Genomic DNA, 44,788 nt, shown 5'->3' on the forward strand with positions numbered 1-44,788 from the left:
AGTGGAACTTCCCCGAGACGTCCTGGAGCGGCTTGAGGGAGCTGCTGACCATCACGTACACGGGCAGCAGGACGAAGGCGGTCAGGAAGGCCAGGCAGCGGAGCCGGGACGTGGCAGTACGACTTCCGAGGAGAGCGATGTACGGCGCCACACCTCTGCTGCTGAGCACCTCCGCGACTCTGCTCGCCGGCGACCGGGTCTTCGTGGGGAACCAGCCCGACGACTTCGCCGTAGGGCCGCTGTCAGGGCCGGCCGACGAGGTCTGCGTGCTGGGCCTCGGTTACGGAGGGTCCCTGCGCCCCCTGCTGACGGCGTCTCCCGCAAGCCGAGTCACTGCCGTGGACCTCGACCCCGGCATGGTGACGGTCACCCGTGCGCTGTTCCAGCAGCACTTCCCGCAGGCGGAGTTCCGTACCGAAGTGGCTGACGCCGCGACGTTCCTCGACGGGGGCCGGCGCTACGACCTCCTGCTCATCGACGTCTACGCCGGCGAGTCGTACCCCTCCTTCATTCTCGACGCGGCCTTCTGGAAGGGAGTACGCGGCGCCGTTACGGCGGGCGGAACCGTCCTCCTCAACGCCTGGGGCCTCCCCAGCCACCTGGACCCGTTCTCCCCGCCCTCACCGCAGCACACCCTTGCCGCGCTCCTCGCCCCCCTGTGGCCGCAGGCCCGGTACCTGCCGTGCCGCCGCAACATGACCGTTGTCCTCCGCGACACCTGGCCCGACCCGGAGACCGGGTTCCCTCCGCTCGCCGCCGACCTCGTCGAGCGGCTGACGCCCGCCGACGCCGCCATCCTGCGCATGCAGAGGCTGCGCCTGCACCGGGCAGAGTCCTTCCGTGTCCCGGACGGCGGCCTCGCGGACCCGGCCGACCCCGCGGACGTACCTACGACCCCGGACCAGCTGGACGCCGAGATGGCCCGTCGGTGGCCGGCGATGCTGGACGCCGTCCGCGCGCACGCCGACGCCGCCGGCGTCGACGCATCGGTCGTCGGTACCCGCGCCTTCTACGACCGTCCTGACATCGCGGTCCCGGCCACCCTCGAACTCGCCCGCCGCGGCCATCCGGCTGCCGCCCTGCTGCCCAACGTCGCCGCCTCCCTGACCTTCGCCGGCGACACGTCGCTCGGCTGGTACGGGGAATGGATGGCGGACGAGGCGGAGAAGCTGGCGGCGGAGCTGCCGGACTGGCTGGTGCGCACCGCCCTCCCGCAGGCGCTCGCCATGGCGGCGAACCCGCTCGTGCCCGCCTGGCCGTGGACCGCGAAGCTCCTCGAGCGGACGACCGCGCCGGCAGTCGCGCGATGACCGAGACGCCCGTGGCCCGGACGACTCGACTGCCGTCGAGGTTCTGGCTCTTCTGGTCCTGCCTGACCGCAGGCGGTGTCGCCGACGGCATGACCCTCATCGCCCTGACCTGGTCCGCCTCCACCGTGACCGACAGCGCACTGCAGATATCGCTGGTCGCGATGGCGGAGCGGTTTCCGTGGCTGCTGTTCGCCCTCCCCATGGGCGCCGTCGTCGACCGGATGCCCCGCATCGCGCTCATGGCTGCCGCCGGAGCGCTGCGCGCGGCCGCCATGCTCGTCCTGGGCCTCCTGCTGCTGACCACCGACGTGTCCATGGCGGTGCTGACAGCCTTCGCCGTCTTCTTCGGGACGACCGAGGTCGCCTACGGCATCGCCGCCGACACGGCCGTCCCCCTGCTCGCCCCGGAGAAGGCGCTGTCCCGGGCCAACGGCCATATTCGAGCCAGCCAGATCCTCTCGAACGACTTCGTCGGCCGCCCCTTGGGCGGACTGCTGCTGAAGGCGGGCCTGGCCGTACCGTTCCTGGGTAACGCGCTGGTCAACGGCATCTCCGCGGCGGCCCTGCTGATGATCCGTCGTCGTGGGGACGATCCTGTGGTGACGCCGGCCGGGCGCGGTAGGTTCACTGCCGAGATCGGCGCGGGCCTGAAACTGGTCCGGGCCGAACCCATCCTGCAGGTGCTCGCGCTCAGCGCGGTGGTGCTGAACACCCTGTACGCGGCCATGCTCGCGGGCCAGGTCCTCTTCGTCCGGGACACGCTCGGCCTGGGCTCCCTCGGGTACGCGCTGCTGCTCTCGGCGGCCGCTGTCGGCGGAGTCGCCGGAAGTCAGTACGCACGCCGGCTGCTCGAACGCCTCGGCACGGAGAAGTCGCTACTCACCGCCTTGCTCACCATGGCCCTCTGCTTCCTGGGAGTGGGCCTCGTACCGGCCGTCCCGGTCGTTGTCGTCCTCTACGCGGTCGCGTCGGCCGCCGTCGCCTTCTGGAGCGTCAGCACCCTGACCCTCCGCCAACTGTCCGTGCCCGACGGCACCCTCGGCCGGGTCAACGCCACCTTCCGCATGGTCACCTTCGGGATGAGCGTTGCGGGCATGCTCCTCGGCGGCCTCCTGGTGGAGGCCACCTCCGGACCCCTCGGCCAGGAGCAGGCCCTGCGGGTCCCGTACTGGGTGGCGGGTGCCGGCTACCTGCTGCTCCTTGCATTCCTCAGGCCGCGCCTCCGGCACGGCCGCGCCGACGTACGAGAGGAAGGAGACCTGCGATGAACAGAACGCTGCAGGTCGTCGACGACTTCTACGCCGACCCGGACCGGGTGCGAACCCTGGCCCTGGAGAAGGGCGACTGGTCGCCGCAGAAGACCGACAGCGGCCGGACCTACGACGCGGAGACATACAACTCCTTCGCCGGCCGCGGGACCGCCGACACCTTCGCGGAACTGCTGGGCATACAGGTGCGGCACGACCCCGCACGCATGGGCTTCGGGGTCTTCGCCTTCACCGGCGAGGAAGCGAACGCGCCGCTGACAACGCACTTCGACGACACCGACTGGGCGGGCATCGTCTACCTGACACCTCCCGACCGGTGCCAGGGCGGCCTCTCCTTCTTCCGTCACCGCACCAGCGGACTGACCGGGCCACCCGATGACGGCCGTGCGGCGGAACTCGGATACCGCGACCGGGACCACTGGATCGAAGACGTCTACTACCCGGACAAGGTGCGGCCCGACGCGTGGGAGGAGATCTCCCGGGTCTCCATGGTCTACAACCGCCTGGTTCTCCTCAAGGGCAGCGTCCTCTTCCACCGCGCGAGTTCCGGCTACGGCACCTGCCCCTCCGACGGGCGGCTCGCCCAGCGATTCTTCTTCGACGAAGCGAGGTCCCGGTGATGCGCAGCAGACTGATCGTCGTCGACGACTTCTACGCCGACCCCGACGGCGTACGCGCCGCCGCGCTCCGCTCCGACTTCCGCAGCGCCAGTCGCTACAACTACCCCGGCTGGCAGAGCAGCAAGGCGCTCAGCACGGACGCCCTCCAGCGGGCCATCGAGGAGACCGTCGGATCGCCGGTGCACGTCGACGGTGACCGGCTCACCTGGGGCGGCTTCCGGGTGATCACCGAGGAGACGGGGCGCGGCAGCAAGGTGCACGCCGACACCGCCGTCGATTGGGCCGGCATGGTGTATCTGACGCCCGGTGCGCCTCCGTCCGCCGGCACCGGATTCTTCCGGCACCGCGAGACCGGCTTCACCCGGCCGCCTTCCGACCGGGTGGCCCGCTCGCTCGGCTACGCCGACGCCGACGCGTTCGAAGAGGGCGTCGCCCGGCGCGACATGGCGGACCTGTCCAAATGGGAACTGGTCGACTGGGTCGCGCCCCTCTACAACCGGCTGGTGCTCTTCCGCGGGTGCGAGTTCTATCACGCACCGCTCGGGGGCCTGGGCGACCGCCCCGCCAACGCCCGCATCACTCACAACTTCTTCTTCAACGAGGTCATTCCTGTCCCGTCCGCCGTCAGAGCGATGCCCGCCGGTATGGAAGGTGTGGCCCGGTGACCGCGCCGCGTGTCGAGCGCGCACTCGATGGCGACCTGCTGGTTGTCGAGAACTTCTACCAGGACCCCGACCGGGTGCGGGAGATGGCCCTCGCCGCCGAGTACCGCGACTTCGGGGAAGCGGCGAACTTCCCCGGCAAGGAGAGTGCCAAGGCCTTCGCCGGCGACGGGCACGCCCGTCGACTCGCCGAGATCGTCGGCACGCCGGTCCACCACGACCCGAGCCGTTGGGTCTTCGGCAAGTTCCGGGTGGCGACCGGTGCGGATGTCGGTCGGACGCGGGTGCACCTCGACTTCGTCGACTGGACCGCGGTGGTCTATCTCACCCCGCCTGACCGGGCTCGGGGCGGACTCGGCTTCTACCGGCACCTTCCCACCGGCTTGGACCGGGCGCCCGGACCCGAGGAGCTGGCACGCCTCGGCTGCCGCAGCAAAGAGGAGTTCGACCAGCGGTACGTGCTGCGCGACACCGCTCGCGAGGACCGGTGGGAAGCCCTCCACCAGGTGGACCTCGCGTACAACCGCTGCGTCGTCTTCAGGGGCGGCCGGCTCTTCCACGGCATCACCGAACTCTTCGGCGAGGAAGCCGCGGAAGGAAGGCTGACCCAGAACTTCTTCTTCATGTCCGAGAAGCCCGATCAGGGCCTCCGGGACGACGCCGAAAGGACCCGGGCCCATGCGTAGCCTGCTCGACGTGGTGCTGACCGAAGCCGGTGACGGCACGATGGAGCCCGGCACCCGCGCTCTTCTGCCGCTGGACAGCCGCATGCGGGGACCCCGCGGCGCCGATCCCGTGCTCTGCGGCCCGCTGCCCGCCGCCGGTGTGGCCCTGGCCCGATCCGCTGCCGAGGTGTCCGCCCTCGGCCTGGGCATGCGGACCCTCGCCCTGGTCGCCCAGGGGAACGAGACCCTGCGGGTGGTCGCTCTGGTCGATGGATGGCTCCTGCTGCGGGGCCACGGGGCCGGCATGGACCTGCGGGGTGCCGACCTCCGCGGAGCCGACCTCACCGGAGCCCGCCTCACGGGCGCCGACCTGACCGGGGCCGACCTCTCGGGAAGCCACCTGGAAAGCGCCGACCTCGCGCGCACGGTGCTCCGTTCAGCCGATCTTTCGGGTGCCTCCCTGCGCAGGGCCAGCCTCTTCGGCGCGGACCTGACCGAGGCCGATCTGCGCCGCACCGATCTGCGCCACTCCGACCTCCGCCAGTGCACCTGCGCCCGCACGGCGTTCCGCGGAGCGGACTTCTGGTCCGCGTACGTATGGGACGTCCCCTTCGACGAGGCGTTCACCGAGGGCGCGGACATCGAGCGCGCGGACTACCGGGGAACGCACTTGCCCAAGCCCGAGAACGCGCGCGTCTGAGAGGGCTGAAGACCATGACCACGGCTGAGTTCCTTGGCCTTCCCCCCGTCCCCTCACGAGCACCGCTCCGCACCCTCCGGGTCGCCCTGGTGTGCATGCCGTGGGCCTCCCTGGACATGCCGTCGATGGCGATCAGCACGCTCGCCCCCGTCGCCCGGAACCTGGACTTCGTCGAGGCCGTCGACACCGTCTACGCCAACATCCGCTGGGCCGACCACGTTCACGAACGCACCGGAGGCCGGATCGGCAGCACCGACTACCGGCGCATCGTCGACGGGTACTACGTCGCTACCGGCGAATGGGTGTTCTCGCCCGCCCTGTACGGCTTCGAGGAACCCGTCGGCTCCCCGTTCCACACGGCAGCGACCTCCGGCGGCGCCGACCTCGAAGCCGCCGCGGAGATGTACCGTCTCAGCGCCGGTTTCGTCGACCGGCTCGCCGACGAACTTGTCGACGGCGGCTACGACATCGTCGGTATGACCAGCACCTTCGACCAGAACATGCCGAGCCTCGCGCTGGCACGCGCACTCAAGGAACGCGCCCCCGACCTGGTCACCGTGATGGGCGGAGCCAACTGCGACGACGTGCAGGGGACGGCTCTGCACCGCAACTTCGGCTGCCTGGACTACGTGGTCCGTGGGGAGGGCGAGATCGTCCTACCCACCCTGCTGCGTGCGCTGGCGGCCACCGCACCCGGCCACCGCCCGCCCACGCCGGAACTCTCCGCCATCCCCGGTTTGTGCTGGCGCAGCGCCGACGGTGTGACGACAGCCAACCCGCAGCCCCGCTCCGTCGTCCCGGTGGACGCCATCCCCGAGGCCGACCTCAGCGGCTACTTCGACACCTTCACGGCCGCCCGGTCCGTCGCCGACGTGGAACCCAAGATCCAGATCGAGGGCGGGCGCGGCTGTTGGTGGGGAGCGAAGCACCACTGCACCTTCTGCGGTCTGAACGGATCCCTCATGGCGTTCCGGGCGAAGTCGTCCGACCGCGTCCTGAAGGAGATGGAGAACGCCGTCCGCCGGCACCAGATGCTCGACGTCGTCTTCGCCGACAACATCATGGACATGGGATACCTCCGCGAGCTGCTGCCCCGGCTCGCGGAGCAACCCTGGGACCTGCGCCTGTTCTTCGAAATCAAGTCCAACCTCGGAATGCGGCAGCTGAAGGTCCTCGCCGACGCCGGCGTGGCACAGGTCCAGCCGGGCATCGAGAGCCTCAGCACCCACGTCCTCGACCTCATGCGCAAGGGCGTGACCGGCTGGCAGAACGTCCGTCTGCTCCGTGACTGCCGCACCGTGGGCGTCTTCCCCGGCTGGAACCTCCTCTACGGATTCCCCGGAGAAACCGAGTCCGACTACGACGAGATCATTGAGCAGATGCCGGGACTCTGGCACCTCACCCCGCCCGAAGGCGTCTACCGGGCGGTCCTCACCCGCTTCAGCCCCTTCTACGACGACGCCTCGCTCGGCCTGGAGAACCTGGGTCCCTCCGGACTGCTCAAAAAGGTCTACCGGCTCCCGGCCGAGGAAGTCGCCGACATCAGCTACATCTTCGAGAGCGAACCCGCCGGACTCGGCGAACCTGCCGCGCAGCGTCTGCGGGCCGCCGTCGACACGTGGCGCGACAACCACCAGGGCAGGCGTCTGGTGGCGGTCGCCGAGGGCGACGCGCTGCGCGTCGTGGACGAGCGGACCACCGCGCCCACGGAGGAACGGATCACGGACCCCCTGCTCGTCGCGACCCTCCTGGCGACCTGGAAGGGCCGCTCGCCCGCCGGCGTGCTGCGGGAGGTGACCGCCAGCGGCCACCGAACGACCGAGGAGCAGGTGACGGAGGTACTGGAGGAATGGCGGGAGAGACGCTGGCTGTTCCGCGAAGGGGGCCGGTACGTGGCCCTGCCGACGGGACTCGACCATGAGTGAACGCACCTCCACTACCCGCCGCTCCACCCTCCTGGCACCTCACGACCCCGACGAGGGCCACACCCGGGACGCCCTGGCGGCCCAGGCCCGCCGGGGCATGCGCGGTCTGCTGATCGCACGCCCCATGCGACTCGACGCGGCCGAACCGGTTACCACCGCCCGCTTCCTGCACCTGCTCGTGGAAGCGGCGGGCGTCGGCCTCCGCGTCTACTGGGAGGGCGGCCTCGACGGCATGCCGACGGGCCCGCTCCACCACCTGGACCCGCCACGGGAGAACGGCGCACCGGTCTGGCCGGTCCCACCGGGCCCGCTCCTGACAGTGCGGCGCGGCCCGGATTTCGTCACGGTCGAGGACACGCGCGACCCCGGCACGCCCCGCCGTTTCGTCCTCCCCGACCTGCCTTACGGGAACCTCCTGCGCCGGTACGCCACCCCCACCGCCCCGCGCCCCTCGGACCGCCGCGGCCTGGCCGAGTTGGAGGCACGGGACCTCGTTCTCCGGCTCGGCGGACCGGGCGAGGAGCTCTGCCTCACCCTGCCGCTGCGCTTCGCGTACGCGAGGTCCTGACCGTGCGGGTACACGACAGCGCCCCCCACGGCCGGCTGGTCTCCACCAGGCTGGCGAACGGCCTGACCGTCGTCGCGCAGGAGGACCGTGTCCTGGACGGACTCCACATCCACCTGCGCTACGACGTCGGGTCCCGGCACGAGCCCCCGGGGCTGCACGGGGTCGCACACTTCATCGAGCACCTCATGTTCGAGGGGACGCCTGGCCACCCGGACTTCTTCGGCGAACTCCAGCACCGCGGCGCGTGGGGCGTCAACGCCTCGACCAGCCAGGACCGCACGGCCTTCTTCATGACGGTGCCGACCGCCCTGCTGCCCCGGGCCCTGGCGATGGAGGCGGACCGGATGGCGCACCTGCCACGCACGCTCGACGAGGCGGCCCTCGCCCGGCACCTGACGCTCATCGGGCGTGAGGAGGAGGAGCGCACCAGGGGACCCCTCGCCGAAGCGCCCGGCCACCTCTTCGCGCAGGCGTTTCCGCTCTCTCACCCCTACCGGCACGTCTCGATGGGAGACACGAAAGCACTCGCCCGGTTGACGCCCGAGCAAGTGGCCGCCTTCCACCGCGAGTACTACCGGCCCGAGCGGGCCACCCTTGTCGTCGTCGGCGACCTGCCGGCCGAGGCGGCCATCGACACGGCCATTGAGTCCCTCGGCACCGTGGACCGAGGACCGGCCCCGTCCCTGCACCCGCCGTCCGCATACCCACCCCGCCACGCGGCGCGGACCGATGACGCACATGGCCGCACCGACACCAGCGGTGGCGGGACCCGTTGGGCGGTCTGCCCGCCGGGGATCCCTCCTCAGGTGTACGTCCTCGCCCACACCGCTCCGCACGGGACGAGGGAACATGTCGCCACGACCGTGCTCGCGGCCGTGCTCGGCAGGGGCAAGGGCAGCCGGCTCTTCCGCCGGGCCGTGCGCGACGCGCGCGTCGCGCGCCCGGCCACGGAGCTCACAGCGGCCTGGCACCTCGAACACGGCAGCTCCGTGATCTTCGGATCGGCTACCGCCACTGCGGGGACCACCGGGGCACAACTCCGCGCGCGCGTCCAGGAGATCATCACCTCGGTCGCCCATGGGCTCACCCCTGGCGAACTGGAGCGGGCGGTTCGGCTGGTTCGCCGGGAGCAGCTCGAACGGCTCGACGACCCCGCTGCACGAGCGGAGACGTTCGCCACGCACCTGAGCCTCCACGGCGACCCGTGGAAGGCCTACGCGACCGCCGAGGCGATAGCCGACATCACCGAGGAAGAAGTGACGCACGCCGCCCGGGAGTACCTGCCCTCAGCGACATACCTCGTCTACGACCATCCCGCCCGGGACACTTCACAGGCAGCCGCGTGACCGCGCCCCCGGTCGTACCGCCGAGCCCTTCCCGGACCGTTCCACCGGCAGAGCCCCCCGCCATGCTGCCGGCCGCACCGACACGGCTCCGGACACAACTGGTTCCCATCCACCTGCAGGGCAGGCTGACCGCCGTCGCCCACCTCGTGCTGCACATCGGGACGACGGACGGCCCGCCGGTCCCGGAGGCCACCGCCCGCATCTGGGCGATGCTGCTCCGGCGCGGCGGCGGCCGGGACGGGGGGACAAGCATCGAGGACGGGCTGGAGGACCTCGGCACGACCCTCACCGTCGACGCGGACCGGCACGCGATCCGCTGCGTGCTCCGCTCGACACCGGATCTGCTCGCCGACGCACTCGCCCTACTGGCCCGAACCGTCGAGGCGTTCGCCCCCACGGCCGACGAGATCGACATGTTCGTGAGCCGCTGGCACCGGGCCCGCACCGCGGTCCGCCGCACCCACGGAGACCCGTCCGCCTCCCTGCTGAACGCCGCGCTCTTCCCTCCTGGTGAGGACCGGCGCACACGCGACAGCACGGCGCAGGCAACCACCGCGCCCGAGACGATCGACGCCGAGACCGTACGCACCTTCCACCGGCGCGTACAGAACGCCCCCCGCGACCTGGTGATCGCCGCCGACCTCGCACGCGTCGACCTACGGGCCCTCGCCCGCTCAGCACCGGCGCCTGTCCACGCCCCGCACTCCACGCCTGCCCCCTCGGACCGCCCGGCGTACACGTCGAAACCGATCGGGCCACCCAAGGCGCTCACAGTGCGCCGCGGGGCCGCCGGCTCTCCCTGCGTGGTCATGATCGGCATCAGGGCGCCGGAAGACAAGGGCGACCTCGGCTGTCTCGAGCTCGCCCGCCTCCTCCTCACCGCAACCCCCTCGTCCCGGCTCACCCGGACTCTGCGCGAATCGTCCGGACTGGCATACGCGGTACACGGCGACATCGTTCACGAGGGCCCGCTGTCCGCGCTGCGCTTCCGGTTCGAGGCCCCCGCCGAACAGGCACCCCAGGCCGCCGTCGAGGCGCTGGAAGTCGTCTTCGGTCTGGCCACCCGCGCACCGCGCGAAGAGGACCTCCGCGAGGCGGTCCAGGCGCACCTCTGGGACAGGGCCGAATGGGGCAGCCCCGCGGCCGCGGCAGCGGCCGGCGCCTCACGGGCGACGTCTGCCCCGGAACGACGGTCCGGGGCAGGCCCGTTCGCGGGAATCACCCCCGACGACTTCCTGCAAGCCGTCACGGAGCTGATCGAACCCGAACGAGTGGCCGTCGTCGTCGACGGTGCTGCCGACGGCGCGGAAGCCGTGGCGGCAGCCATGGCAGACGCCGCTCGGGACCGTCCCGGCACAAGCGCCCTCGCCGCATACAGCCGACTGGTGTCAGCGTCCGCCGCCGCCGACGCGCGGCGGTTCGCCACCCAGAACGCGACGGGGTCAACGGCGAGCGCAGCCCAGGCGTGACGGCGACAGCCGCGGGGCGCGGCATGCCTGGGACGCGCAGCGGAAGCTGAAGGGGCGTCCGGGACAGCCCGGCGGGCCAGGAGCTGCGGGGAGGGACCGGAGGCGTCGGCAGTCTCATCCAAGCCGTGAGCTGGGCATCCGCCCGCTGATCTCCCGGCGTGGCACCGAGCACGGAAGCGGCCCGGGCAACAACCGCTGGGTCGTCGAAGCGCCCTTCGCACTTCTGCGCGGGTTCCGCCGACTGCGTATCCGCTGGGAAGTCCGCGCCGACCTCCATCAGGTTTCCGCACCCTCGACTGCGCAATCATCTGCTGGCGGCGTCTCAGAAGCAGTGCCGCTCCGAGCCCTCACCCCGAACCGCCGACCAGTGCCTCACCGAGCGGGGTGCGCCGGTAGAGCACCGACCGTCCGGACCGGGCGCGGACAAGCAGCCCCGCGCCTCGCAGGATGGCGAGGTGATCTCCTACCGCGCCGGGTGCCATGGCGAGGCTTCGGGCGAGGTGGCTGGTGCTGGCCGGGGCGTCCAGCGCCAGCAGCAGCCGGGCTCGGGCCCTGCCGACCAGGGCCGTCAGCGCGTCCGGTCGGGGGACGGTCTCCTGTTCGCCCCACAGCGCGGCGGTGCCGCGGGCGGGATAGACCAAGGTCCTGGGCCAGGCGTCTTCCAGGTGGGCGGCGATGTTCCCGACGAAGACCGAAGGGATCAGCAGCAGCCCGTCGCCGGTGAGGCGGACTGTTCCGCCTCGGAAGAAGCCGATCTCGATACCGCCGGCGCGCCAGACGACGCCCGAGTGCAGGCTCTCGATGGTCGTGGCCCATCCGTGTTCGCCGATCACACCCACCCGGTGCACGACATCGCGCTCACAGATCGCGCGCAGTTGCGGCCAGTCCGTGGCGAGCAGTTCGTGCCACGCATGGTCCATCGCCTCGGCGATCCTGGAGACGACGTCCGTCGAGTCCAGCACCGCGCGTACGCGGGGATCACGGGCGGACGGGCCGGTCGCGGTGGTGGCGAATTCGTGGCGGGCCGCCTCCAGCGGCGTGGCCCTGATCACGGCCAGGTCGTCCGCCCAGGTCTGGTTGAGACCGCGCGGAGGCGGGGCGACGAAGTTCGGCCCGGACAGCGGGGCCTGCACAGCAAGGACGGCGTCCAACTCGGTCTCGCGGCGAAGCCGCTCGAAGGCCGGCAGGAGCCGGGCGGCCCAGGCTCGCGGCAGCGGCCGGCCCTGGCCGGTGAGGGAACGCAGCAACAAGCAGAGGTCCAGCGCGGGCGACAGAGCGAAGCGGCTGCGCAGCAGGTCCTCGACTGAGACTTCGAAGCGGAGCACCCTGCCACGCTATCGCGGGCCGTCTGTTCAGATTCGTCCAGGGACGAATCATTGGTGAGTGGCGTGGGCGCACGGCGAGGCTGGGCGGCATGACCCCAACAGCCGAACCCGTGCAGGGCAACCACCGCGCCACCTACCGGGAGGTGCTGGCCGAGCCGCGATTCCGGCTGCTCTTCTCGACCCGCACCGTCGCGATCACTGCGGGCTCGCTGCGGATCACCACGTTCTCGGTGCTGGTCTTCGCGGCCACCGGCTCCGCGCTGTTGAGTGCGCTGGCCTTCGGTATCGGCTTTGTCCCGCAGCTGTTCGGCTCGCTGCTGCTGGGCTCACTGGCCGACCAACTGCCGCCCCGCGCGCTCATCGCGGGCGGCTACGCCCTGGAGTGCGCCGCCGCCCTCCTGCTCGCCCTCGTGCGGATGCCGATCGCGGCAAGCCTCGGCGTCGTGGCGCTGGTCGCCCTCGCCACACCGGTGTTCAGCGGCGCGTCGAGTCGGCTGGTCGCGCAGTGGCTTGAGGGCGACGCCTATGTACTGGGCCGTTCACTGAACAACATCGCTGGCTCCGGCGCCCAATTGTTCGGTCTGGCACTGGGAGGCGCGGCCGTCGCGGTACTCGGCCCGCACCGGGCGCTCGCGGTAAGCGCCGCCCTCTACCTGGGCTGCGCGCTCGCCATCCGCACCCGGCTGCCCCGGCTGAAGCCGGGAGAGTTCGGCGGCACACCCGGCAGCGCTTCGCGCGATGGCGGGACCGTCCGGGCAAGCCTGCACGTTGCCGGCCTGCTGCTGCACGGACAGAAGGTGCGACGTCTGATGCTGGCCCAGTGGCTGCCGCCCGCATTCGTAGCGGGCGCGGAAGGCCTGATCGTCGCCTACGCGGGAGCGCGCCACTTCGCACCCGGCTGGTACGCGGTGCTGATGGGCTGTCTGCCGGTCGGCATGCTTGTCGGTGACCTGCTGGTGGGCCGACTCCTACGGCCACCCACCCGGGAGCGACTGGTAGTCCCGTTGATTGCGCTGATGGGACTGCCACTGGTCGGCTTTGCTGCCGAGCCCGGAGTCGGCGTCTCGTCCTGTCTGCTACTGCTCTGCGGTTTCGGATTCGCCTACGGTCTCGGCCTGCAACGGCCGTTCCTGGACGCCCTGCCGCAAGATGGCCAGGGCCAGGCCTTCGGCCTGCTCGGCTCCGGCAGCATGACTCTGCAGGGCGTCGGGCCGGCCTGCTTCGGCGCGGTGGCCGCAGGCATCGGAACAGGCGGCGCAATCGCCCTGGCAGGCGGCGCGGCGGCACTTACGGGCGGCTGGATTCTCAGCTGGCACGCGTCCACCTCCCCGGTCTCCGTCCCGAACTGCTCAATAGGACCAGAGAACGGCATCGAACAGCATGCGTGCAGTTCCCCTGCGCAGTGACCGTCGAAGGTCGAGTCGAGTCAGGTTGAGTCGGGTCGGGTCGCGAACCGTCACGCACCCCGCCCGGCCTAGGCCGTTTCCTTCGGATCATCCTCACCGGTCTTTGTGCAGCCTGGATACGGTGGCTGCATGACGACGATCCTGCGGCACCCTCGGCCTGGATTCACGTGGGATTGGTGGGCAGTGGACGCTCACGGTTTCCTCGTGCACTTCAGCGATGGTCCTGCTCCGGAGCACCTGCTGGCGCATGTGGATCGTGTCGATGCCGCTGCTGCGTGGGCGGAAGAGAACTGTCCCGGGTGGTTCGACGCCGGTCCCCTGCCGCTTCACACCTTCAACTGCAACGGCGAGCTGCCCACTTACCTGCGCAGCGGCGTTCCTGACTCCCCACTGCGGCTGTCCGACGCGCCAGCGGCCATCGCGAATGTGGCGGTCTTGGTTGAACTGCACCGGGCAGTGGGAGACACCTGGACGGTTCACCTTGACGAAGGCTGGGTCTAGGCAGCTCGACTGACATCACCTTGCTGACCAGATGAAGATGGCGGCGAGGTGGAGTCCGGCGAGGTAGATGGTGGCGGTTTTGTCGTAGCGGGTGGCCAGTCCGCGCCACTGCTTGAGCTTGTTGATGCACCGCTCGACCGTGTTGCGCTGCTTGTAGGCGTCGCGGTCGAAGGCCGGTGGTCTGCCGCCTCGGCTGCCGAGACGCTTGCGGTTGGCGGCCTGGTCGGCGGGCTGTGGGATCACGGCCCGGATCCCACGTCGGCGAAGATGGGTGCGGATCGCGCGGGACGAGTACGCCTTGCCGGCCAGGACCACGTCCGGCGTAATCCTGGGCCGACCGAGCGGCCGGGGCACCCGCAAGCGGGCCATGACCGCGGAGAACGCGGGTGCGTCCCCGGCCTGTCCGGGCGTGAGCACGAAGGCCAGCGGTCGGCAGCGACTGTCGGCGGCGAGGTGGATCTTGGTGGTCAGTCCGCCACGGGAGCGTCCGAGGGCATGGTCGTCCGGCTCACCGGCTGGAGCCCCTTTTGACGGGCCCCGGCGGCGTGCTGGTGCGCGCGGACGACGGTGGAGTCGACCGCGATGACCCAATCGATGTCGCCCTCGGCGTCGGCCTGGGCGAGCAGGGTGGTGAAGACCCTCTCCCAGGTGCCGTTGGCCGCCCACATGCGCAGCCGGTTGTGGGCGCCCTTCCACGACCTCAAGCTCGGCTCCCGCGGCGGTCGGCCGCCACGCTTCGACCGGGTCGACCACCGCGAGCGTCACGCGGTCGAGTGTGGGATCAATCGCCTCAAGAGGCATCGCGCGGTCGCCACGCGGTACGACAGGCTCGTCGTCCGCTACGAGGCGACCGTGCTGATCGCAGCTCTCTACGAGTGGCTCTGATCAGCGGGGGCTTCCCCGTCCTCGTTCACCAGTCCCGGCCCGCGGTCAGCTCCTCCGCATCCGCGTCCGTGAACCCGTATGCCGACGCGACGAAGCGAAAATCGTCACAGATCCACTCCCGCGCAACCGTCTCGATCTCGCTCCCTGCTGCCACGAACTCCGCGTCCAGCAGGTTGAACTCCTCCGTCGCAGCCTCGGTGAGCACGTACAAGGCCTCCAGGTCGCGGGCTGCTCGTCCTCAATGCGCTCGCACAGCCGCAGCAGGATTGCCTTCCCCTGATCGACCACGTGATCAGGGAAGTACGAGTCGTCGTACATCTGCTGCAGAAACTCGTGTCCCGCTACCTGCTGATGCGTGATCGGCATGGTGCTTCCCTCCTCCACGAGAAACTGATGCACCGATCATGCATCGCACCACTGACAACGTTGCCCTCATCGGCCAGCCCCAGCGGGACCAGGACTTTCGCAACACGCCGCACCGTGTTGCGCTCACGGAAATCCCGATCATGTTCACCGGTCGGGCACCGGCCAACCGGTGAGTGCGAGTGCGAGTGCGACCGTGGCCGACGCCGACCGCAGGGTGCTCGGTCAGCCGACCGTAGTGACGAGTCAAGCCTGGCAACCGTTCGGCGAAGGTCTTCTTCCCGCACGAGGTGACCGGGCAGAGGAATCTGCGGACGCGTAAACAGAGAGCAACCCGTCTGCCATCGCTATGCACATCAGCCGGGAAGCGCGGGTGGGAGTGGTGAACCCGCCGTGACCAGAGCCCGCGTCGGGGACGGGTGGCCCCAGTCACCGTGCTTCGAGCCTCTATGCGTACTGCCTCGCCGGTCACATCGACAGACAGCACCGCTACGTCCGCAATCGACTGGGACAGCAACTCCTCTAACCAGGGCACCACTTCTTCCGCGGGCCGACCTGTCAGCCCCACCCCACCGGGTACGCGTCAATTCCAGGCAACTTCCCTGCGGCCCGCTCACCCAACACTGTTACTCAGCGTGCAAGCTCCACGGAGAGTGAACCACAACTGATTCTCGTGAACATCCATGAGTGCCGAGATCATCAAATGCTGACCGAACGGGCAAACAATTGCTGCCCATTGAAGTGACCGAAGCCACCCACGGCCCACGTAACCAGCCTGGCCTCAAACTCTGTCCAGGTCGGGCGGAGATGGCCTTCAGCCGATGGTGGGGGTGGTGGGTCGGGGTGATCTGTATGGCATCGAGACCGGTGTGCCGGCTCGAGATCCCTGCTGACGAGCTGATCCTGTAGGGCAGGTAGAGCCTGGCCGCCGCGCCGCAGCCGAAAGCAGCCCGGCCAAGACACCTTTCGTGAGGTTGCGGCATTCCGACTGGGTTGCTGCGTGTGACGGGTCTGGTGGGCTGGGTGCTGTGCCCTACGGCCGTGCGGGGATCCACGCCCGCGCACGGGCGAGCAGACCGGCCGGATCCGGTTTCGCCTGAAGGGACTTGAGTGTCAGCAGCCACCACTGATCGAACTGCTCCCCCCGGTCCCGCCCGCCCGGCAGGTCGTCGGTCAGTGTGCAGAGCCCGAAGAACGCGCACACGAGTGTCACGGCCGCGGCCGACGGTTTCACGTCGGCCGCAAGCTCACCTCGTGTTCGGGCCTGGGCGAGGAGTCGGGTGGCAGCCAGGGACCAGACATCGAACGGCGTGGGCACGACTGCGTCGATACATCGACGCTCCGCCCAAAGCCGGGCGCCCGCGCGCGCCACGACGTCCTCGCTGAGGGAGCGCGCGACATCGAGGCTCAGGATGACCAGCTTCTCCAGCGGGGGGATTCCGGGCGCGGCGTAGGGGGCGGCGAGCTCCGGCCAGGTGGCGAAATGTTCCCGGGCCACCGCCAAGGCCAGCTTCTCCTTGCTCGAGTAATGGAAATAGATCGCGCCGCTGGTTTTCCCCGAGTGATCACTTATGTCATTGATACTCGTTCCCGCGTACCCCCGTTCGGCAAATAGATGTGCTGCTGATTCCAGCAGTGCCTTGCGGGTTGCCCGGGCTCTGTCCTGCATGTGCGTTCCACCTTCGCTCGAATGTTCTATCGCTATGGCGAGGAAATGCGGACCCTCCCTATGAGGGGTGCAGTCGCATCGCGCGAAGATCTTATTATTCGTCAGTTGTGTGCGTGTGGACGTGCGTTCACACAATCCGTCGCCCGGCCGGGGGAGGGGTGTTTCGTGCGAGGGGCATGACGGCGCCCCTCGTGACGTCGTGGGCCACCGGGTGTGCCGCTCACCAGGCACGTTGCTCGGGCTGTGGGTGTTGCGGCTTTTTCCTCCGGTTCGTTGGCGTGCCCCGGTCGCCGGCGACCGGGGCAATTCCATGCACTCGAATTGGTGATTGCGGAAACCGGGTAGGCGAAATAACGTAACGGTCATGATGTTTTCGGCTCGAGCCGAAAACGACGATCCACGTCCGCCACGACGCGCTCAGCGACGTGCCCGCGGTCGCAGTAGCCGTGCCCATTCGTGCGGATCCCTCATCGCTGCGCAATCGGCACCCGCATCCCGGCACCTCTCTGCCACCCGTGCACCCGTGCACCGAAACGGTCGGCGCAGTCTCCGAGAACGGCAGTCACATGAAAGCTCGAAACTTCCTTGCCTGGTCCCCGTCAGCCATCGTCTTCGACTGCGACGGGACCCTGATGGACACAGAACGACACTGGCAGGAGGCTCGGAACGCCACCTTCCGGGCCTTCGGCCTCGAGCCTCCGGCCGGATTCGCCGACCGTGCCAAGGGCGTGCACTACACCGAGTGTGGCGCGCTCATGGCCGATGAGACCGGGAAGCCGGACCTCGCAGGCGACATGGCGTCCACACTCCTCACCACCTTCACGGCGCTGGTCGACGAGGACCCCGTCACCATGCCGGGAGCCGCCGCCCTGGTCCGGCTGGCCGCTCGGCATTTGCCCCTGGCGGTGGCGAGCAACTGCCCCCGGACGACGGTGGAATCGTGCCTCGGCCGGGCCGGACTCCTCGGCTCCTTCAGCCACGTCGTGGTTGCCGGCGAGGACGTACGGCCGAAACCGGAGCCCGATGTCTACAGCGTGGCCGTCCGCCTCTGCGGTGTGCCGCCCGAGGACGCACTGGCCGTGGAGGACTCGCTCACGGGCATGGAATCCGCTCGCCGGGCAGGCCTCCGCGTCATCGGTTTGGGCCCCTGCCCGCCAGGACCCGAGGCGGAGCAGGCAGACCTGTGGGTCGAGAGCCTTGCCGACCCGGAGTTGGTGCGCTGGGCCCGCAGCCGGATCGGGGAATAGAGCGCCCACTCCTCTCGGCGTGGGCGCGGGCGCGGTCAGCCGGTGGGCCGAAGATGAGGCCCCAGGGCGGGTACGGCGCCGGCTGCGGAGGCGAAGAAAAGGGCGATGCCCACCGCTCCGGGATCAGGTATGCCTGTCGCCCGGTCACCGAGATAGCTGGCCCGGCCCATGCGTGCCGACAGGGACGCGGTGTCCCGTACGCCCTGCCAGGCGCCGTCCGCCGCTGTGGCCAGGGCGGTCGCGGGCGGCTCGGTTCCCGCCGCCCGCAGTGCGGCCGCGGCCGGATCCAGCGCGTCGACCAGCGTCTTGTCGCCGGGGGACGCATCGCCCACACGGCGGATGGCAGCGAGGCCTGCGGCGGTGCCATCGGCGAGTGCGGCCGTCGTCAGATCGGGACCGGAGCCTGCGGCGGCCCTGCTCAGCGCCTGGAACAGCAGACCGAACAGGGGGCCGCTGGTCCCGCCGATCTCGTCGAGGAAGGCGGTAGCCATGATGCCAAGGGTCTCCGCAGGTCCGGCCGACTCGTCCGTACGGTCGAGCAGCAGTCCGGCGGCCCGGACCCCGGTCGCGAGATTGGTCCCGAAGTCCCCGTCCCCCGCCTGCTGGTCGAGCGCGGTCAGCTCGGCCTCGGTGGCGTACACCGAATCGGCGAAGCGGCGCATCCAGTCGCGGGTCTGTGTCCCGTCGAAAGCGGCAGTGGTCGTCATGGGGCCGTCCTCCTGCTCCTGTCCCGGGCCGCCGGGGCGACGGCCTGCGGGCCGCTCACCACCGCAACGCCGGAGTGCGGACCGGCGCATCGTAGAAGCCCAGCGTGTCTTGGTCGGCGACCATGAGGGTCAGGGAGAAGCCCCGCATGTCGAGCGCGGTCACGTAGTCGCCGACGAGGTGGCGTGCGAGCCGTACACGCCGGGCGTCAAGGACCCGGCCCAGTTCACCGAAAATGCCGTACAGCTCGAGCGAGGTGACCGACCCCAGGCCGTTGACCAGCGCCACGACCGGATCGTCGGGCCCGGGGCGCAACGCGTCCAGCAGGGCGTCGGCCATGTCCTCCACCAGCGCGCCCACGGAGCCCTGGCTCCTGGTGCGATCGGCGCGCTCGCCGTGGATCCCGACGCCGTACTCCAGTTCCCCGGCCGGCAGCCCGAACGCCGGCTCGCCGGTGGCCGGTGCGGTGTGGGCGGCGGAGGCGGCGGCGAGCGTCCGGCACCGGCCCGCGAGGGCGGTGCCGAGTTCCACCAGCCCTTCGAGCCCCATCCCGGTGTCCGCGGCGCCGCCCAGCACCTTCTCGACCAGCATCGTGGCGCCTGTGCCACGGCGGCCTGCGGCGATCGCTTCGGAGTCGGAGGCCAGGTCGTCGTCGATGAGGACCCGTGCGCAGGTGATGCCCGTGGCGGCAAGCCGTTCGGCCGCGATACCGAAATTGATCCGGTCGCCGGTGTAGTTCTTCACGATGTGCAGGACGCCTTCCGGCCCTGCAACCGCGCGCGACGCCCGGAAGATCTGCCGGTTGTGCGGAGAGGCGAAGACCCTCCCGGGGCAGGCGGCATCGAGCATGCCCGCGCCGACGTACCCGGCGTGCAGGGGTTCGTGCCCCGAGCCGCCACCTGACAGGAGCCCTACCCGGCGGGCCGGTGAGGAGTGCCGGGCGGTGAAGAACCCGTCATCGGGGTCGTACGCCACGAGGTCGGCGTGGGCGCGGGCGAAGCCGGACAGCGCGTCGGGGACGAGTTCGCCGGCATCGTTCTCGAAGTACCTGGCCATATGCCGAACCCCTCCTGTCCACGGCGGCGGACCGGCCGGTCCGGCCTCCGGACGAGACCTCCATGGTGGCGTGACCGAACGCATACGGCAACTCGCGGAACGTATCCGCGGCAGTCACGAAGCGCAGTGTCCCGATCCATCGGAGAACAAAGATGTACTTCTACCCCTGCACAAGAGCGCCCAATTTCCACCGCGGTCCGAGGCCGCGCTGAATCCGTCCTTGCCATCACCGGTGTAGCGCAGCAGATGGCCGGTGGCTGTATCGATCGCCGGAGGTCGAGTTCGCCGTCCTCGGTGTACTCGATGAGCACCGTCTGTCTGGCCCCGGAGCCGGCGCCGGGTAATTGCCGCCGCTGAGTGCACGGGACTCACGGACTCAAGACCGGTGACCTTTGCGCTCGGCAACGACATCGTGGACTCTGACGGACACGACGCCGAGCCAGGTAGTCATGACGGCTTCACCAGGGTTTTCGTCACCCCTGAACTCGACGGCTGGACCTTCGTGCTCGGCGCGTGGTGCGACCCCTGCGACGCGGAACGCAGCGAGGACGTCCTGAGGCTCTGCACTCTGCGTAGCTCACGCTACGGACGTGCCCGCGTACTACTACGGCGCTTCGGGCGATGGCTCCGCTTGGCTCGTCGCCGAACACGGCACGGTGATCCGACGCTACTGCGATACCGGCGACGGTGATGACGAACTGCTGACTCTGGGCGATCCCCTGCCGTTCGAGCGGACGCGTCGAGGGGAGCTTGGCCTTCAGCCGGTATGGGACCCCGCGCTCGAATCCGAGGACGATGCGGACGAGTGGAAGTGGGCCGCGTTCGACCTCGCACCCGAGATCGCCCAATCGCTTGGGGGTGGCCCGCTCAGCATCGGCCCGGAGACCTTCTCGCGTGGTGTCGGCGTCATCGCCCTGACCCCGTACGGGGTTGTCCACGGCGTGCCGACGGGCGCGTACCGCATCTGAGGAAACATTGAGGCCCTAGCTGTCCGCCTCGCCGCCGCGATCGGATGGCTCTGCCTCACCGACGAACCCGCTCCTGACGCCCTACAGTCCACCGTCAGCGCTCTGGCCACCGAAGAGCGCGCCCGCGCCATGGACGTCCTGCCAGGCTGGTTGTCACCGACGGTGTTGTGGGCGGTTGAGCCTGAGTGCGACAGCTCGACAACTGTGGTCATCCGTGTCCGGCCTCCTAGTTCTGGTTCTCCTGGGTCGGCTCTGCGGGCTCGGAGAAGGGGTTGTCAGTGGGCTCTGCCAGGGTGTGCGTCGTGGATGAATTGGTGGAGCGTGTCGACGATCAAGATCGTTTGCTGGGGATGGTGGTCAGCCGCCGGCAGGCCATCCGGGAGGGGTGGCTGCACCGAGTCGCCGTGACGGTGTGTCGTGATGAGCGTGGACGGATCCTCGTCCACCGGCGGTCGGAGCAGGTATCGCGCTTCCCCGGGCTCTATGAGGTCGAGGTCGGTGGCGCCGCAAACATCGGTGAGTCCTATGAACAGGCCGCCGCGAGGGAGCTGACTGAAGAGCTGGGCATTCGTGCGCTGCCCCGGCTGCTGTTCACGTTCATCAACCGCAGCGGCTTGAGCCCTCACTGGCTCGGCGTGCACGAAGCCGTGGTGCCTGATTCCGTGGTCCCCGATCCCGATGAGGTCGCCTGGCATGGCTGGCTGACCGAGCCGGGGCTGCGGTCGGCCCTGCTGGAGTGGCGCTTCACCCCCGACAGCAACGAAGCCTTCAGCCGGTATCTGGCGTTCCGGACCGCGCGGTCCTGACCTTGCCCATCACGCTCAGGCTCAGTATCTGTCGATCTCCTTGGCCAAGTGCTCGGCGTGGTCTTCGAGTAGTGGCTTGAGGGCGCCGTAGTAAGGGTGGTGGTCAGTTGTGTGGAGTCAGTGGAAGACGTTGTGTCGCTCCCGGGTCCAGACGGTGCGTAGTGCGGGGCCGGGGTCGGGGGCGATGTGCGGTGGGCTGGGCGCGAAGTCGGGCTCGCCTTCGGTGATGCGGGTCCAGATGTAGGTGCTGACGGCCAGGCGTCTGTGGGCGGTTCCCCCTCAGCTGGTTGTGAGACACCTTGACCTTGCCGACGTGTCATTTCGTGCGTTCTTGCAGGAGGCTGGCGGTGAAGTCGAGCCAAGTATCGCGAGGCAGCCGGCCCCGGGCCTTCGATTCGATCTGCTGTTCTGCCGCCCACTGCTCGACTGCTTGCTGAGGAATGAGATTGTCCGGCCCCAGGTGTTTGGTCAGACAGGCAGCGTGAAGTTGGTAGGAGGCTAGAACCTGGGCGTCCAAGGGTCCGTTGTTTTTGACCTCGACTCCCGCGTCCTTGGCCCAGCGTCGTGCCGCCTTGGTGAGGTTCGGGTCGGCGTGCTTGTGGGCGGCTGCACGGAACTCGGCGGTGTGGTTGCCGCAGCTCATAGGGATGCCGCGGGCCACTTCTGCCTGCCTGAGTCCCGTGACGAGAGTTCCGCACTTGCAGGTGCAGTCCCGCAGCGATCCCGCTCGTTTCTTCGGGTTGGCGTAGGGAGGACCAGCTGGTGCCAACCAGCTGTTCGGATGTGGAGGTACGTCGTTCAGCTGGCGCAGGCCGACTGCGGCCTTCGCTGGCTTGAGGAACCGCCGAGGCTGGTAACGCTTCCCCAAAAGCGCATTCTCCGTGTCCGCTGCGGCGGCGTCGGCCCCGCGTTCGGCATAGGCGGAGAGATCGGGCAGTGGGTGAAGGCCGAGTGCTTTAATGCGTATGAGCACCGCGAGTGCCGTCTTCCATGCTGGCCAGCCCGCCCCGACGACGACATCGTGCGGACCTACTGGATCAAGGTCTTCCCTGACCCGGATCACCGTCTGCCCCGCGGCGGTGAGCCGCTGGGTCTTGGCGCGGTCGCTCTCCGACCGGTCGCGCAGGCCGTCTGGTCCATGGGTTTTCCAGCCGTCGAATTTCACGATCAGTCGCAGTGCCTCCTCCCACATGTCGACGCGTGCACCGTGATAGCGATGGCCGGGCTGCGGGGCGAGCGGGATCGGGGCTTCCAGTTCGAGGTCGGGAAGGTGAGTTCGCAGTTCGTGAAACAAGGCCGTGGCCTTGTTCGAGACGTTCTTGCTGCACAACTCGCAGCCGGACCGTAGTGCCTTCGCGGTGCGGCGGTTCGGGGGCGCGGTCCAGTCGCGGTGCCCTTTGCCGGCAATGCACCGCCAGGTCACTTCGATCTTCGAGCCCACTGGCGTGTTTTGCGGGGTGCGGCCCTCGAGCCCACTGACCCACTGATCAGCGAGTTCTGGGTACCAGGATGCGAGGCTGTTCGACTGGTCGGCCTGATCAGAGTTGCACACCGGGCAGCCGTTGATGCCGGCGGGTTTGATGCCCTTTGCTCGCATGCCAGTACGACTCTTGGGCGGCTGATCCCAGGTGTGTGTGGTCAGGTACCACTCTCCGGTCCCCGGCCTGACGGCTGGCACCTGATGCCACCACGTCACGGGAGTGTTGCTGCCGTAGCTGATCGATGCTGCGTCGCCGGAGATGGGGTGAAGTTCGGCGGCGAGAGCCGAGATCGCTGCGACAGAGCATTCGAATGCCGGTAGTTCGCCAGATCGGGGTGCGGCACCCGAGCACCTCGGGCACATGCTGGGTCGATCGGAGCGGCTCCTGTCCTTTGGTGGGGCCAGCCAGGTGCCGTGGGCGGGTGTCACGGTGCAGCGCCAGATCCTCGGCGTTCCATCGCGTGCGCCGACTTTGGAGGCATCGGCCGCATCGGCCCACTGGGCGTTCAGTGCACCGATGTTTGCCACCGACAGGGTTCGGGGGTCCTTCGCTGCCCGCACGACAGCGAGGATCTCCTCCCGTATGCGCTGGCTGGACTCACGTTGCAGATTGATTGTCACTCGTAGATGTTCTAGGGATTCGGCCACGGCAGCGCGCCACTGCTGGGTTAGAAGCTGCCAGGACTTCTTTTGCTTGTCGTACTGGTCAGCTCGGCAGAAGTCGGTCAGCCGTTCGGGCAGGGGGTACGGTCCCGTCCGGGGTGGCAGGGCTCCTGCAGGACCCGACGGGGCAGGGCCGAAGGTAGTAGTTGGCACGGACGCAGATGCTGCCAGACAGGGCTGACAAATGATCAGTTCGCTCCGCGCCCACCAGGGCCTGTCCAGACCGTCGCTCGTGCTCTGCCCCGGGTAGAAGTGGATCCGTCGATGCCCGCATCCACGGCTACCCGGCGCGCGTACCGTGGCGTACGACCTGCAGGGAGGAACAGGCGATGAGCACGCAGCCCGACCACGCACCCGTCACCCCCTATGCACCGCGCCGGGAGCTCCGGCCGAACTCCTTGCCCAACTGCGCGCCGACCGGCGTGCGGACCGGTGAGTGCCTGCCTTCGAGCGCGAGTGTTCGGTTCGCTTGGGCGTCAGGCGACGCCCGAATCCCCGGTCTCTTCGACTGCTACGCCCTGAATGTGTCGGGTACCGCCGCCTGGGCGTGCCCATACACAGACTTCCCGCTCGTCGAGATACGCACCGACCGTCCCGAGCGGCCCGTGAGGGTGTGGGCGAACCAGGTACGGGGTGTCAAGGCGGTGGCCGTTCACGGCGATCGGGTGGCCTTCTGCGGCGGCTACGGCGAGGAGCGGGACCGACTCGCCCACGGGAAGCTCATCGAAGTATCCGTCGAGCCAACGGACATCGGCCTGCTCACCCTGCCCGATGGTTCTGCCCCCGGGGCGTCGGGTGGGGGCAGTGGGATCTACGTCCAGGCCGAACTAGTCGCCACTATTCGCCGAGTGGGGCGTGTTCGATCTCAGTAGCTGGTACTCAGCACTGGAAGGACCATTTCGGCCGGTCGCCAACGATCCGACGGCCAGTCCCGCGAAGAGCTTGCTGCGGTCCGTGCCGGGGAGGAGTAGATGGTCTTCGACCGGTTGATCGCAACCATGGACGAGCAGGTGCCTGGCGCTCTTCCGCTGCGGTGATCCCTCCCCCCCCCAGAGCGGGAGGGGGGCGGGCTTCTTCACTCGACACGAACGGGTGGGCAAGCTTGCACTGGGCGTCCGTCGGGCCGTTTCTGAGCATGGGAGTTGTCCTTCCGGGCCGGATACCGCGCTCAGTCACACGAGGTCGAGGTACGGGCGGCGGTCGGGTCGCGCCTATCCTTGGGTACACCGGCCCTCCCGGCCTGCTGTACGTTTTCGCGCAGCGTGACATAGGCCGTGCTTCTGACCAGGGTGTTTCTCGCAGTCTCGCGGCGATGGCGCACGGCTCAGTCTTATGAGTCGCGGCGCATCCTCAGCTCGTCTCTGCTGCCCGGTGGCCGTGGGATGTCGCGGGCCCCTAGAGGTGTGCCCCAACCTCGATGTTCGGGCCCGTGGCGTGGAGTCGCCTACGGGCGGTCCTTTCGCTGAGTTCGTGGGGTGACGAGCCCGAGGTCGTACGCGGCGATGACGGCTTGGACGCGGTCTCGTGCGCCGATTTTGGCGAGGAGGTTACTGACGTGCTTTTTCACGGTCGATTCGGTCAGGTGCAGGTGCTGCGCGATCTCGCTGTTGGACATGCCGTGAGCGATTGCGATGAAGACGTCGTGTTCACGGGCGCTGAGTTCGTACGGCATCGGCTGGGGAGCGCCGGCTGCGGCGGGTTTCTGCAGGAGGTGGGTGGTGAGGAGGCGGCGTGTCATCCGTGGGGAGATGACGGCGTCGCCGGCGCTCACGGAGTGGATGGCGGCGAGGAGTTCTTCGGGGCGGGCGTCTTTGAGGAGGAAGCCGCTGGCACCGGCACGCAGTGCGTCGTAGGCGTACTCGTCGAGGTCGAAGGTGGTCAGCACGATGACGTGGCTGCGTGCGCCCGAGGCGACGATGCGGTGGGTGGCCTCGATGCCGTCGATACCGGGCATGCGTACGTCCATGAGGACCACGTCGGGTCTCAGGTCTGCGGTCATCCGGACGGCCTGGAGACCGCTCTCGGCTTCACCGACGACGGTGACGTCGGGGCGGTTGGTCAGGAGCATGGCGTAGCCCATGCGCTGGAGCGGCTGGTCGTCGACGATCAGGACCGTGGTCACAAGGGCTCGCTCTCGTGGGCGCGCGTCGTGGGTGAGTCGTGCAGGGTTGCGCGCAGGGTCCACCCTCCGTGGGGGGCGGAGCCGGCGGCGACGACGCCGTCGAAGAGAGCGGCCCGCTCCTTCATTCCGATCAGCCCCACGCCCCCGCCGGGTGTGGGTGTGTGGGTGGTGTGGGTGTGGGGGCCGCTGTTCGTGACGGTGATCTCGACGCGCTCGGCGTCCCGTCGGACGTCGATAGTGAGAGGGGCATTCAGGGTGCCGTGTTTGAGTGCATTGGTCACGGCTTCCTGAATGATGCGGTAGGCGGCCAGCTGGAGACCGGGAGTGATCGTGTCCGTGTTGCCGGGAAGGTTGAGGCGTACGGGACTGCCGGTGGCGCGGACCCGATCCGCGAGGGCGGGCAGATCGTTGAGGCCGGACTGGGGGGCCAGCTCCGGACCGTTGTCGTCCGGCCCGCGCATGACGCCGACGAGGCGGCGTAGCTCGGTGAGCGCCTGACGGCTGCTGTCAGCGATCAGCCGCGAGGCCCGCGCGGTCGCGGCCGGGTGGGACTCGGCGAGGTGGGCCGCGCCGTCGGCGAGGCTGACGATGACTGCCAGATTGTGTCCGACGATGTCATGCAGCTCTCTGGCCATGCGCGCGCGTTCCGCGGTGACGGCCCGCTCGGCGCTTCGGCGCCGGTCCTCTTCGAGTTCCTCGGCCCGCGATTCGAGTGCCGTGATGTGCATCAGGCTGCCTCGCAGCGCGAGGCCGGTCAGGGCGGCCACAGTGATGAGCCCGACGAGGGTGGCAAGGCCCGCGACACTGGTATGGAAGCGGAAGCCTGAAGCCACCAGCGCTGCCGTCGTAGCCGCCCAGGCCCACAGACTCTGACGGGGCCGCGCGTGCAGTCCGACATTGAACAGCGCCGGCACGACAGCGATGCCGCCACTGAGCCACACGCCCTGCATCCACTGGCCGAACGACACCGCGACGATCACGGCCGTGACGACGAGAGGAGCGCGTCGCCGCCACCACAGCGGGACGATGAGGGGAATCTGCACCGCAAGAGCCACCGCTGCGGATCGCTCACCGGGATCGATGTCCAGGAACTGCGGCTGAAAGGGACCGGCTGCCAGGGCGTCGGGCAGGCCGATGAGGAAGAACACGGCCACGACTACCAGGTCCCACACGGCCGGAACGCGTCGGTCGAACGCGCGGACCCTGGCGGCGCCGCTTCGCAGGAAGCCCGGAAGAGCGGAGCGCCCGCCGTATCCGTGCCAGGAACCGGCAGACCGGTCCGGGCGGGTCTGGGGGCGTCCGCTCTTCATCGTTCTCTCTCGTTCGGGTCAGACGTCGCTGCGGGTCAGGCGCAGAGCTCCCACGCCCAGTACGACAACCGCCCACCCCACGAGGACTGCCGCACCGGCACCGGGGCTGAGCAGGTCGCTGCCCCCGTGCAGGGACATCATCGCCCGTCCCGCGTGGCCGGGCAGGTAGGGGATCACCGCGTCGGCGACGCTCGCGGGAAGGACGAAGGTGAGGCTGTCGATCACGAACACCACGCCCGCGATCACTGCGACGCCGCCTGCCACGGACCGCAGCACGAAGCCGAGCGCCACTCCGATCACTCCCACGAGGGCGAGATACGCCGTCGTCCCGGCCAGCGCGCGCAGGACACCGGGATCGGAGAGCGACAGGCCGAACGCCGTACCATCCAGAGCGCCCGCGCCGAGAACGAACGTCACCGCGACGGTGACGCCTGCGACCAGGAACGCGGCGACCGCGAGGACGAGGGCCTTCGCCCACAGGACGGGGGCACGGCGCGGCACCGCCGACATGGTCGCCCGGATCATCCCGTTGCCGTACTCGCCCGCGCTGAAGATCACACCGAGAACACCGAAGCACAGCTGGGCGAGCATGGCACCGTTCGTGGCCAGCGAGACGCCATCCGTACCGGCATCGGCGGGTGTCGTCCCCGTCGGATCGAAGACGAAGCAGGCGGCGACGCCGATGACCATCACGAGAATCACGGCCAGGCCCATCGTGAACCCGGTGGATCGCACGCTCCAGAGCTTCATCCACTCGGAGCGCAGAACCCGGGGGAAGGAAACCTGCGTACGGCCCGGCGCGATCCTCGCGGCAGCGACGGTGCTCACAGCATGACCTCTTCCGTGCCGGCGGTGACGTACTCGGCGCTGTCACGGGTCAGTTCCATGAATGCCTCTTCGAGTGAGACTCCGCGAGGCGTGAGTTCCACCAGTGCGATGTCGTGGGCTGCCGCGACCCGCCCGATGTCCCTGGAGCCGAGCCCCTCGACGAGCAGCTGACCGGCCCCGGAACCGGCGGTCACTGACACTCCAGATACGTCCAGCAGGACCCTCAGGCGGTCGACGTCGTCCGTGACGACCTTGACCCCCTTGCCACCCGCGCTGCGCACGAACTCGTCCATGCTGCTGTCGGCGAGCAGCCGCCCCCGGCCGATGACGACCAGCCGCTCGGCAGTCACAGCCATCTCGCTCATGAGGTGGGAAGAGACCAGGACGGTACGTCCTTCGCGAGCCAGACGCTGCAGGAGATGCCGTACCCACAGCACCCCTTCGGGGTCGAGGCCGTTGACCGGCTCGTCGAGTATCACCACGGCCGGGTTTCCGAGCAGTGCCGCCGCGATGCCGAGCCGCTGTCCCATGCCCAGCGAGAACTTCCCGGCCCGCTTGTCCGCAACCCCTTCAAGACCGACGAGACGCAGCACCTCGTCCACCCGTTTCCCCGAGATACCATGCGTGGCCGCGAGAATCCGCAGGTGAGCACGGGCCGTACGCCCCGGATGCACCGCCTTGGCATCGATGAGCGCACCGACCTCGTGCAACGGCGCAGGGAGCCGCGCGTACCTCATCCCGTTGACCGTCACCGATCCGGAAGTCGGAGTGTCCAGCCCCACGATCATGCGCATCGTGGTGGACTTGCCGGCCCCGTTGGGGCCGAGAAACCCGGTGACGGTCCCCGGCTTCAGGGAAAAACTCAGACGGTCTACGACCGTCTTGTCCCCGTAGCGCTTGGTGAGCTCCTGCGCCTCGATCATGACCTCGGACTCTCATTTGTGCTTGTTCGCCTGGATGCCTCCACGCTACGCAGGGTCACCTCGGCGAAGTATGGGTCTGAGGTTCCGTATGGAGGAGCGCACTGGTACTGAAGTACCAGTACCTGCACACGCCAGGCAGCTTCAGCACTGCGCCAGACACCGCGGAGCGGATGGACCGGCGGCCGGCGCAGTCGCAGCCGGCAGCGCCTACGGTCCGCACCACACCGACGGCAGGCCGCATGGACCGGTTCGCGGTCTGAGCCCCGCTGGTACAGGACCGAGCCGCCGAGAACTCACTGCCGCCCCAAGACAAACGCCACGACCAGCATGACACCGCCTGTTCCGCCATGCCCGCGTGCCTGTCCCTGAGCGGGCCCTTGCCTGCGCGTCCGCTTTCCGAACAGTGCGCGTTCGTCGGCTTCCTTGGCCACATGCTGTCGACGGCGTCGGGTTGCAGGGCCAGGCGTCACGTCCTGCGCGGACCGCCTGGGCAGTAGCCGGCCGGGCGGAGCAGGATGTCGTTCTTGAGTAGAGCCAGGCGAACGCCGGCGAGGCTGGTCCCGTCCCGATCGGCGATGCCCTGAAGCGACAGGCGGCCTTGTTCGTACCAGGTGCGCCATTGCCCGATGCGGGTGCCCGTGTGCTGGGTGCGGCGAAACCGTGGTGGGCTCCAGCCGACCGGGTGCCGTGACAGCAGATGGATGACGTGGGCGGCTGTGGTGTTCAGGGTGCGCGCGAGGTCACCGACGGAGAAGTCGCCGGCCGGTGCCGCTCAGGGGAGCCCGGTGGAGCTCGGCGATGCTCACGCTGTCCGGGGCGGGACCGGGGAGCACGAGGTTGTGCAGTGCGCGGGCGGGCAGCTTCGGGGTCCATGGGACGGGTTCGTCGATGCCGTGCTGATCGAGCAGCGCGCGTGCGGTCTGGTGCAGCAGTTCGGCCTCGGCGGGCAGGATCCGCCGGCGGCAACGCTGATACTGCTGGCGCTGTGCGCTGCCGGCCGGTGCGCTGCCAGGGTGCACCAGACGAGGTGGTGCGCCCGACGAGGTGGTGAGCCAGTCACAGTGTGGAAGATCCAGCGCTGGGCGTGTGAGTCATCAGGAGCGGGATTCGAGCGCAGCCGCCTCTGCAGACCCGTCCATCGCGCAGGGTCGATGAAGCGGGAGAGGGGGCGGTGAACAGGGCGCGGCGGCGGGCGTAGTCGACGGGGCTGCCATGCGTGTCGGCGTGGTCGGCGAGCAGGATCAATACGCGCAGCACGCCGACGCAGTCGGGGCGCCGGGCGAGGTCGGCCAGGGGGCGTGGACACGTTGTGGCTGCTGACGGTGGTTCCGGTCGGCCGGTCGCGGCACGGATCGAGGTGGTGTTGCCTGCCAGAAGACAGGCGATGGCCAGGAGTTCGTCCATACGCCGAGCCGCGGAACGGCCACTGGCGTGTAAGGGGGACAGGCACAGGGTCCATGCGGGCCACAAGCACAGCCGGCAGCATGCGGGGCCCGGACGTCCTGGTTGGAGGGCAGGGTGAGTCCACGGCGGTTCGTTGGCGCAGGCAGGCCACCGGCATCAGTCTCGCTTCCCGGGTGCTGCGCAGAGCCGCTTCGAGTGGGGGCGAGACGGCTGCGAAGCTGAGCGGTAATCAACGAAGCCAGATTGATAGTTGGCGAGTTCGCCGTTGCATACTCGCTGAGGCACTCGCGTGATCTTCTGGAGGAATCATGGACTTGCTCACGGTCCTCGATGAGGCGGTGGCCGATCTCAAAGCTCCTCTGAGCGAGGGAGACCGGGAGCAGGGCTGGACCGACGAGCTCCGAAGAGAGGTCCAGGAAGAGATCTCCACGAGCCGGTCAGCCCTACGCCGCCACGGAGCTCACACGGTGCGCTATCTACATCCACGCCTGGACGAGTGGATCGAGAGGGAAGGGATACGGCCAGGACGACTTCAGCGCCTGGTGTCAAATGCGCAGCGGCGACTCGTCGAAGCGCGCAGTGCGGCGTGAGGCGTCCCCGCCGAACTGGCGACTCGAAGCAGGCGCTCCGACAGAGGAACCGCCAACTACCAGGCAACCCTTCCGCCAACTAGGAGGCATCAACACGGATCACCGACCGGCAGTCTTCTACCTCCGGCTCGCCACGTAGCGCTCAAAGGCACAACGGCCCGCCGAGGTGTGACGAGGCCGGCTGGATGGAGCGGGCAGCCGCTGGCAGCCACCCGGTCTGTCAGCCACTGCACGGACCTGGGCGGCGGTGCGGATGTCGCAGACCAGCGTTCCCAGGCTCTTCACGTCGCGCAGGACGACCTGCAAGGGCACGCCGCCCGGCCCCTAGAGAAGCCAGCCCACCATCCGGCCCGGCGCGGCGAGGGCGGTGCTGATGAGCTGTTGTGCCTCCTCCAGAGGTCCGCCGGCTGTGATGCCCGTGACGGGGGTGCCGGCCAGTGAGCGGTGGCAGCGCGGAGGGCGGGGGCCGCCGGTCGCTGCTGGACTTGAGCATCGTCCCGGACGAGAGGTCTGGGACCGAGAGTGCGAGCGGAGGCGAGGGATGCGTCGGCAGACAGGGCAGCGGACTGCCGGCAATAGGTGGTGCCGGGTACAGACGAACGACCAGCCAAGGCGCCAGGCCAGCTGCCAGCGTCCGCCTGTTTCGGCCAGGCACGCGAGGCAGAACCAGGACCCGGACCGTCCCCACAGGACCCGCCGGTGTACGCGTCGTTGTTCTGGAGGAATGGCCACCGCGCGTCCGTCCAAGGACTGCAAGGCCATTGCCACGAGCATGTCTTCGGCGACATCGGTGGTTTCGGCGATGGCTGCCAGCTCATCCTGCCTGGCCAGATTCGTCCAGCGCGGCAGCACGAAGGCGGTCACGGCCGAGTCCCGGTTCGGGAGACCGAGTGTTCTGAGCACGTCCCGGAACGGGCAGTCCAGCCCGGCCACGATGGCTCCGAGCCAGGAGTCCAAGGCTTCACCAGGCAGTAGCGGCAACCGGATCGGCAGGCACCGCCATGCGCTACTCATCGGGCGACCCCAGCCCGACGAGGACGAGTGGCCGACCTTCCTGAGCTGAACGCATACTCGAGTTCGCGCCGGGCCTGTTCCGCCACCGCATCATCTTTTGACCTGGTCGAGCAGGCCACGGGCAAGAGCTCGGTGCCGTTGCGCTGCGCTCGCAGACAACCGCGATTGACCAGCGCAATCAGTGAACCGATGTGTCCGGAACTGCGGACGAAGAAGTAGCCGGACAGGTCGTCGGCGAGCATGCCCGGATACGCGTCAGCCAGGACGATGCGCTGTTCGAGAGCGAGCAACAGCTGCCGGCCCTGCTCGGCGCCGATAGCGAAGGGCGCCATGCCCAGGCGGGTAGCGCCCCGGCCGGTCTGCGCCAGGACCGCCTCGCCGACCCCCTCGCCCTCGCTGAACAGGCCCCTGTCCGCGAGCCCCGCGCTCGGCGACGATGCCGACGGCCACCGCCAGGACCTGAGCCACCGGCAGGTGAGGACCCCGGCGAGCTTCCTCACATTCCTCTTGGCCCTCATAGGCCGTCCCACGCCGTGGCCCGGGAACCGAACCGAAAGAGCTCGACGGCGCGTTCGGCGGACAACAGGCCAACAAGGACCAAGGGCGCGCCGCCGAGGTGGGCCTGCACCCATGCAGCATGCCCACGGGGCGGGACGCGGGGCGTGGCGATGGAGTACGGCGAGAACCAGTAGCCGGGCCCATCCCAGCCTCCCTCGGGCTCGGGCACCATCTCATCCCCGACGCCCTCTGGAACGTATGCCGCCGAAGTCATTTCAGAAACCTCGTGCGGCGGCACTTCTCGCCGAGCTGCGGCCCAAGTAACCTCCCCGCTCGGGCTGGCAATTCCCCCTATGGGCAGCCCGTGCTGCCATCCATCCCCTGACCGGTCAGCCCTTTCACTTCGAACCAGACGGAGAGACCCAGAGATGGTGAACACCCTGCGCAGACTTGCCCTCACGGCCGGCGCGGCCGCGGCCGCTTTCGCCCTGACCGTCCTGCCCGCGTCCGCCAACGCCTCGACCACTTGGACCGTGGGCCCGAATGCCTACAGCCCCTTCACCGCGACGAGCGTCTCCAGCGTCGAGCTGACCTTTCCGCCCCCGAACACCCCGTCCAGCTCCTTCGCGGTCCATTGCACGTCGTCCTCCCTCGGCGGTCTGCTGTCCAGCGCCACCGGCAACCCTGCGGAGGTCGGGCAAGTCACTGCCATGGCCTTCGGAATCAACGCCTGCACATATCCCCCCGTCATCGGCCTGGTCGGGGTAGTCGCCACCGGCCCCATGCACTTCATCGCGGAGGACTACGCATCAGGCGTCACCTCAGGGCACATCGATGCCATCTCGATCCAGATCACCTGGGGCGCCTGCCAATTCACCGAAGTCGGCCAGGCATCCGCCACCTATCGCAACTCCACCGCCCGCCTGTCGGTCCGCAGTACCGCAGGCCAGCTGGCAGTGGTCAACCCCACCCCCGGCTGCGCACCGCTCGTGACAACCGATCGGGTCCCCACCATCCGGGCCGAATACACCGTAGTGGCGAGCGGCACCACCCTTTTCCCGACCCTGGTCGGCTCCAACCCCTGAAACAGTGACGCGTCGGCGGTCGATGGACGACGCGAGGCCGGCCCGGACTTCGGCACCCGGACGCGAGATACGCGCAGGCCCCGACCGCGGGCAGGCCCGCCTTGGACGAGGCCCACCTCGATGTCCCGGCTGCGTTCTGCGGCCCCGGCCTGGCGCGTGCCGTGCTCAACCTCACCGCAGCAGACGCAGACGCGGGCCTGGCCAAGCGCACCGTGCAGTGGAAGAAGGCCGCCGACGCCGACGAATGGCTGCACGGCCGACTCCTGGCCGCGCATCTTGCCACCCGCCTTCCCGCCCACGGTCCCCATGACAGATCGTACGGGGCCCGGCTCCCACGACGGCCGCTACACTCCCGCCGGCCCCCGGAGAGCTACCCAGTGACGGACACTCACCCGAGGCGATCCCATGGCAGGAACACGTGCGCGCGCTCGTGCCGCGCCTGCTGACCGACAGCCCAGATCCCGAACCGGCCCGCCTTGGTGCCGCGGTGTGGCACACCTGCCCGCCGGGGCGGGCAGCCAACGCGGAACAGCGGATTGCGCGCGGCGCTCGGCACACCACCGCCCCTCCGCGAAAGACCAATACCGCGAACCGGCCCGCACCCAGCTGCGCTGCGCCCGATGCGAGGACATCACCGGCGACCCCGGCGCTGCCCCGGGACAGGAGCGTGTACGCCCGACCAGCGAGTACCGGCCGTGCGAAGCGGGCCTACTGCCTGGCCCGTACGTACGCAGCAGCCCCACCAGGCGGCGGTGCTACTCCGCGAACACCCTCGAGGTAGGCGGCAGGGATCCCTTGCAACGAACCAACGGCCCTGGATCACCGTCCGCACGCGGCGCGGGATACTACGCAGGCGTTGACGGCGTCGCTGAAGTACACCTCCACGTCGCCCCCTGAGGCGTGCGAGCAGCGGGTCCGCTCGCGCAACTCGTCGATGACGCCGGAAGCGACAACATATCCGCCGACGGCGTGGCGTACGCGGACGGCGCATCTGCCGACTTCAGCCCCTCCACCAGATCCGCAGCACCCCTCCTCCCATATCGTCCTTGACGACGGGGGACACCGTAGCTGCACGGATGGCTTCGCCCCTGGCCGTTGATGGCGGGCTGGGGGTGTACTGGCCCCGGGCCACCGTGGAACAGCCGCGTGCCCGCCAGTTGATTGTCCTGTCGGCGTTGCTACTCGGTGCGTGAGGTGTGAGTGGTGATGTGGATGTATTGGACGTCGAGTTGGTTGGCGATGTTGTCGAGGACATCGGCGAGGGAGCGGACGGTCATGGGCTCAAGGCTGATTCCTGGTCCGTTCTCCGTGGTCAGTATGGGGACGCCGTCGTGTGCGCCGGCTTGCCAGGAGCCGGCGATGGACCGCAGGAGCGCGGTGACGTGTTCCGCGGGAACGGTCAGACGCCCGTCGGACTCGACGTTGACCTCAGGTGCCGCGAGCCGCGCTTCGTGTCCCTCGTCCCGGGAACTCATTCCGCCCATTCCAGCCCGAGGGCGGCGAGTGCGGCGAGTTTGTCGGTGGCGATCTTGGCCCGCCTCGACTTTGCGTTCGACAGGAACACCCCGAGCTTCACGTGGTGTTCCTGGCCGTCGATCACGATCCGTTCTTCGTGAGTCCTGGGGACCGTCACAGAGCCCGTTCGCGCCTTGTACTGTGCCAGGGCTGCCACGCCCTTCTCGAAGGCGCTCACGGGCGGAGTGGACGGCTTGGCCGACGCTTCGAGTGCTGCTGCGATGGGTACGACGCCGATGGCCTCCAGGCGCTCGCGCTGCCCGGAACTCAGCGCAGTCCAGGCCTCTGGTTTCCGCTGCTTGGCGAGCCATTTCCCGATGTCCATCCCGTGGACGGTGACCCCGGGTTCGACGTACGCGAGGATGGTTTCCTCCGCGAGCATCTCGCGTACCACGGCGTAGTGCCGCTGCCAATCCGGCGGCCAGGACGGGTTCCAGTCCTCGTCGACCTCCTTGAGCGCCGTCTCCCACTCGGGGTGCCCCTCCAGGGCACCGGGGCGGCGGAGGTTGGACAGCCACTGCCCCACCGGCCGGTCCAGCATCGTTGCGGACCGGGGGGCGCACAGCGTCCAGTGCTGGTTGTAGTAGGCCTTGGCGGCCTCCAGGTTCTCCTGGAACCGCTCATCGGCCGGGTTCCAGACCATGCCGAGCTTCTCCAGCCGCTGCGCGCGCAGGCCGGTCATCTGCCCCGCCCCGTACGCCCGTCGCTGCTCCGCGACCCACTGCCCCAGCGGGTACGCGCCCTCCTTGTGCCCGTACGGAACCCGGGCGTGAAGCTCACGATCCGCGAACTTCTTGAGCGCCGCCCAGCCGCGCCCCCAATCCTGGCGCTCCGTGTCGATCACGTTGAAGGAAATCCAGTCCGCGACCATCACCGGGTCACGCGGAGCGGCAAAACGAAGCAGCGGACGGGATTCGTCCTCGCCTTCCTCGGGCGGCGGACCGATATACTCGGACGGCTGCGCGACATCCTTCTGAGGCTCCTGCGGAATCGCGAGCAATTCGATTGCCTCCTCGTCGTGAGCGCGCAGACCCTCCAATACCTTCACCAAGGGCTTATACGATCCTGAGGTGAACATGTCTTCCGGCTTTTCTCCAGGCTGGAGAAATACCGGCACGATCAGAGAAGCAACCTTGCCCTGTCCGGGCTTCTGACGGAGCGCCCGGCCGATGGCCTGGACGATGTCGTGCGGAGCGCCCTTGGGGTCCAGGAGGGCCACCGAGTCCACGGCCCGGATGTCCACGCCCTCGCCCAGGACACGGCAGTTCGAGAGGACGGCCCGCAGCGCGGTGGACCCGAAGCCGCCCAGGACTCCCCGCCGGCGCTCGGGGACGTGCTCACCGCACAGCCAGTCCGCCCAGATGTGCTTCGGGTACTTCTCGGGCTGGTCGGCGTGCAGCTTCGCTGCCACGCGCTCCAGGCCCTCCGCGTACGCCTGAGCCTCTATCGTCCGGTGGTGGAAGGTGATGCACGTCGACAGGTCGTGCTGCGCCATCGTGTGCAGCAGCGCGGCCTGGAGCGCCCCGAGGCGCTCCCCACGGACCTTCTCGCTGTGCCGCTCCTCGCCCATCAGCCTCTCCGGCGTGACCACCGGGTCCTGGAGCTCCAGCACGATGATCTGGTACCGCGCAAGCAGCTTGCGCGACACGGCCGACGCCAACGAGAGCTTGTAGAGGACCGGCCCGAAGACCCTCTCGTCGTCCATGGAGGCCGCCATCTCACGCGGCAGCGGGTCGCGGACCCCCTCCGCGACCTCGCGGTTCAGCCGCTCCTCCCAGATCCGCGGCGTCGCCGTCAGATACAGCCGGCGGTGCGCCGGGATGACGCCCTGGTTGTGGACATCGGCCCACGCCTTACCCATCGAGCCCGACGTCCGGTGTGCCTCATCGACCACCGTGAGGTCCATCGGGGCCAGCTGCTGTCCGTAGGTGATGGTCTGCATGAGGATGGCAGTAGAGATTCGTCACCTGGATGTCAGTGAGATAAGCCTAGTGACCTGCTATTTGTCACTGTCAGGGCGTGACGAACGGGCGCTGAAGTGAGTGACGAACGGCCAGGTCATTTTCATGCAGACTCCTATGACAGTCGGCCATTTGCCCAGTTCAGAGAGGGCTCTTAAGGGAGGTTAGGGGCGGGGATGTTGACCTTGAGTGTGGTGAAGCCTGCCGGCCCTCCGATGCCGAGGAGAAGTGAACCATCTGCGTCGCGCAGGGTCGTGATGGCTTCGACGGGGGCGGCAGTGACGAGCGTGTGGAGCTTCTCTGCGGTGAGCGGATCCCACAGGGTCAATGCGTGACCGCTGCCGCTGGCCAGGAGGTGATGGGTAGCGGACAGCGGTACGGCTGCCAGGGACTTGGTCCAGGGTGAGGCGATGTGGGCATGGGGCTTCCAGGTTGCTGTGTCCCAGGTCTGGATGCGTTCTCTGGTGGCCGCGGCCAAAAGTGTCATGCCATCGCTTTGAAGGACTGCGAGAGCCTTTACATCCGTCCTCTGCCGGGGAATGCGTACTTCTATCACCAGCTGCTGTGAAGCGAGGTCCCAGAGCGTGACGCCGCCGCTGCTGCCGAACGCGATCCACTGGCTGGTTCCGTCCGGCGCGGGAACACCTACGACGGCGCGTGGAACGGCGGATAGTTGAACCGGCACGAAGGAGCTCTGTCCATCATCGATGGATGTGAGGAGCACGCCGTGCCGGTCGGCGGTGGCTACCAGGGCTGAGCCCGACGGCCAGTCGAGGAGGCAACTGGGCGCGCTCCTTTCGGGTCTGTTGGCCGTCTCGTGCTCGTCTGGCCGTTGGGGTCCGCTCTGCAGCAGGGTGTCCCGCACGACGTCCCAGACCGCGACTCCGTAACCGCTGGCGACTGCCAGGTGTCCCTCGGGCGTGGCATACAGCGCCGATGCGGGGCGCGGGGGCAGACGGCGGTAGGGGCGACGTCTGCCTGGCCTGACGATGTCGACACCTGTTGCTGTACCGACGGCCCACACCTTCTGCGTCGAGGTGCCGTCCAGAGAGATCGGCAGGGTGGTCAGTGCGGTGACAGGGCCGAACTCCAGGGCGTCGCCCCGGGGCATGGGGCTTGAGTTGGAGTCCCACACCCGCACGCCGGCCTCACTGGCCGTCGCCACCCGCCATTGGCTCTGACTCGAGGGCAGAGCCGCCATGGCGGTAATCCTTCCTACGCGGGCCGTGTCTATCCGATGCCACGCCGTCCGCTGCAGTTCCCACACCTGCACCGATCCCTTTCGTTCCAGGGCGAGTGCCACATGGTCACCGGCACCGAGGATCTGGACGGGGTGCGCACCCGGCCCGTCACCCAACTGCCGGCATCTGCCTGTGTCGGGATCCCAGACCACGACGCGCTCGTGGGTCATGGCGAGGACCAGGTCGGTAGCTCCCTCACGCCGCACACCCAGCAGCTTGCGCACCCTGCCTGGCACTTTCACGCGCATCGTGATGCTGCCGCTTTCCAGGTCGTGCAGCAGCAGATGGCCCGCGGCATGGGAAGCGAGCAGGATACGTCCCTCGGGCCCGCGGGCCATCGCGTATCCCACAGCCGAGGAGGGGACGTCGCCTGAGGACTCGAACGAAGGCGGGCCGATGCGGTTGTCATCGGGGTTCCAAATGAACGAGGCATGGCGGATGCGGACCAGCAGACGCCATCGCCGATGGCCATCAGCGATGACCTGAACCCGTGAGGTGCCGGGAATCGGGGCTGAGCTGACACGCAGCCCGGACAGCGGATCCCAGATGGCCACGCCTCGTCCTCCTGCGGTCGCCAGGAAGGGGCGCCCCCCGCTGCCCCGGATCTCGCACATGCTCTGCACAGAGCCGGCCTGCAGGTTCAGCAAATGCTGGCCGGACGAGGCATCCCAGATGCCTACCCCGTCTTTTGTGCCGACCGCCATCAAGGCCCGGTTCGGCGAAATCTCGATGGCGGTGAGCGCAGGCACATGCTGCCCGACCGACGCCAGCACATTCGTTGCCGACTGCCACCAGCCGCCCCGGGGGTCCAGCACAGGCAGAACATCCGGCTCCGGCCGGTCGTCACCGCTGAGCTCGGCCAGATGCAGGGCGATGCTGCTGCGCCGGGAGGCAGCATCGATGCCCTGGTCGAGGTAGGGCTCGATCAGGGCGGCCGCGGTTACCGTCAGTTGACCTGCGTGCGCCGGACCGTCCGGCAGCGGCAGGCCCAGTTGCGCACGCAGGGAGTGAGACGTCTCCTGGGCCAGCAGCTGCACGGGGACATGGGCATCGTCCAGCACGTTGCCGGCCGCGGCGTGCGTGACGAGGTGGCGACGGATGTAGGGGTGGGCGAGCGATGCAGGGTCCGCAGGCACCAGGCCGGCCAACGCCCGGGTGATGTCAGCCTGCTCCCCGTCCGCAGAGGGCTGGTCCTCCTGGCCGTGAGCGGCGGAGGAGGAACCGACGAGCCAGGCAGGCTCCTGCATCAGCACCTTGGCGATTTGCTGGTGCACCGGCCGGTAGGTCAGGCGCCCGTCTTCCTCGCTTCTGGCGAGGTAGCCGGTCAGCCGTGTCGTCTGCACCGTGTGGATGGCCGCGTTGTATGTCTGCACCGGCAGGGGGCCTGCGGCTGGAGCGTGCAGCGCATGCGCGACGGCCGGCCAGACGTCTGCCCAGGGCAGGCCTGAACCGGCGCCAAACGCGGTGGCCCGCATCACTCTTACCAGCAGTTCCACGGGCACATCGTGATCACGCGCCACCTCGCCTACATCCTCTTGGAGCAGCGCGACCGTTCCCTGACTGAGGCGATCCCGCCACAGGGGAGCACTCAGATCCTGCACCTGCTCGGCAGTGCGCAGCTGTTCTGCAGCCAGGCGCGCGTCCAGGAAAGACGGAGCTACTGCCCGGGCCACCTCTTCGGCCGCGGCCCGGACGCACTCGGCCGCACCCGCGTACGGCCCCGCTCCGCTGCCGCTGAGCAGAGCCTCCGCGTACGCGGCGATGTCATTGCGAGCCGTGGCCTCGTCGGTGCGCTGCACCTCGATGGGCACCTGCTGGCGATCGTCATAAGCCAGTGCCCGATAGAGCAGCTTCAGAAGTTCATCCGCATCCACATCCCGCAGATGCGCCGAACCGTCAGCTGACGCGGGCGGTGAACTGCGCACGCCCAACACCATCCGCAGCAGCGGCGCATGCTCGTCCGACTGCATGCGGGCGAGGGGAAGGACGACGTCGTTGAGACAGGCAAGGGCGTTCCGGGCCTCATCCAGCCCGTCGATGACCACCGTGGGAACTGTGCCCGCTAGGGCGCGTGCGGACAACAGTTCCTGCAGCTTCTGCAACGGCGCTGTCCCGAGATCAGACACGTCAGCGCCCAGCGCACCAAGCAGATCCTCGACCAGGGCCAAAGACGTCTTGTTGCGAGCAAGCACCGCAGCATCCACCGAACCCGCAGGAGGCCGTTCCTCCTCCGCCACGGCCTCCGCCACCTGAGCCAAGGCCGGCTGCGAGAGGAACACCGGGTCGGTGAGCGTCACCAGGCGCGCCAGCAGAGCCGACTTTCCCGAGCCTGCAGCGCCTGTGACCACCATGACTCCGCTGCCTTCCCGGAGGAACGAGGTCAGCTTGCGCATCACGTCATTGCGGCCGCTGAAGTACCAGCCCGTATCCTGCTCACCCGCCCGGCCGGAGGCGCGGTCGCGCCAGTGGTCGGCGAACAGACCCGCCGCGTCCGGAAGCTCACGAACAGCAGCACCCAGTTCCCTCGGCGCTTGATACCGCGGATTGGGCAAGCACGGACTGGGCTCCTGCGACACCAGTGAGGGCCATACCCATTCCGCTCTAATCAGCCCACGATCCTTCTCGGCGACGGTGTCGAGGAGCTGCTGCCAATCCCTGAGGGACAAGTAAGGGCCAGCGAACCCTGGTTCTTCGCTGTCCAGACTGTCCAGAGCACGCCGGAGGAGCTCGGTGAAGGATCCGACCGGGGACTCCAGGTCGTAGTCGCAGCCTGCGACAACCGCGAGGGAACCCGACGTGCGGCGAGTTCCCAGATCACGCAAGACTTCCGGTACCTCGTTGGCCAGCGCTCCAGCGAAGCAGGAGTCCACCATGACCAGAACGTGTCCGGCCTTACTTCCCATAGCGGCGCTGATGACCTCGCTGGTCGTCAACGCCGTACCCGGCAGCCGGCTGGTATCTGTGCGGGCGAAGCGCAGGTAGTGACGGCCGGAGGAGGGACCTCGTTGCCCGTGGCCGGTGATGTAGACGACGAGGGTCTCCCCCCGCTGCGCACTGACAAGATCCTCATCGGCCAAGAACTTGCGTACCTGCTGCACAGAGTGCAGCGTCTCCTGCGGCTCCTTGAGCGTGAACTGCCGCTCGGGTCCCAGGCCGGGATCGGCCAGCCATCCGGTGACAACCGCGACCTGGTCGGTGATCCCCTTGACGAAGTCGGCATTGCCGTCTGCGTAGTCGCTCACCGCGATCACGACCAGCCGACGCACTTGACCTGTCGGCATGCCCACCAAGCCCCTCATCCGCCCCGCTCAAGGCGAACACTCTACCCACGGACCCGGCCGACCTCTGACCCCGAGAGAGTAGGACCGCTAGCATCCGCATAGTGCCTCACGACCCGGTGGCACTCGGCAGAAGGGCGGGGGAGTGGGCGATCTGCAGGTAGTGGGTGTGCACGGCATCCGGCAGCGGGACACCAACGAGGTCAAGCTGGCCGAAGACTGGAGCCAGGCGCTGTCCAGGAGCATCGCCATGCACATCGGAGCGAACGCTGCCGCCGCACCGGGGATGACCACCCCGTACTACGGCGATGTCTTTCCCCGTGGCCGATTGCAGCTCGGTGACGACGAGGAAGCGGCCGAGCTGGAAGCGGACGGCGACGAAGAAGAGTTCTTCCTGCGGGCTCTGGAAGCGCACACTCCTCCGGACGTCGCATGGCAGCCGCCGGCAGGCACCCTGGGCAAGGTGCTGCGCACCTCCCCTCGTCTCACCGCGGCTCTGGCAGCAATTGATCGCCGTTTCGGCCCCCGCGCGGGGCAGGCAGTGCTCAGTAGGCTCAGCGAGGTACAGGGCTACTTCAGCGACAAGCACAAAGACAAGGCCGACGAGGTCCGAGACCGGGTACTGCAGTCGATCAAGCAGACCGGCGCCACGCTGATCATCGCCCACTCGCTTGGCAGTGTCGTCGTGTACGACATGTTCCGCCGCGGTCAGATCCCGGCGTCGGTGAACCAGCTCATCACCTGTGGCTCGCCACTGGCCTGGCTTCCCATTCACCGCAAACTCCGTCTGGAGAAGCCAGCGACACTGCAGCTGCCGACGCACGTGGCCTGGCTGAACGTCCTCGACCCCTACGACCCGATCACTGCGGGCCTCGGCCTTGCCGCCCTGGCACCGGATGTCACTGACGAAGTCGTCGACAACCAGGACGACCCCCATTCCGCTGAGCTCTACCTCGAACAGCGACCCGTGGCACTCACCGTGCACGCCCGCATCACACGGTAACTGCCCGCCTCGTGAAAGCGGTCGCATCCCTCTGAGCCCGGGGGCGCCCGGCCCTTGACACAGGAAACTGCACCGGCACTGCGGTCCATCCGCCCCGTGCGGGGCGCCTGGCCCGGGAGGCGGCGCCAGCCTGCCGAAAGTCGCCAGTTCACGGATCCACCCCCGGATTGTTGGAAGGGAAGTGGTCGGTGGACTTGCACGGGAAGACGAGGGTGAACGGCTGCGGACTGCTGTTGCGTGCGAACAGATGTGGTTTCGGCAGAGCTTCCTGTGCTAGACGATGGACAAGCGACCTGTGCAGCGTGGGAACGTTTAGGCACAGAGATGTGTCATCGCCCCTGTCGTTCAGGACATGGAGCAGGGCGGTAGCGAACGCCGTGTAGGGACTGCCCGGGTTGGCCGGGTCACGGTCCAGCGCCCATCCGTCGGGCCCTGTCGCCGCCAAGATGTACTCCTCCTTCGGACTTCGGGAAGATGTCTGTTCCGCTTCCGCTGCATCGGTGAAGTGGGGGAGCGCGCTGCCGCTGGCGCACGCGTCGAGAATCACCAGTGTCCGGCTCGCACAGCTTCGGCGCAGCAGGTCGCTGACACGTGAGTAGGGCAGCCCCTCGTGCAAGCCTGCAGTCTCACCAGTGCCTCCCAGGTACAGGTCACCACGGTGGTCGGTGGTTCCGTGGCCGGCAAAGTAAAAGATCAACGTGTCGGTGGCCTGGGTGGCTGCTGTCTTGAGAGCGGCGATCGTCGCCTGCGGTGTGGCCTCGTCTCCGGTCAGAGCGATGGTGTGGGGTACTCCCAGATGGGAGAACTGTTCTGCCAGTTCGAGGGCGGATGCTTCGACGCCTGGCAGCGGTGCGCCTCGGCTGCTGGCGCCGACCACGACCGCCCGCGACTGCTCCGGGTCCGGACAGGCGGGCTGTGCCGACGTCCCGCAGCTGGATGCACCTACGGCAGGAGAGCGGGGCTGTTCGCGCGCGGCCTCCACCGCGGCTGACGTCGCCTCTCGCTGGTGACGGTTGGCTGCCCTTCGTGACAGGCGCACTAGGAGTTCGGCCCACCCATCCTCAGCCGTGCTGGTACGGCGGATCTGGCGCACAGCCGAGGAGAAGACGGCTTCGGCAAGGTCCGCACAGATGCTGTTGTCGGGCACGCGCGAGTACAGGTAGCGGTGCACCATCATGCCGAACTGGCTCTTGAGCAGAGCGACGTCGACTTCGCGGGCGTCAGCAGGCACGGGTGGAGCGGGCTGCTGCGGTGTTCGATTAGTTGTAGTCGGCTGCGGTCGGCCAGATGTCGTGCCGACCGCACCGACGGATGATCGGGCGAGCAATGCGCGGAAGACGTCCTGCTCCCTCGCACCTTCGGTTTCGTACCGCGGGCCGGTCAACGCTCATCCCTTCTCTATGCGGCACCTGTGGCGGTAGAGGGCTCCTTCGACAGCTCGAGGGCTTGTCCCGTCGCAGAGGAGCGTGGCGATCTCGTCATGGGAGCAGCCTTCGGCTTCCAGAGCGATGATCTTGGCCAGTCGCGGATCGCGGTCGTGCAGGGCCTTGAGGGCCGTCCGTGCCGCGTCCCTGTCCAAGGCGAGGGCTCCGACCCGGTGGTGCGTCGCAACCGGTGCGGACGCACCCAGCTGGAGCGCCAGATTGCGGATCTCCATGCGCCGTGCGTTGCGGCGGTCCAACCAGGCCCGGTACTCGTCGGCGAAGGCGTACAGACATGTCCCGATGAAGTAGGTCCGTAGGCTGGCGCCTCCCTCGGGTCTCCATTTACGGGCGTGCAACGCCGTTCGCTTGAAACGGTTGAACGCCCTGAGGACCGTGTCCTGGACGATGTCGTGGCGTTCGTCCTCGGACCAGTCCAAGGGCGGATCCCCGAGCTTGATACCTCGCCGCGCGCACTCGGAGAAGATCTTGCGGCTGATGATCCAGGCATGAGTGACACGCAGACCGTGTTCGATCATGCGTCCGGCGAAGGTGTCGAACTCGGCTCCTTCGAAACCGAGTTGCTCCAAATACTCGACGAGGGCCAGGTCATCAGCGTGCCGCTGGCCTTGAGGGATCGTGGATGGGACTGCTGTCGGCTGCTCGGCGCTCGGGCCGGTCGCGGTGTGGGGCAGCATGGGGCTGCCAGTCTCGGGGGGGCTTCAGCGTGTCGTGACCTCGGCGGATTCAGGCGGAGACGGTGACGACGAAGGTCGTCGGGGACGGAGAGAGGGTGCGACTGCAGGACATCGGCGGATCCCTTCAGGAACTTCGGTTGGACAGGGCGCCTCTGCCCGGCAGGCCAGTGGCATGGATCGGTTCTCGCTCCCCTTCTTACTGATCATTTCAGAATGAGATCGGTGTGGTGGCTTGGCAGTTGGAAGTTGGATCGGCAGGATTTGGTGGGTGTCTGCTGATCTTGTGCCTG

At 68.6% G+C, this 44,788-nt stretch carries 35 protein-coding genes and 3 pseudogenes; 18 read left to right on the plus strand and 20 right to left on the minus strand.

Going from position 1 to position 44,788, the window contains the following annotated elements; translation table 11 throughout:
• Positions 1 to 137: 137 nt before the first annotated feature.
• From ABT025_RS30365 to ABT025_RS30410, 10 genes are all read left to right on the plus strand, one after another.
• Positions 138 to 1,310 (plus strand): spermidine synthase, encoded by a 1,173-nt coding sequence (locus ABT025_RS30365; protein WP_351001462.1) that lies wholly within the window; start codon positions 138 to 140, stop codon positions 1,308 to 1,310.
• The gene (locus ABT025_RS30370) at positions 1,307 to 2,578 is read left to right on the plus strand and encodes an MFS transporter (RefSeq protein WP_351001464.1); all 1,272 of its coding nucleotides are present in this window, start codon (positions 1,307 to 1,309) and stop codon (positions 2,576 to 2,578) included. Before ABT025_RS30365 ends, ABT025_RS30370 begins: the two co-directional genes overlap by 4 nt.
• Positions 2,575 to 3,198 carry a DUF6445 family protein gene (locus ABT025_RS30375; RefSeq protein WP_351001466.1) on the plus strand — a complete coding sequence of 208 codons (624 nt, stop codon included), beginning with the start codon at positions 2,575 to 2,577 and terminating at the stop codon, positions 3,196 to 3,198. Before ABT025_RS30370 ends, ABT025_RS30375 begins: the two co-directional genes overlap by 4 nt.
• Positions 3,198 to 3,863 (plus strand): DUF6445 family protein, encoded by a 666-nt coding sequence (locus tag ABT025_RS30380; protein WP_351001468.1) that lies wholly within the window; start codon positions 3,198 to 3,200, stop codon positions 3,861 to 3,863. The genes ABT025_RS30375 and ABT025_RS30380 overlap by 1 nt, the downstream gene beginning before the upstream one ends.
• The gene (locus ABT025_RS30385) at positions 3,860 to 4,546 is read left to right on the plus strand and encodes a DUF6445 family protein (protein WP_351001470.1); all 687 of its coding nucleotides are present in this window, start codon (positions 3,860 to 3,862) and stop codon (positions 4,544 to 4,546) included. The genes ABT025_RS30380 and ABT025_RS30385 overlap by 4 nt, the downstream gene beginning before the upstream one ends.
• Positions 4,539 to 5,225 (plus strand): pentapeptide repeat-containing protein, encoded by a 687-nt coding sequence (locus ABT025_RS30390; RefSeq protein ID WP_351001472.1) that lies wholly within the window; start codon positions 4,539 to 4,541, stop codon positions 5,223 to 5,225. The genes ABT025_RS30385 and ABT025_RS30390 overlap by 8 nt, the downstream gene beginning before the upstream one ends.
• A 14-nt stretch (positions 5,226 to 5,239) precedes the next feature.
• Positions 5,240 to 7,150 (plus strand): RiPP maturation radical SAM C-methyltransferase, encoded by a 1,911-nt coding sequence (locus tag ABT025_RS30395; protein WP_351001474.1) that lies wholly within the window; start codon positions 5,240 to 5,242, stop codon positions 7,148 to 7,150.
• Positions 7,143 to 7,718 carry a hypothetical protein gene (locus tag ABT025_RS30400; protein WP_351001476.1) on the plus strand — a complete coding sequence of 192 codons (576 nt, stop codon included), beginning with the start codon at positions 7,143 to 7,145 and terminating at the stop codon, positions 7,716 to 7,718. Before ABT025_RS30395 ends, ABT025_RS30400 begins: the two co-directional genes overlap by 8 nt.
• A gap of 2 nt (positions 7,719 to 7,720) precedes the next feature.
• Positions 7,721 to 9,064 (plus strand): M16 family metallopeptidase, encoded by a 1,344-nt coding sequence (locus tag ABT025_RS30405; RefSeq protein WP_351001478.1) that lies wholly within the window; start codon positions 7,721 to 7,723, stop codon positions 9,062 to 9,064.
• Between the two features lie 62 nt (positions 9,065 to 9,126).
• On the plus strand, positions 9,127 to 10,533 hold the full coding sequence (locus ABT025_RS30410; RefSeq protein ID WP_351001480.1) for an insulinase family protein: 1,407 nt from the start codon (positions 9,127 to 9,129) through the stop codon (positions 10,531 to 10,533).
• Between the two features lie 347 nt (positions 10,534 to 10,880).
• Here the strand turns inward: ABT025_RS30410 and ABT025_RS30420 are convergent, their stop codons facing one another.
• Entirely contained in the window at positions 10,881 to 11,858 is a 978-nt protein-coding gene (locus ABT025_RS30420; protein ID WP_351001482.1) for an ArsR/SmtB family transcription factor, read from the minus strand.
• Positions 11,859 to 11,947: 89 nt separating this feature from the next.
• Between ABT025_RS30420 and ABT025_RS30425 the strand changes: the two genes are divergently transcribed.
• On the plus strand, positions 11,948 to 13,264 hold the full coding sequence (locus ABT025_RS30425; protein WP_351001484.1) for an MFS transporter: 1,317 nt from the start codon (positions 11,948 to 11,950) through the stop codon (positions 13,262 to 13,264).
• 129 nt (positions 13,265 to 13,393) lie between these two features.
• Positions 13,394 to 13,765: a hypothetical protein gene (locus tag ABT025_RS30430; RefSeq protein WP_351001486.1), complete on the plus strand. Its 372-nt coding sequence runs from the start codon at positions 13,394 to 13,396 to the stop codon at positions 13,763 to 13,765.
• 15 nt (positions 13,766 to 13,780) lie between these two features.
• Here the strand turns inward: ABT025_RS30430 and ABT025_RS30435 are convergent.
• Together ABT025_RS30435 and ABT025_RS39570 are read right to left on the minus strand one after the other, a co-directional pair.
• Positions 13,781 to 14,260: pseudogene (locus tag ABT025_RS30435) on the minus strand (IS5 family transposase); the annotation flags it as partial.
• Complete coding sequence (locus tag ABT025_RS39570; protein ID WP_502972066.1) at positions 14,233 to 14,433, minus strand: hypothetical protein; 201 nt, start codon at positions 14,431 to 14,433, stop codon at positions 14,233 to 14,235. The gene ABT025_RS39570 and the pseudogene ABT025_RS30435, both read right to left, overlap by 28 nt.
• 34 nt (positions 14,434 to 14,467) lie before the next feature.
• Here ABT025_RS39570 and ABT025_RS30440 point away from each other — a divergent pair.
• Positions 14,468 to 14,650 (plus strand): annotated as a pseudogene (locus ABT025_RS30440) (IS5 family transposase); the annotation flags it as partial.
• A 25-nt stretch (positions 14,651 to 14,675) separates the two neighbouring features.
• Here the strand turns inward: ABT025_RS30440 and ABT025_RS30445 are convergent.
• Together ABT025_RS30445 and ABT025_RS30450 are read right to left on the minus strand one after the other, a co-directional pair.
• Positions 14,676 to 15,016: pseudogene (locus tag ABT025_RS30445) on the minus strand (DUF5713 family protein).
• Positions 15,017 to 16,046: 1,030 nt separating this feature from the next.
• Entirely contained in the window at positions 16,047 to 16,682 is a 636-nt protein-coding gene (locus ABT025_RS30450) for a ScbR family autoregulator-binding transcription factor (RefSeq protein ID WP_351001488.1), read from the minus strand.
• Positions 16,683 to 17,248: 566 nt separating this feature from the next.
• Between ABT025_RS30450 and ABT025_RS30455 the strand changes: the two genes are divergently transcribed.
• A complete protein-coding gene (locus ABT025_RS30455) occupies positions 17,249 to 17,929 on the plus strand; it encodes an HAD family hydrolase (RefSeq protein ID WP_351001490.1) in 681 nt (226 codons plus the stop codon).
• A 35-nt stretch (positions 17,930 to 17,964) separates the two neighbouring features.
• Here ABT025_RS30455 and dhaL read toward each other — a convergent pair whose 3' ends face one another.
• Together dhaL and ABT025_RS30465 are read right to left on the minus strand one after the other, a co-directional pair.
• Positions 17,965 to 18,636, minus strand: coding sequence for a dihydroxyacetone kinase subunit DhaL (dhaL, locus tag ABT025_RS30460; RefSeq protein ID WP_351001492.1), 672 nt, complete (start codon positions 18,634 to 18,636; stop codon positions 17,965 to 17,967).
• Positions 18,637 to 18,691: 55 nt separating this feature from the next.
• Positions 18,692 to 19,690 (minus strand): dihydroxyacetone kinase subunit DhaK, encoded by a 999-nt coding sequence (locus tag ABT025_RS30465; protein ID WP_351001494.1) that lies wholly within the window; start codon positions 19,688 to 19,690, stop codon positions 18,692 to 18,694.
• Between the two features lie 590 nt (positions 19,691 to 20,280).
• Between ABT025_RS30465 and ABT025_RS30470 the strand changes: the two genes are divergently transcribed.
• Together ABT025_RS30470 and ABT025_RS30475 are read left to right on the plus strand one after the other, a co-directional pair.
• Complete coding sequence (locus tag ABT025_RS30470) at positions 20,281 to 20,658, plus strand: hypothetical protein (protein ID WP_351001496.1); 378 nt, start codon at positions 20,281 to 20,283, stop codon at positions 20,656 to 20,658.
• A gap of 302 nt (positions 20,659 to 20,960) precedes the next feature.
• Positions 20,961 to 21,464, plus strand: a complete 504-nt coding sequence (locus tag ABT025_RS30475) for an NUDIX hydrolase (protein WP_351001498.1) — start codon at positions 20,961 to 20,963, stop codon at positions 21,462 to 21,464.
• Between the two features lie 316 nt (positions 21,465 to 21,780).
• On the opposite strand, the gene ABT025_RS30480 is transcribed toward ABT025_RS30475, so the two are convergent.
• From ABT025_RS30480 to ABT025_RS30515, 8 genes are all read right to left on the minus strand, one after another.
• A complete protein-coding gene (locus ABT025_RS30480; protein WP_351001500.1) occupies positions 21,781 to 23,565 on the minus strand; it encodes a zinc-ribbon domain-containing protein in 1,785 nt (594 codons plus the stop codon).
• A 1,486-nt stretch (positions 23,566 to 25,051) separates the two neighbouring features.
• Positions 25,052 to 25,729, minus strand: a complete 678-nt coding sequence (locus tag ABT025_RS30485; protein WP_351001502.1) for a response regulator — start codon at positions 25,727 to 25,729, stop codon at positions 25,052 to 25,054.
• Complete coding sequence (locus tag ABT025_RS30490; protein WP_351001504.1) at positions 25,726 to 27,039, minus strand: sensor histidine kinase; 1,314 nt, start codon at positions 27,037 to 27,039, stop codon at positions 25,726 to 25,728. Before ABT025_RS30490 ends, ABT025_RS30485 begins: the two co-directional genes overlap by 4 nt.
• Positions 27,040 to 27,057: 18 nt before the next feature.
• Entirely contained in the window at positions 27,058 to 27,867 is an 810-nt protein-coding gene (locus ABT025_RS30495) for an ABC transporter permease (RefSeq protein ID WP_351001506.1), read from the minus strand.
• Entirely contained in the window at positions 27,864 to 28,790 is a 927-nt protein-coding gene (locus ABT025_RS30500) for an ABC transporter ATP-binding protein (protein WP_351001508.1), read from the minus strand. Before ABT025_RS30500 ends, ABT025_RS30495 begins: the two co-directional genes overlap by 4 nt.
• 740 nt (positions 28,791 to 29,530) lie before the next feature.
• Complete coding sequence (locus ABT025_RS30505) at positions 29,531 to 29,809, minus strand: hypothetical protein (protein WP_351001510.1); 279 nt, start codon at positions 29,807 to 29,809, stop codon at positions 29,531 to 29,533.
• Positions 29,810 to 31,108: 1,299 nt separating this feature from the next.
• Positions 31,109 to 31,798 carry a TniQ family protein gene (locus ABT025_RS30510; protein WP_351001512.1) on the minus strand — a complete coding sequence of 230 codons (690 nt, stop codon included), beginning with the start codon at positions 31,796 to 31,798 and terminating at the stop codon, positions 31,109 to 31,111.
• Entirely contained in the window at positions 31,795 to 32,298 is a 504-nt protein-coding gene (locus ABT025_RS30515) for a hypothetical protein (protein WP_351001514.1), read from the minus strand. Before ABT025_RS30515 ends, ABT025_RS30510 begins: the two co-directional genes overlap by 4 nt.
• Positions 32,299 to 32,724: 426 nt before the next feature.
• Between ABT025_RS30515 and ABT025_RS30520 the strand changes: the two genes are divergently transcribed.
• Positions 32,725 to 33,381 carry a hypothetical protein gene (locus ABT025_RS30520; RefSeq protein WP_351001516.1) on the plus strand — a complete coding sequence of 219 codons (657 nt, stop codon included), beginning with the start codon at positions 32,725 to 32,727 and terminating at the stop codon, positions 33,379 to 33,381.
• Positions 33,382 to 34,559: 1,178 nt separating this feature from the next.
• On the opposite strand, the gene ABT025_RS30525 is transcribed toward ABT025_RS30520, so the two are convergent.
• The 3 genes from ABT025_RS30525 to ABT025_RS30535 all read right to left on the minus strand — a co-directional run bounded on the left by ABT025_RS30525 (position 34,560) and on the right by ABT025_RS30535 (position 41,379).
• Entirely contained in the window at positions 34,560 to 34,856 is a 297-nt protein-coding gene (locus ABT025_RS30525) for a hypothetical protein (protein ID WP_351001518.1), read from the minus strand.
• The gene (locus tag ABT025_RS30530) at positions 34,853 to 36,838 is read right to left on the minus strand and encodes a helicase associated domain-containing protein (protein ID WP_351001520.1); all 1,986 of its coding nucleotides are present in this window, start codon (positions 36,836 to 36,838) and stop codon (positions 34,853 to 34,855) included. The genes ABT025_RS30525 and ABT025_RS30530 overlap by 4 nt, the downstream gene beginning before the upstream one ends.
• A gap of 173 nt (positions 36,839 to 37,011) precedes the next feature.
• A complete protein-coding gene (locus tag ABT025_RS30535; protein ID WP_351001528.1) occupies positions 37,012 to 41,379 on the minus strand; it encodes an AAA family ATPase in 4,368 nt (1,455 codons plus the stop codon).
• 142 nt (positions 41,380 to 41,521) lie between these two features.
• Between ABT025_RS30535 and ABT025_RS30540 the strand changes: the two genes are divergently transcribed.
• The gene (locus ABT025_RS30540; protein WP_351001522.1) at positions 41,522 to 42,379 is read left to right on the plus strand and encodes a lipase family protein; all 858 of its coding nucleotides are present in this window, start codon (positions 41,522 to 41,524) and stop codon (positions 42,377 to 42,379) included.
• 148 nt (positions 42,380 to 42,527) lie between these two features.
• On the opposite strand, the gene ABT025_RS30545 is transcribed toward ABT025_RS30540, so the two are convergent.
• Complete coding sequence (locus ABT025_RS30545) at positions 42,528 to 43,610, minus strand: caspase family protein (RefSeq protein ID WP_351001524.1); 1,083 nt, start codon at positions 43,608 to 43,610, stop codon at positions 42,528 to 42,530.
• A gap of 156 nt (positions 43,611 to 43,766) precedes the next feature.
• Positions 43,767 to 44,498 carry an RNA polymerase sigma factor gene (locus tag ABT025_RS30550; protein ID WP_351001526.1) on the minus strand — a complete coding sequence of 244 codons (732 nt, stop codon included), beginning with the start codon at positions 44,496 to 44,498 and terminating at the stop codon, positions 43,767 to 43,769.
• Between the last annotated feature and the right edge of the window lie 290 nt (positions 44,499 to 44,788).

The organism is Streptomyces sp. NPDC002809 (genome assembly GCF_040295435.1).
Lineage (GTDB): Bacteria > Actinomycetota > Actinomycetes > Streptomycetales > Streptomycetaceae > Streptomyces.

Excerpts from the sequence above, each read along its gene's own strand:
- ABT025_RS30530 (WP_351001520.1), bottom strand. The coding sequence starts at position 36,838 with ATGCAGACCATCACCTACGGACAGCAGCTGGCCCCGATGGACCTCACG.
- ABT025_RS30370 (WP_351001464.1), top strand. The coding sequence starts at position 1,307 with ATGACCGAGACGCCCGTGGCCCGGACGACTCGACTGCCGTCGAGGTTC.
- ABT025_RS30525 (WP_351001518.1), bottom strand. The coding sequence starts at position 34,856 with ATGAGTTCCCGGGACGAGGGACACGAAGCGCGGCTCGCGGCACCTGAG.
- ABT025_RS30490 (WP_351001504.1), bottom strand. The coding sequence starts at position 27,039 with ATGAAGAGCGGACGCCCCCAGACCCGCCCGGACCGGTCTGCCGGTTCC.
- ABT025_RS30400 (WP_351001476.1), top strand. The coding sequence starts at position 7,143 with ATGAGTGAACGCACCTCCACTACCCGCCGCTCCACCCTCCTGGCACCT.
- ABT025_RS39570 (WP_502972066.1), bottom strand. The coding sequence starts at position 14,433 with ATGTGGGCGGCCAACGGCACCTGGGAGAGGGTCTTCACCACCCTGCTC.
- ABT025_RS30465 (WP_351001494.1), bottom strand. The coding sequence starts at position 19,690 with ATGGCCAGGTACTTCGAGAACGATGCCGGCGAACTCGTCCCCGACGCG.
- ABT025_RS30535 (WP_351001528.1), bottom strand. The coding sequence starts at position 41,379 with ATGCCGACAGGTCAAGTGCGTCGGCTGGTCGTGATCGCGGTGAGCGAC.
- dhaL (WP_351001492.1), bottom strand. The coding sequence starts at position 18,636 with ATGACGACCACTGCCGCTTTCGACGGGACACAGACCCGCGACTGGATG.
- ABT025_RS30390 (WP_351001472.1), top strand. The coding sequence starts at position 4,539 with ATGCGTAGCCTGCTCGACGTGGTGCTGACCGAAGCCGGTGACGGCACG.
- ABT025_RS30430 (WP_351001486.1), top strand. The coding sequence starts at position 13,394 with ATGACGACGATCCTGCGGCACCCTCGGCCTGGATTCACGTGGGATTGG.
- ABT025_RS30395 (WP_351001474.1), top strand. The coding sequence starts at position 5,240 with ATGACCACGGCTGAGTTCCTTGGCCTTCCCCCCGTCCCCTCACGAGCA.
- ABT025_RS30450 (WP_351001488.1), bottom strand. The coding sequence starts at position 16,682 with ATGCAGGACAGAGCCCGGGCAACCCGCAAGGCACTGCTGGAATCAGCA.
- ABT025_RS30455 (WP_351001490.1), top strand. The coding sequence starts at position 17,249 with ATGAAAGCTCGAAACTTCCTTGCCTGGTCCCCGTCAGCCATCGTCTTC.
- ABT025_RS30510 (WP_351001512.1), bottom strand. The coding sequence starts at position 31,798 with ATGAGTAGCGCATGGCGGTGCCTGCCGATCCGGTTGCCGCTACTGCCT.
- ABT025_RS30365 (WP_351001462.1), top strand. The coding sequence starts at position 138 with ATGTACGGCGCCACACCTCTGCTGCTGAGCACCTCCGCGACTCTGCTC.
- ABT025_RS30520 (WP_351001516.1), top strand. The coding sequence starts at position 32,725 with ATGGTGAACACCCTGCGCAGACTTGCCCTCACGGCCGGCGCGGCCGCG.
- ABT025_RS30380 (WP_351001468.1), top strand. The coding sequence starts at position 3,198 with ATGCGCAGCAGACTGATCGTCGTCGACGACTTCTACGCCGACCCCGAC.
- ABT025_RS30410 (WP_351001480.1), top strand. The coding sequence starts at position 9,127 with ATGCTGCCGGCCGCACCGACACGGCTCCGGACACAACTGGTTCCCATC.
- ABT025_RS30425 (WP_351001484.1), top strand. The coding sequence starts at position 11,948 with ATGACCCCAACAGCCGAACCCGTGCAGGGCAACCACCGCGCCACCTAC.
- ABT025_RS30375 (WP_351001466.1), top strand. The coding sequence starts at position 2,575 with ATGAACAGAACGCTGCAGGTCGTCGACGACTTCTACGCCGACCCGGAC.
- ABT025_RS30500 (WP_351001508.1), bottom strand. The coding sequence starts at position 28,790 with ATGATCGAGGCGCAGGAGCTCACCAAGCGCTACGGGGACAAGACGGTC.
- ABT025_RS30550 (WP_351001526.1), bottom strand. The coding sequence starts at position 44,498 with ATGCTGCCCCACACCGCGACCGGCCCGAGCGCCGAGCAGCCGACAGCA.